The sequence below is a fragment of the Pantoea anthophila genome (assembly GCF_006494375.1).
In the GTDB taxonomy this organism is placed as follows: Bacteria; Pseudomonadota; Gammaproteobacteria; order Enterobacterales; family Enterobacteriaceae; genus Pantoea; species Pantoea anthophila.
In genome coordinates this window covers 1-54,477 of record NZ_VHIZ01000036.1, presented here as the reverse complement: position 1 = coordinate 54,477, position 54,477 = coordinate 1, and the positions used below count along the sequence as shown (strand labels likewise).

At 57.4% G+C, this 54,477-nt stretch carries 58 protein-coding genes, 1 tRNA gene, 1 other RNA gene, 1 pseudogene and 1 other annotated feature (1 of these 62 only partly in view); of the genes and pseudogenes, 29 read left to right on the top strand and 32 right to left on the bottom strand.

What is annotated here, in order from left to right; translation table 11 throughout:
* The 3 genes from FJW00_RS06405 to amtB form a co-directional block, all read left to right on the top strand.
* On the top strand, window positions 1-1,402 hold the 3' portion of the coding sequence (locus FJW00_RS06405) for a SmdB family multidrug efflux ABC transporter permease/ATP-binding protein (RefSeq protein WP_140923307.1). The gene continues 374 nt to the left of window position 1, outside the view; only the last 1,402 of its 1,776 coding nucleotides appear in the window; its start codon lies off the left edge, out of view; it ends in the stop codon at window positions 1,400-1,402.
* A gap of 258 nt (window positions 1,403-1,660) precedes the next feature.
* Window positions 1,661-1,999: a P-II family nitrogen regulator gene (gene glnK / locus FJW00_RS06400; protein WP_003850469.1), complete on the top strand. Its 339-nt coding sequence runs from the start codon at window positions 1,661-1,663 to the stop codon at window positions 1,997-1,999.
* Between the two features lie 34 nt (window positions 2,000-2,033).
* The gene (gene amtB, locus FJW00_RS06395; protein WP_009091680.1) at window positions 2,034-3,320 is read left to right on the top strand and encodes an ammonium transporter AmtB; all 1,287 of its coding nucleotides are present in this window, start codon (window positions 2,034-2,036) and stop codon (window positions 3,318-3,320) included.
* A 48-nt stretch (window positions 3,321-3,368) separates the two neighbouring features.
* Here the strand turns inward: amtB and tesB are convergent, their stop codons facing one another.
* On the bottom strand, window positions 3,369-4,232 hold the full coding sequence (tesB, locus tag FJW00_RS06390; RefSeq protein ID WP_140923306.1) for an acyl-CoA thioesterase II: 864 nt from the start codon (window positions 4,230-4,232) through the stop codon (window positions 3,369-3,371).
* A 190-nt stretch (window positions 4,233-4,422) separates the two neighbouring features.
* Here tesB and FJW00_RS06385 point away from each other — a divergent pair, with 190 nt between their 5' ends.
* A complete protein-coding gene (locus FJW00_RS06385) occupies window positions 4,423-4,980 on the top strand; it encodes a YbaY family lipoprotein (protein WP_058956361.1) in 558 nt (185 codons plus the stop codon).
* A gap of 33 nt (window positions 4,981-5,013) precedes the next feature.
* On the opposite strand, the gene FJW00_RS06380 is transcribed toward FJW00_RS06385, so the two are convergent.
* On the bottom strand, window positions 5,014-5,331 hold the full coding sequence (locus tag FJW00_RS06380; RefSeq protein WP_111207332.1) for an MGMT family protein: 318 nt from the start codon (window positions 5,329-5,331) through the stop codon (window positions 5,014-5,016).
* 175 nt (window positions 5,332-5,506) lie between these two features.
* On the opposite strand from FJW00_RS06380, the gene ffs reads away from it, so the two are divergent.
* An RNA gene (gene ffs / locus FJW00_RS06375) (signal recognition particle sRNA small type) lies at window positions 5,507-5,603 on the top strand.
* 140 nt (window positions 5,604-5,743) lie between these two features.
* On the opposite strand, the gene hha is transcribed toward ffs, so the two are convergent.
* From hha to FJW00_RS06360, 3 genes are all read right to left on the bottom strand, one after another.
* The gene (gene hha / locus FJW00_RS06370) at window positions 5,744-5,959 is read right to left on the bottom strand and encodes a hemolysin expression-modulating protein Hha (RefSeq protein ID WP_003850458.1); all 216 of its coding nucleotides are present in this window, start codon (window positions 5,957-5,959) and stop codon (window positions 5,744-5,746) included.
* A gap of 24 nt (window positions 5,960-5,983) precedes the next feature.
* Window positions 5,984-6,361: an Hha toxicity modulator TomB gene (gene tomB, locus FJW00_RS06365; RefSeq protein ID WP_046101364.1), complete on the bottom strand. Its 378-nt coding sequence runs from the start codon at window positions 6,359-6,361 to the stop codon at window positions 5,984-5,986.
* A 147-nt stretch (window positions 6,362-6,508) separates the two neighbouring features.
* Complete coding sequence (locus tag FJW00_RS06360; protein WP_140923305.1) at window positions 6,509-6,862, bottom strand: hypothetical protein; 354 nt, start codon at window positions 6,860-6,862, stop codon at window positions 6,509-6,511.
* A gap of 339 nt (window positions 6,863-7,201) precedes the next feature.
* On the opposite strand from FJW00_RS06360, the gene FJW00_RS06355 reads away from it, so the two are divergent.
* From FJW00_RS06355 to FJW00_RS06345, 3 genes are read left to right on the top strand one after another with little or no spacing between them, the layout of a single operon-like run.
* Window positions 7,202-7,870: a metal ABC transporter ATP-binding protein gene (locus FJW00_RS06355; protein WP_009091668.1), complete on the top strand. Its 669-nt coding sequence runs from the start codon at window positions 7,202-7,204 to the stop codon at window positions 7,868-7,870.
* Window positions 7,867-8,706 (top strand): metal ABC transporter permease, encoded by an 840-nt coding sequence (locus FJW00_RS06350; RefSeq protein ID WP_009091667.1) that lies wholly within the window; start codon window positions 7,867-7,869, stop codon window positions 8,704-8,706. The genes FJW00_RS06355 and FJW00_RS06350 overlap by 4 nt, the downstream gene beginning before the upstream one ends.
* Window positions 8,707-8,721: 15 nt before the next feature.
* The gene (locus FJW00_RS06345; RefSeq protein ID WP_009091665.1) at window positions 8,722-9,600 is read left to right on the top strand and encodes a metal ABC transporter substrate-binding protein; all 879 of its coding nucleotides are present in this window, start codon (window positions 8,722-8,724) and stop codon (window positions 9,598-9,600) included.
* A 45-nt stretch (window positions 9,601-9,645) separates the two neighbouring features.
* On the opposite strand, the gene ykgO is transcribed toward FJW00_RS06345, so the two are convergent.
* The 4 genes from ykgO to FJW00_RS06325 form a co-directional block, all read right to left on the bottom strand.
* Window positions 9,646-9,786 (bottom strand): type B 50S ribosomal protein L36, encoded by a 141-nt coding sequence (ykgO, locus tag FJW00_RS06340; protein WP_009091664.1) that lies wholly within the window; start codon window positions 9,784-9,786, stop codon window positions 9,646-9,648.
* Between the two features lie 11 nt (window positions 9,787-9,797).
* Window positions 9,798-10,052, bottom strand: a complete 255-nt coding sequence (locus FJW00_RS06335) for a type B 50S ribosomal protein L31 (RefSeq protein ID WP_009091662.1) — start codon at window positions 10,050-10,052, stop codon at window positions 9,798-9,800.
* Between the two features lie 155 nt (window positions 10,053-10,207).
* Complete coding sequence (locus FJW00_RS06330; protein WP_009091661.1) at window positions 10,208-13,363, bottom strand: multidrug efflux RND transporter permease subunit AcrB; 3,156 nt, start codon at window positions 13,361-13,363, stop codon at window positions 10,208-10,210.
* A 16-nt stretch (window positions 13,364-13,379) separates the two neighbouring features.
* Window positions 13,380-14,573 carry an efflux RND transporter periplasmic adaptor subunit gene (locus FJW00_RS06325; protein WP_009091659.1) on the bottom strand — a complete coding sequence of 398 codons (1,194 nt, stop codon included), beginning with the start codon at window positions 14,571-14,573 and terminating at the stop codon, window positions 13,380-13,382.
* A 142-nt stretch (window positions 14,574-14,715) separates the two neighbouring features.
* Between FJW00_RS06325 and acrR the strand changes: the two genes are divergently transcribed.
* Complete coding sequence (acrR, locus tag FJW00_RS06320) at window positions 14,716-15,354, top strand: multidrug efflux transporter transcriptional repressor AcrR (RefSeq protein WP_009091658.1); 639 nt, start codon at window positions 14,716-14,718, stop codon at window positions 15,352-15,354.
* On the opposite strand, the gene rsmS is transcribed toward acrR, so the two are convergent.
* The 3 genes from rsmS to priC are packed head-to-tail and all read right to left on the bottom strand — an operon-like array spanning window position 15,351 to window position 16,336.
* The gene (rsmS, locus tag FJW00_RS06315; RefSeq protein WP_009091656.1) at window positions 15,351-15,503 is read right to left on the bottom strand and encodes a pleiotropic regulatory protein RsmS; all 153 of its coding nucleotides are present in this window, start codon (window positions 15,501-15,503) and stop codon (window positions 15,351-15,353) included. The genes acrR and rsmS overlap by 4 nt on opposite strands.
* A gap of 8 nt (window positions 15,504-15,511) precedes the next feature.
* Window positions 15,512-15,757 (bottom strand): GlsB/YeaQ/YmgE family stress response membrane protein, encoded by a 246-nt coding sequence (locus FJW00_RS06310; RefSeq protein ID WP_046101367.1) that lies wholly within the window; start codon window positions 15,755-15,757, stop codon window positions 15,512-15,514.
* Between the two features lie 57 nt (window positions 15,758-15,814).
* A complete protein-coding gene (priC, locus tag FJW00_RS06305; protein ID WP_140923304.1) occupies window positions 15,815-16,336 on the bottom strand; it encodes a primosomal replication protein PriC in 522 nt (173 codons plus the stop codon).
* Window positions 16,337-16,393: 57 nt separating this feature from the next.
* Here priC and FJW00_RS06300 point away from each other — a divergent pair, with 57 nt between their 5' ends.
* The 6 genes from FJW00_RS06300 to htpG all read left to right on the top strand — a co-directional run bounded on the left by FJW00_RS06300 (window position 16,394) and on the right by htpG (window position 22,671).
* A complete protein-coding gene (locus FJW00_RS06300) occupies window positions 16,394-16,783 on the top strand; it encodes a DUF454 family protein (protein ID WP_009091649.1) in 390 nt (129 codons plus the stop codon).
* Window positions 16,784-16,927: 144 nt separating this feature from the next.
* Window positions 16,928-17,479, top strand: a complete 552-nt coding sequence (gene apt / locus FJW00_RS06295) for an adenine phosphoribosyltransferase (RefSeq protein WP_140923303.1) — start codon at window positions 16,928-16,930, stop codon at window positions 17,477-17,479.
* 157 nt (window positions 17,480-17,636) lie between these two features.
* Window positions 17,637-19,706, top strand: coding sequence for a DNA polymerase III subunit gamma/tau (dnaX, locus tag FJW00_RS06290; protein WP_140923302.1), 2,070 nt, complete (start codon window positions 17,637-17,639; stop codon window positions 19,704-19,706).
* Window positions 19,048-19,109: a sequence feature (DnaX frameshifting element), on the top strand. Its footprint overlaps the gene before it by 62 nt.
* A 55-nt stretch (window positions 19,707-19,761) precedes the next feature.
* Entirely contained in the window at window positions 19,762-20,094 is a 333-nt protein-coding gene (locus FJW00_RS06285; RefSeq protein ID WP_009091641.1) for a YbaB/EbfC family nucleoid-associated protein, read from the top strand.
* Window positions 20,094-20,699, top strand: a complete 606-nt coding sequence (gene recR / locus FJW00_RS06280) for a recombination mediator RecR (RefSeq protein ID WP_046101370.1) — start codon at window positions 20,094-20,096, stop codon at window positions 20,697-20,699. Before FJW00_RS06285 ends, recR begins: the two co-directional genes overlap by 1 nt.
* Window positions 20,700-20,796: 97 nt before the next feature.
* Window positions 20,797-22,671 (top strand): molecular chaperone HtpG, encoded by a 1,875-nt coding sequence (gene htpG / locus FJW00_RS06275; protein WP_140923301.1) that lies wholly within the window; start codon window positions 20,797-20,799, stop codon window positions 22,669-22,671.
* Window positions 22,672-22,966: 295 nt separating this feature from the next.
* Here htpG and FJW00_RS06270 read toward each other — a convergent pair whose 3' ends face one another.
* Complete coding sequence (locus FJW00_RS06270) at window positions 22,967-23,836, bottom strand: LysR substrate-binding domain-containing protein (protein ID WP_009091634.1); 870 nt, start codon at window positions 23,834-23,836, stop codon at window positions 22,967-22,969.
* Between the two features lie 187 nt (window positions 23,837-24,023).
* On the opposite strand from FJW00_RS06270, the gene FJW00_RS06265 reads away from it, so the two are divergent.
* From FJW00_RS06265 to FJW00_RS06250, 4 genes are all read left to right on the top strand, one after another.
* Window positions 24,024-24,899, top strand: coding sequence for a DUF6024 family protein (locus tag FJW00_RS06265; protein WP_140923300.1), 876 nt, complete (start codon window positions 24,024-24,026; stop codon window positions 24,897-24,899).
* A gap of 113 nt (window positions 24,900-25,012) precedes the next feature.
* Complete coding sequence (adk, locus tag FJW00_RS06260; protein WP_009091630.1) at window positions 25,013-25,657, top strand: adenylate kinase; 645 nt, start codon at window positions 25,013-25,015, stop codon at window positions 25,655-25,657.
* 113 nt (window positions 25,658-25,770) lie between these two features.
* On the top strand, window positions 25,771-26,730 hold the full coding sequence (gene hemH / locus FJW00_RS06255) for a ferrochelatase (RefSeq protein ID WP_058956355.1): 960 nt from the start codon (window positions 25,771-25,773) through the stop codon (window positions 26,728-26,730).
* Window positions 26,731-26,787: 57 nt separating this feature from the next.
* A complete protein-coding gene (locus FJW00_RS06250; RefSeq protein WP_058956354.1) occupies window positions 26,788-28,089 on the top strand; it encodes an inosine/guanosine kinase in 1,302 nt (433 codons plus the stop codon).
* Window positions 28,090-28,151: 62 nt separating this feature from the next.
* Here the strand turns inward: FJW00_RS06250 and ybaL are convergent, their stop codons facing one another.
* On the bottom strand, window positions 28,152-29,846 hold the full coding sequence (ybaL, locus tag FJW00_RS06245; RefSeq protein ID WP_009091623.1) for a YbaL family putative K(+) efflux transporter: 1,695 nt from the start codon (window positions 29,844-29,846) through the stop codon (window positions 28,152-28,154).
* Between the two features lie 505 nt (window positions 29,847-30,351).
* Here ybaL and ushA point away from each other — a divergent pair.
* Window positions 30,352-32,124 (top strand): bifunctional UDP-sugar hydrolase/5'-nucleotidase UshA, encoded by a 1,773-nt coding sequence (ushA, locus tag FJW00_RS06240; RefSeq protein ID WP_140923299.1) that lies wholly within the window; start codon window positions 30,352-30,354, stop codon window positions 32,122-32,124.
* 34 nt (window positions 32,125-32,158) lie between these two features.
* On the opposite strand, the gene FJW00_RS06235 is transcribed toward ushA, so the two are convergent.
* Window positions 32,159-32,590 (bottom strand): multidrug/biocide efflux PACE transporter, encoded by a 432-nt coding sequence (locus FJW00_RS06235; RefSeq protein WP_140923298.1) that lies wholly within the window; start codon window positions 32,588-32,590, stop codon window positions 32,159-32,161.
* 89 nt (window positions 32,591-32,679) lie between these two features.
* On the opposite strand from FJW00_RS06235, the gene FJW00_RS06230 reads away from it, so the two are divergent.
* A complete protein-coding gene (locus FJW00_RS06230; RefSeq protein WP_009091617.1) occupies window positions 32,680-33,549 on the top strand; it encodes a LysR family transcriptional regulator in 870 nt (289 codons plus the stop codon).
* Here FJW00_RS06230 and ybaK read toward each other — a convergent pair.
* The 3 genes from ybaK to copA form a co-directional block, all read right to left on the bottom strand.
* A complete protein-coding gene (gene ybaK, locus FJW00_RS06225; RefSeq protein ID WP_140923297.1) occupies window positions 33,546-34,025 on the bottom strand; it encodes a Cys-tRNA(Pro)/Cys-tRNA(Cys) deacylase YbaK in 480 nt (159 codons plus the stop codon). The two genes, FJW00_RS06230 and ybaK, sit on opposite strands and share 4 nt — an antisense overlap.
* 175 nt (window positions 34,026-34,200) lie before the next feature.
* Window positions 34,201-35,004 (bottom strand): TraB/GumN family protein, encoded by an 804-nt coding sequence (locus FJW00_RS06220; RefSeq protein WP_009091613.1) that lies wholly within the window; start codon window positions 35,002-35,004, stop codon window positions 34,201-34,203.
* A gap of 71 nt (window positions 35,005-35,075) precedes the next feature.
* Entirely contained in the window at window positions 35,076-37,589 is a 2,514-nt protein-coding gene (gene copA / locus FJW00_RS06215; RefSeq protein WP_140923296.1) for a copper-exporting P-type ATPase CopA, read from the bottom strand.
* A 97-nt stretch (window positions 37,590-37,686) separates the two neighbouring features.
* On the opposite strand from copA, the gene cueR reads away from it, so the two are divergent.
* Complete coding sequence (gene cueR, locus FJW00_RS06210; protein WP_009091609.1) at window positions 37,687-38,091, top strand: Cu(I)-responsive transcriptional regulator; 405 nt, start codon at window positions 37,687-37,689, stop codon at window positions 38,089-38,091.
* Here cueR and FJW00_RS06205 read toward each other — a convergent pair.
* The 4 genes from FJW00_RS06205 to FJW00_RS06190 all read right to left on the bottom strand — a co-directional run bounded on the left by FJW00_RS06205 (window position 38,079) and on the right by FJW00_RS06190 (window position 41,207).
* Window positions 38,079-38,525 carry an NfeD family protein gene (locus FJW00_RS06205; RefSeq protein WP_140923295.1) on the bottom strand — a complete coding sequence of 149 codons (447 nt, stop codon included), beginning with the start codon at window positions 38,523-38,525 and terminating at the stop codon, window positions 38,079-38,081. The two genes, cueR and FJW00_RS06205, sit on opposite strands and share 13 nt — an antisense overlap.
* Window positions 38,525-39,439, bottom strand: a complete 915-nt coding sequence (locus FJW00_RS06200) for an SPFH domain-containing protein (protein ID WP_009091604.1) — start codon at window positions 39,437-39,439, stop codon at window positions 38,525-38,527. The genes FJW00_RS06205 and FJW00_RS06200 overlap by 1 nt, the downstream gene beginning before the upstream one ends.
* A 57-nt stretch (window positions 39,440-39,496) precedes the next feature.
* Window positions 39,497-40,354: a co-chaperone YbbN gene (locus FJW00_RS06195; RefSeq protein WP_058956350.1), complete on the bottom strand. Its 858-nt coding sequence runs from the start codon at window positions 40,352-40,354 to the stop codon at window positions 39,497-39,499.
* A 79-nt stretch (window positions 40,355-40,433) separates the two neighbouring features.
* A complete protein-coding gene (locus FJW00_RS06190) occupies window positions 40,434-41,207 on the bottom strand; it encodes an SDR family oxidoreductase (protein ID WP_046101375.1) in 774 nt (257 codons plus the stop codon).
* A 343-nt stretch (window positions 41,208-41,550) separates the two neighbouring features.
* Between FJW00_RS06190 and FJW00_RS06185 the strand changes: the two genes are divergently transcribed.
* Window positions 41,551-42,195 (top strand): Ssp6 family T6SS pore-forming effector, encoded by a 645-nt coding sequence (locus FJW00_RS06185; protein WP_140923294.1) that lies wholly within the window; start codon window positions 41,551-41,553, stop codon window positions 42,193-42,195.
* Window positions 42,158-42,343, top strand: a complete 186-nt coding sequence (locus tag FJW00_RS06180; RefSeq protein WP_140923293.1) for a hypothetical protein — start codon at window positions 42,158-42,160, stop codon at window positions 42,341-42,343. Before FJW00_RS06185 ends, FJW00_RS06180 begins: the two co-directional genes overlap by 38 nt.
* 363 nt (window positions 42,344-42,706) lie before the next feature.
* Here FJW00_RS06180 and tesA read toward each other — a convergent pair whose 3' ends face one another.
* Window positions 42,707-43,333, bottom strand: coding sequence for a multifunctional acyl-CoA thioesterase I/protease I/lysophospholipase L1 (gene tesA, locus FJW00_RS06175; protein WP_140028190.1), 627 nt, complete (start codon window positions 43,331-43,333; stop codon window positions 42,707-42,709).
* On the opposite strand from tesA, the gene ybbA reads away from it, so the two are divergent.
* Together ybbA and ybbP are read left to right on the top strand one after the other, a co-directional pair.
* The gene (gene ybbA, locus FJW00_RS06170; RefSeq protein ID WP_140923292.1) at window positions 43,301-43,987 is read left to right on the top strand and encodes a putative ABC transporter ATP-binding protein YbbA; all 687 of its coding nucleotides are present in this window, start codon (window positions 43,301-43,303) and stop codon (window positions 43,985-43,987) included. The genes tesA and ybbA overlap by 33 nt on opposite strands.
* Window positions 43,984-46,401: a putative ABC transporter permease subunit YbbP gene (gene ybbP / locus FJW00_RS06165; protein ID WP_140923291.1), complete on the top strand. Its 2,418-nt coding sequence runs from the start codon at window positions 43,984-43,986 to the stop codon at window positions 46,399-46,401. Before ybbA ends, ybbP begins: the two co-directional genes overlap by 4 nt.
* A gap of 77 nt (window positions 46,402-46,478) precedes the next feature.
* Here the strand turns inward: ybbP and purK are convergent, their stop codons facing one another.
* From purK to ppiB, 4 genes are all read right to left on the bottom strand, one after another.
* The gene (gene purK / locus FJW00_RS06160; RefSeq protein WP_140923290.1) at window positions 46,479-47,543 is read right to left on the bottom strand and encodes a 5-(carboxyamino)imidazole ribonucleotide synthase; all 1,065 of its coding nucleotides are present in this window, start codon (window positions 47,541-47,543) and stop codon (window positions 46,479-46,481) included.
* Window positions 47,540-48,046, bottom strand: coding sequence for a 5-(carboxyamino)imidazole ribonucleotide mutase (gene purE / locus FJW00_RS06155; RefSeq protein WP_140923289.1), 507 nt, complete (start codon window positions 48,044-48,046; stop codon window positions 47,540-47,542). Before purE ends, purK begins: the two co-directional genes overlap by 4 nt.
* A 130-nt stretch (window positions 48,047-48,176) precedes the next feature.
* Entirely contained in the window at window positions 48,177-48,893 is a 717-nt protein-coding gene (gene lpxH, locus FJW00_RS06150; protein ID WP_140923288.1) for a UDP-2,3-diacylglucosamine diphosphatase, read from the bottom strand.
* Window positions 48,893-49,387 carry a peptidylprolyl isomerase B gene (ppiB, locus tag FJW00_RS06145; RefSeq protein WP_009091583.1) on the bottom strand — a complete coding sequence of 165 codons (495 nt, stop codon included), beginning with the start codon at window positions 49,385-49,387 and terminating at the stop codon, window positions 48,893-48,895. Before ppiB ends, lpxH begins: the two co-directional genes overlap by 1 nt.
* 212 nt (window positions 49,388-49,599) lie before the next feature.
* Between ppiB and cysS the strand changes: the two genes are divergently transcribed.
* Window positions 49,600-50,985 (top strand): cysteine--tRNA ligase, encoded by a 1,386-nt coding sequence (gene cysS / locus FJW00_RS06140; protein ID WP_140923287.1) that lies wholly within the window; start codon window positions 49,600-49,602, stop codon window positions 50,983-50,985.
* A gap of 185 nt (window positions 50,986-51,170) precedes the next feature.
* On the opposite strand, the gene ybcJ is transcribed toward cysS, so the two are convergent.
* Both ybcJ and folD read right to left on the bottom strand, forming a co-directional pair.
* A complete protein-coding gene (gene ybcJ, locus FJW00_RS06135) occupies window positions 51,171-51,383 on the bottom strand; it encodes a ribosome-associated protein YbcJ (protein WP_046101383.1) in 213 nt (70 codons plus the stop codon).
* Entirely contained in the window at window positions 51,384-52,250 is an 867-nt protein-coding gene (folD, locus tag FJW00_RS06130) for a bifunctional methylenetetrahydrofolate dehydrogenase/methenyltetrahydrofolate cyclohydrolase FolD (protein ID WP_009091578.1), read from the bottom strand. It abuts the gene before it with no gap.
* 173 nt (window positions 52,251-52,423) lie between these two features.
* Here folD and FJW00_RS06125 point away from each other — a divergent pair, with 173 nt between their 5' ends.
* Both FJW00_RS06125 and FJW00_RS06120 read left to right on the top strand, forming a co-directional pair.
* Entirely contained in the window at window positions 52,424-52,927 is a 504-nt protein-coding gene (locus FJW00_RS06125) for a DUF1198 family protein (protein WP_140923286.1), read from the top strand.
* A gap of 94 nt (window positions 52,928-53,021) precedes the next feature.
* Window positions 53,022-53,098: transfer RNA gene (locus FJW00_RS06120), tRNA-Arg, on the top strand.
* Window positions 53,099-53,113: 15 nt separating this feature from the next.
* On the opposite strand, the pseudogene FJW00_RS06115 reads toward FJW00_RS06120, so the two are convergent.
* The 3 genes and pseudogenes from FJW00_RS06115 to FJW00_RS06105 all read right to left on the bottom strand — a co-directional run.
* Window positions 53,114-53,377: pseudogene (locus tag FJW00_RS06115) on the bottom strand (tyrosine-type recombinase/integrase); the annotation flags it as partial.
* A gap of 254 nt (window positions 53,378-53,631) precedes the next feature.
* Complete coding sequence (locus FJW00_RS06110) at window positions 53,632-54,009, bottom strand: glycoside hydrolase family 19 protein (RefSeq protein WP_230200809.1); 378 nt, start codon at window positions 54,007-54,009, stop codon at window positions 53,632-53,634.
* A gap of 85 nt (window positions 54,010-54,094) precedes the next feature.
* On the bottom strand, window positions 54,095-54,477 hold a 383-nt coding region (locus FJW00_RS06105), incomplete at its 5' end, for a DUF943 family protein (protein WP_140923285.1).

Genomic DNA, 54,477 nt, shown 5'->3' with positions numbered 1-54,477 from the left:
TTCACGCGTGACCAACGACACCGAAGTCATCCGCGATCTCTACGTCACGGTGGTCTCAACCGTGCTGCGCAGTGCCGCGCTGGTCGGGGCCATGATGGTGGCGATGTTCAGCCTTGACTGGCGCATGGCGCTGGTGGCGATGATGATCTTCCCGCTGGTGCTGATGGTGATGGTGATCTATCAGCGCTTCAGCACGCCGATTGCCCGCCGGGTTCGCGGTTATCTGGCCGACATCAACAACGGCTTTAACGAAGTGATCAGCGGCATGAGCGTGATCCAGCAGTTTCGTCAGCAGGCCCGCTTCGGCGAGCGGATGGGCGAGGCCAGTCGCTCTCACTACCTGGCGCGGATGGAAACGCTGCGTCTCGACGGCTTTCTGCTGCGCCCGTTGCTGAGCCTCTTTTCCGCGATGGTGCTGTGCGGCCTGCTGGTTCTGTTCAGCTTCTCCGTGCCCGGCGTTTTTGAAGTCGGTGTGCTCTATGCCTTCATCACCTATCTGGGACGCCTGAATGAGCCGCTGATTGAGCTGACCACACAGCAGTCGATGTTGCAGCAGGCGGTGGTCTCCGGTGAGCGCATCTTTGAACTCATGGATGCCGCGCAGCAGCAGTATGGCGACAGCCAGCAGCCGCTGGCTTCCGGCCGCATTTCGCTGAACAATCTGAGTTTCGCCTACCGTGAAAACCGCGATGTACTCAGTGAGATCAATCTTGAGGTGGCGCCGCGCGAATTTGTGGCGCTGGTCGGACATACCGGCAGCGGCAAAAGCACGCTGGCAAACCTGCTAATGGGCTACTACCCGGTGACGCGCGGTGAGATCCGCATTGATGACCGGCCGATTGGGGATCTGAGCCATAGCGTGCTGCGACACGGGATCGCCATGGTGCAGCAGGACCCGGTGGTGCTGGCGGATACGCTGCTGGCCAATGTCCGGCTGGGCCGTGATATCAGCGAAGAGGCGGTCTGGACGGTGCTGGAACAGGTCCGGCTGGCGCCCCTGGCGCAGGCTCTGCCGGAGGGGATTCACACCCGGCTGGGTGAGCAGGGGAATAACCTGTCTGTCGGGCAGAAGCAGCTGCTGGCGCTGGCGCGGGTGCTGGTCGATCTGCCGCAGATACTGATTCTGGACGAAGCAACGGCCAATATTGACTCCGGCACGGAACAGGCGATTCAGCAGACGCTGGCCAGACTGCGTCAGCACAGCACGCTGGTGGTAATTGCTCACCGTCTCTCCACGATTATTGATGCCGACAAAATCCTGGTCCTCCATCGCGGCCGGGTGGTCGAGCAGGGCACGCACCAGCAACTGCTGGCGATGCAGGGCCGCTACTGGCAGATGTATCAGCTTCAGCAGGCCGGGGATGATCTCGCGTCGGGCGTGCCTGCCACCGCGGAAGCCTGACCTGCACCTTTTTTGCGCAGCTTTATCGGACTAATCTGTATAAATGCACTCCTTTGACGCCTGAAGCACCAAAGGAGTGCATCCCGATGCGCTGACCGGCTTTCTCCTTTTCCCCCTTTTCAGAGCCACTGCAGAGCCTCACCTTGCTCCATCCGGCCTGACCCACTGATTATCACCGCTTTTACTAACTGGCACAGCCTTTGCTTATCTCCCTGTGTGTCCGTAAACGTTACCTATTTACTCGCTGGAGGGGATCCAATGAAGCTGGTTACCGTCGTAATTAAGCCATTCAAGCTGGAGGATGTGCGTGAAGCTTTGTCCTCTATCGGCATTCAGGGACTGACCGTCTCCGAAGTGAAAGGGTTTGGCCGCCAGAAGGGGCACGCCGAGCTCTATCGGGGCGCAGAGTACAGCGTGAACTTCCTGCCGAAAGTCAAAATTGATATCGCTATTGCCGACGATCAGCTGGACGAAGTTGTGGATGTCATCAGTAAAGCGGCTTACACCGGAAAAATTGGCGACGGTAAAATTTTCGTGGCTGAACTGCAGCGCGTCATTCGTATTCGTACCGGCGAGACCGACGAAGCCGCTCTGTAATTACGACTCAGTATTGTGATGGGATGGAATAAAAATGAATAAAGTTCTGACTAAGCTGGGCCTGACCAGCCTGGCACTGTTACCATCGCTCGCGATGGCTGCGCCTGCCGTTGCGGACAAGGCTGACAACGCATTTATGATGATTTGCACCGCGCTGGTGCTGTTTATGTCAATTCCAGGGATTGCGCTGTTTTACGGCGGTCTGATTCGCGGTAAGAACGTGCTGTCGATGCTGACGCAGGTGGCCGTCACTTTCTCGCTGGTGTGCGTCCTGTGGATGGTCTACGGCTATTCACTGGCGTTCAGCGAAGGTAACGCCTTCTTTGGCGGATTTGGCTGGGCCATGCTGAAGAATATCCAGCTGACCGCGGTAATGGGCAGCTTCTATCAGTATATCCACGTTGCATTCCAGGCCTCATTTGCCTGCATCACCGTGGGCCTGATTGTGGGTGCCATTGCAGAGCGTATCCGTTTCTCAGCCGTACTGATCTTCGTCGGTGTCTGGCTGACGCTGGCTTACCTGCCTATCGCGCATATGGTATGGGCGGGCGGTTTCCTGGCGCAGGATGGCGCGCTGGACTTTGCCGGCGGTACCGTCGTGCATATCAACGCCGCGGTAGCGGGTCTGGTGGGCGCGTATCTGGTTGGCAAACGTGCCGGCTTTGGTAAAGAAGCTTTCAAACCTCATAATCTGCCGATGGTCTTCACCGGCACCGCGATCCTCTATGTAGGCTGGTTCGGCTTCAACGCCGGTTCTGCCTCAGCTGCAAACGAAATTGCCGCACTGGCGTTCCTGAACACCGTTGTGGCAACGGCGGGTGCCGTACTCTCATGGACCTTTGGTGAATGGGCGGTGCGCGGTAAGCCTTCTCTGCTGGGCGCCTGTTCAGGCTTTATCGCCGGACTGGTCGCGATTACCCCAGCCTGTGGTTATGTCGGCGTCGGCGGTGCACTGATTATCGGTCTGGTTGGCGGACTGGCGGGTCTGTGGGGTGTGACCTCTCTGAAGAAATGGCTGCGTGTGGACGACCCCTGCGATGTGTTCGGCGTGCACGGCGTCTGCGGCATTGTTGGCTGTATCCTGACGGGCGTGTTTGCCTCCTCTTCACTGGGCGGCGTCGGTTATGCGCAGGGTGTGACCATGGGCCATCAGGTCTGGGTTCAGCTCTTCAGCGTCGGCGTCACAATCGTCTGGTCTGGCGTGGTGGCCTTCATCGGCTTCAAACTGGCCGATCTGATTGTCGGTCTGCGCGTACCGGAAGAGCACGAACGCGAAGGTCTGGATGTTAACAGCCACGGCGAGAACGCTTACAACCAGTAATGCGTGAGAGTATAAACAGCGAAAAGGGGCGAGCTATCGCCCCTTTTTTTATTCGCTTCGCTGGCGCATCACCCCTTCCTGCACCGTAGAGGCGACCAGCACCCCCTGCTGATTGTAGAACTCACCCCGTACGAACCCCCTGGCACCTGACGCTGAAGTACTTACCACGCTGTAGAGCAGCCACTCGCTGAAGTCGAACGGACGATGGAACCACATTGAATGATCGATCGTGGCGACCTGCATGTCCGCCTCTAAAAAGCCTTTGCCGTGCGGCTGCAGCGCAACCGGCAGGAAATTGAGATCCGACGCATAGCCGAGCAGATACTGATGGATGCGCAGATCGTCAGGCAGCGGACCGTTGGCCCGGATCCAGACCTGCCGCTCAGGCTTGTCCACATGCCCGCGCAGCGGATTGTGAATCTGCACCGGGCGGATCTCCAGCGGACGTTCCGCGATAAATATCTCCCGCAGTTTTTCCGGCAGCATGTGCGCCATCTTCTGCGCCATCGCCTGTTCCGTGACCAGATTTTCCGGTCCTGCCACCTGTGGCATCGCATTCTGATGCTCAAAGCCACTTTCCGGTGACTGGAATGAGGCGGTCATATAAAAAATAGGCTGGCCATTCTGTATGGCACTGACCCGGCGGGCGCTGAAACTTTTGCCGTCACGCAGGGTTTCGACGTCGTAGATAATCGCTTTCTGGCTGTCGCCGGGCCGCAGAAAGTAGCTGTGAAAGGAGTGAATCGTCCGATCGGTCGCGACGGTTTGCTTTGCGGCATAGAGCGCCTGACCCACCACCTGACCGCCAAACACCTGGCGCAGGCCAAGATCTTCACTCTGGCCGCGATATAAACCTTCTTCCAGTTTTTCCAGATTTAATAAATTCAGCAGATTTTGCAGTGCCTGACTCATGGCGCGTTCCTCAATATAGTGACCTGCTCAGTGTGAAAGATCGGACCAGTTGACGTCAATCAGACTTTCCGCTTTGCCTGTGCCAGGCAAAATTTCATTTTTGTGCCAACATTAAGGACATACGGCGAGTGAAACGCTGTAAGCAGGATTCGCTGCCGACAATCATTTTGATCAAATGGAGACGACATCAATGAAACTGTGGCATGTGTTCAGTGGGGTAGTTATGGCGGTTGCTGTTGCGGGCTGTGCCGACAAGAGTAAACCTGTGCCAACACCAACGTTGGGTTCTGCGGTAGCCGGACAGACGGCGGCGATTGCGCAGCCTAACGTCAGCGGTTCAGTCTTTATTCGCCAGCGCATCGCGCTGCCGCCGGATGCGGTATTAACCGTGACGCTGTCAGATGCGTCTGTTGCCGACGCCCCGTCAAAAGTGCTGTCACAACGCGTGGTGCGGACGGAAGGCAAACAGGCGCCGTTCCAGTTTGTGCTGCCGTTTAACCCGGCTGACATCCAGCCAAATGCACGCATTCTGTTAAGCGCCGCCATCGCTATCGACGGCAAGCTGGCCTTTGTCACTGACAGCGTAAAACCGGTCATCAATCAGGGCGGCACCAAAGCCGAACTGCTGCTGGTACCGGTGCCTTCAATGGCGATGCCAACCCAGCCAGGCGCAGCGACCACCGTGCCTTCGACATCACCGACTCAGGTCACGCCTTCTGCGGCGGTGCCTGCACCCACCCGTCTGTAATGTGCAAACGGGGCGGCAGAGCCGCCCCGTTTTTCAGCCATCAAATCGCCAGCGATACGTTTCAAGATCCAGCTCACCGGCATCACTCACCACAATCCCTTCTGCTTCCAGTGCATCCCGCTGTCGTATCAGCTGGTCGCCCTGAAGCGAAATCATGCCGTGACGATTGACGACACGATGCCAGGGGAGGGTGGTTCCCTCGGGTAACCGGCTCAGCACTCCGCCGACCTGACGTGCCGCACGCGGCGAACCGGCCAGTCGTGCCACATCGCCATAGGTCGTGACACACCCGGATGGAATCGCGGCAACAATTTGCCAGATGCGTTGCTGGAAAGTGTCAGGCTGATTCATGTGCTTATTTCGTCAGGAAAAAGAGGGTTAACTTTATCATGCAGAGGCGATGGTGAAAGCATCAACGCGGCGGTTGTTCAAGAAAACAACGGTTGTCCCGACGACGCTTGCAATTGGCAGCCCCTTCCCAGATAATGCCCCCGCTCTCGTAAAGAGGGCTTGTCAATGGGGGCCCTGTTGGTTCTCCCGCAATGCTAGCTTGTGAACTCGGTCAGATCCGGAAGGAAGCAGCCGTAGCAGGTGATGCGTGTGCCGGGATGTAGCTGGCAGGGCCCCCACCACTTTCCCCCCCCCTGAACTTCTTCCCCAGTGTGACAGACAGGCAAAACCCGCCTGGGCCGATCCTTTGCCGGCAGGCAGGAATATCCGGTACTTAATGTGGGGACAATGCCGTCAGATGCAGGTGAGCAGATTAGCGGACAAACTTCCAGACCGAACCCGGTACTTTATCGTAGAGCTTATTCATCGTCAGCTCGGCCAGACGATGGTCAGCTGCCGAATAGAATACCGCTAATTCATCTTCCGGTAATTCATACTTATTCTTTTCGATCACCCGCTCCAGGGTATCCAGGGAGCGACAGCGACGCAGTCGCATCAAATAATCAGTTTTTGTCAGTGTTTTGTTCATAAATAAAGCGTTCTCACGTCTGTACTATAATGAATGGCTCGGTTGCTGGAGAAAAGCGCACTCTTCAGTGAACAGATTAAATAAGCGTTTTGCTGAACGTTGCCACCGCTGAAGATCAGGATTATTGATACCGTAGTTACTGAATAACATAAAAGTATCATCAAGATATTCATCGATTTGCGAAATCAGCGCTTCATCTTCAACGTGTTTAATTTTGTAATTCATGGTGAACGAAGCGATATGTTCAATCAGATCGTTCAGGTGCAGATTGCTTTCAGAAGTGGGATCATTTACCCAGCCATGATGGCTGTCAGTCAATGTTGCCATGCTGTCGTCAAACAGGCTCTCACACAGGTATTTCAGCTGGGCAATATCATGCCGTTTTGGTGAGTATTCGTCCATCTTTTTCCCCTCCATAGCTTGCACAGTTGCCGCAGGGCGGCGAGTTCGGATAAAGCGGCCAGGAAGCGATCTTTCAGGTGGTTATTAAACGGGATACGTTAAAGATAGTGTAAAACCATTAGTTCTGCTCATCTCAATTACTAAATATTACAATTCATCACCCGGAGAGGGTTGCTGGTTGTCTATCACATCAAACTCAAGCGCACCGGGCTTAATGTAAAAATTTACCCGCTCCGTTTGGGTCACCGTTTCATTCAGATCCTGACAGGGACTAAATAAATTCCACTGAAAATCGTAAAGTAATTTAAAACTATTCAGATCCAGGTATTCAACGGAAAGTATTTTTAAACTGTCTGGTACTAACTGCGCATTCTGAGCGTACCAGCGTAAATCCCCTGTCAGCAAATCTGATATTTTGAGAATATTCCGCTGAACAACTTCAGCTATTTTTGCGCAGTCTGTTTCACCCATCGCAATATCACATTCAATCCGTGACAGCATATCTTGTCTACTCCTAACCGTTAATAAACCTATCATTGGTTTTACGCAACAGGTTTGCAAGCCAGTAAAGCACAAAACTGTCATTTTCTGAGTTTTGCCAGCAAAGCGGTGCGGCGGGTGTGGCTTAAACGCCCCCGGGGCCGCCGGACTCCCGATACCTTTTGAAACACATTCCGCTCTTGAACCGCAGGCTGCATCCGGTATTCTTATTGTTATGTTATAACATATTGGTGAACTGATGCGTCAGAGTGGATTACTTATGTCGCTGGGCGGACGGCTGGGCGTCGCCCTGCTGATCATCGCGCTGCTGTCTGTCGCGATATATTGGGGGATCAGCGCATGATCCGATTTTACGCACTGCGTGCAGGCTACCAGGGAGAGGGGGTAACCCCGGCGATCACGGGTCAGCTCGCAGCAGGCTCCATGACTGCGCTGGTCGGCGCAAACGGCAGCGGGAAATCGACCCTGCTAAAAACCATTGCGGGCTTACTGCCGCCGGTAAGCGGACGCTGCGAACTGCAGGTGGCGCGCCGGGATATCGGCTGGCTGCCACAGCGCACCGAACTTGAGACCCGCTTTCCGCTGACGGTCTTCGAACTGGTTTCCATGGGTTGCTGGCCACGCTGCGGCTGGTTTGGCGGCATTAACCGGTCACTGCGGCGGGAAATCGGGCAGGCGCTGGAGGCGGTTCAGATGAGCGATTATGCGGACGCGCAACCGGCCACCCTCTCGGGCGGGCAGCTTCAGCGCGTCCTGTTTGCCCGGCTGATGCTACAGCGCAGCGCGCTCTGGCTGCTGGATGAACCCTTTAACGGCATAGACAGCCAGACGGTTACCCTGCTGATGTCGATTCTGGAGCAGCAGCAGCAGGCAGGCACCACTCTGCTGGTGGTGCTGCATGACCGCCCGCTGGTGGCGCGTTACTTCAGTAACGTCCTGTCGATGGATGAACATCATCTCAGCGATACCTTCCGGTCCGATGTCCTGGCACGGAGTCGAGCCTCGTGACCCTGATTCAGCCTTTTATCGAATTTGGCTTTATGCGGCGAGCGCTGGTGGCCTGCCTGGCGCTCGCCGTCAGTGCCACGCCACTCGGTGTGTTCCTCTCACTGCGTCGTATGAGCCTGATTGGTGACGCCTTATCCCATGCGGTGCTGCCGGGTGCGGCCATTGGCTATCTGATCTCCGGCCTCTCACTGGTGGCCATGGGTATCGGCGGCCTGATTGCCGGGCTGGCGGTCGCGCTGCTCTCTGGCGCAGTCAGTCGCTACACGCCATTGAAAGAGGATGCCAGTTTTGCCGGATTCTACCTTGGATCACTGGCGCTGGGCGTCACGCTGGTTTCACTGCGCGGCTCAAGCGTGGATCTGCTGCACGTTCTGTTTGGCTCGCTGCTGGCGGTCGACAACGCGGCGCTGTTGCTGGTCGGGGGCATCGCGGCCTTTACGCTGATCATGCTGGCGGTGATCTATCGCCCCCTGGTCATCGATGCCTTTGACGGTGACTTTCTGCGGGCGCAGGGGAAATGGAGCGCGCCGCTGGTGCATGGCCTGTTTTTAATGCTGGTGGTGCTGAACCTGGTCGCGGGCTTTCAGGTGCTGGGCACGCTGATGTCGGTGGGTTTAATGATGTTACCCGCTGCCAGCGCCCGTTTCTGGAGCCGTCATCTTGCGGCGATGCTGGCCATCGCCATCTTCATGGCAACCCTCTCTGCGCTGGCGGGCCTGATGCTCTCCTGGCACTTCTCGCTGCCGGCCGGCCCCGCCGTGGTGCTGAGCGCCGCCATGCTCTTCTTTCTCTCGATTCTGACAGGACCGTGCGGCGGAATTTTACGCCGCCATTAATCTCAAGGGGTATCTATGAAAAAATTACCGGTTAGTCTGGCGCTCGCTGCGCTGTTCGCCACGCCGCTGGCGATGGCAAAAACTGTAGACGTTGTCGCCAGCTTTACCGTGCTGGCAGACATCGTCAGCCAGGTGGGAGGTGATCATGTGAAGGTGAAAAGTCTGGTAGGGCCGGATGGCGATCCCCATACGTTTGAACCGACGCCGCAGGACAGCCAGGCGCTGGCAAAAGCGGATCTGGTCTTTGTCAGCGGGCTGGGACTGGAAGGGTGGATGGATCGGCTGGTCAGCGCTTCCGGTTATCACGGTCAGCCGGTGGTCGCCTCTGCGGGTGTCACCACACGCAGCATGGAAGAGGAGGGCAAAACCATCACCGATCCGCACGCCTGGAACAGCATGCAGAACGGCGTGATCTATGCGACCAACGTGATGAATGCGCTGGTCAAAGCCGACCCCGAGGATGCAGCGGCGATCCGTCAGCGCGGACAGAATTACATTCAGCAGTTACAGGCGCTGGATAGCTGGGCAAAGACGGCGTTTGATAAGATTCCTGTGGAGAAGCGGAAGGTGCTGACCAGCCATGATGCCTTTGGCTACTTTGGCCAGCGCTATGGCGTGACGTTCCTGGCGCCCGTCGGGTTCTCTACCGAAGCGGAAGCGAGTGCCAGTAACGTCGGTGATCTGATCACTCAGCTGAAACAGCAGCACATCACCCGCTATTTCATTGAGAACCAGACCGATCCGCGTCTGGTTAAACAGATCGCCAGCGCTACGGGAGCGGAGCCGGGCGGTGAGCTCTATCCGGAAGCGTTGTCTCCGGCTTCTGGTCCGGCACCGACCTATCAGGCTGCCTTTAAGCACAACGTGAACGCCATGCTGAAGAGCATGCAGTAAGCATAAAAAAGGCCGGGCAAGCCCGGCCAGTCATCACGACACACACTAGCGTTTCTTCTTTCTTCCCTGTACGGCTTTAAAGCGCGGATTCGTTTTGCAGATGACGTAAATACGCCCCTTGCGACGGACCACCCTGCAATCCCGATGGCGATTTTTTGCGGAACGCAGCGAGCTTAATACCTGCATGACCCTCTCCTCTATTTACGACCCAGGAAGCGTCCGAAGCGCTGGTTAAAGCGCGCGGTGCTGCCCTCTTTAGCGAAATCTTTCTGTTTACCGGTGTAGAAAACGTGTGAAGCCGACGACACATCCAGCGTGACGTAGGGCAGCGTTTCACCTTCAAACTCTACGGTGCGGTCGGTTTTAATGGTCGAGCCGATCTTGTAGTAAACGTCAGCTGAGGTGTCATGGAAGACCACCGGGCGATAGTGAGGATGGATATTTGCTTTCATAATGCACACCTATGTAATGTTATAATATAACAATATTATGCGCCGCCGCGGAACGGAATGCAACGTCTGCTGATGGCAGAAAGGCGAGGGGGAGAGGAGGGCGAAACTGAAGGGTAAAAAAAAGGCCGCTTGCGCGGCCTCAGAGGTGTTACTGCTTAGTGAGTCTGGTTGTGCTCAACCGGCTCAGCGCTGCGCGGTTCCTCTTTGTGCTTACTGAAGCGGCGGCGAACCACCACGAAGAACACCGGAACAAAGAAGATAGCCAGCGCGGTCGCGGTAACCATGCCGCCGATAACGCCGGTACCTACAGCGTTCTGCGAACCGGAACCGGCACCGGTACTGATCGCCAGCGGCAGTACCCCGAGAATAAACGCCAGTGACGTCATCAGGATCGGACGCAGACGCATACGACAGGCTTCCAGCGACGATTCCACCAGGCCTTTGCCCTCTTTATCCATCAAATCTTTAGCAAATTCGACGATAAGGATGGCGTTCTTCGCCGAGAGGCCAATGGTTGTCAGTAACCCCACCACAAAGTAGACGTCGTTACTCAGGCCACGCAGGGTGGTGAAGATCAGCGCACCGATAACCCCCAGCGGAACCACCAGCATAACCGCGAACGGAATCGACCAGCTCTCATACAGGGCGGCGAGACACAGGAAGACCACAATCAGCGAGATGGCATAGAGCGCAGGCGCCTGGTTACCCGACAGACGTTCCTGATAAGACATGCCCGTCCAGTCATAGCCGATACCCGCAGGCAGTTTCTCCGCCAGCTGCTCCATCAGATCCATGGCGGCACCGGAGCTCTTACCTGGCGCAGCCTGACCCAGGATTTCCATCGCAGGCAGACCGTTGTAACGCTCAAGACGCGGTGAACCATACTGCCACTTCGCCGTCGAGAAGGCGGAGAAAGGCACCATCGTTCCGTTGCTGTTGCGCACGTACCATTTGCCGATATCATCCGGCAGCATACGGGAGTCCGCTTTACCCATGACGTAAACTTTCTTCACGCGACCACGGTCGATGAAGTCATTGACGTAGGAGCCACCCCAGGAGGCCGCCAGCGTGGTGTTGATATCGCTTAACGATACGCCCAGCGCCTGTGCTTTCTCCTGATCGATGATCAGCTTGTACTGCGGCGTATCTTCCAGACCGTTAGGACGCACACCCACCAGAGTGTCAGGATGCTGGGCAATCATGCCGAACAGCTGATTACGCGCTTCGGTCAGTTTCTCGTGGCCCAGGTTGGCCTGGTCAATCAGCTCAAAGTCGAAGCCGGTGGCGTTACCCAGTTCGATAATGGCTGGCAGGTTGAAGGGGATGACCATCGCATCTTTGATGGCACCCAGTGCCTTCATCGCACGCCCGGCAATCGCCGGTACCTTCATGTCGCTGCCGGTTCGCTCATCCCACGGCTTGAGGCTGACGAAAGCAATACCGGTGTTCTGTCCGCGACCGGCAAAGCCGAAGCCGTTAACGGTAAACACCGATTTAACCGTGTCTTTCTCCTGCGTCAGGAAGTAGTCGGTGACCTGATCCAGCACTTTCTGGGTGCGTTCCTGCGTAGCGCCCGCAGGCAGCTGCGCCTGAGCCAGCAGTAACCCCTGGTCCTCTTCCGGCAGGAATGAAGAGGGCAGACGCATGAACAGATACGCCATGCCGACCACGATGACCAGGTAGATCACCATGTAACGGCCGGTGCTGCGAATGATGTGGCCAACGCTGTCGACGTAGTGATTGGTACTTTTGTCGAACATCCGGTTAAACCAGCCGAAGAAGCCGGTCGTTTTACCGTGACCGTCTTTTTTCACCGGCTTCAGTATGGTGGCGCAGAGTGCCGGGGTCAGAATCAGGGCAACCAGCACCGACAGCGCCATGGCTGACACAATGGTGATCGAGAACTGGCGGTAAATCACACCGGTCGAACCACCAAAGAACGCCATCGGGATAAATACCGCGGCCAGCACCAGCGCGATACCGACCAGCGCACCCTGAATCTGCTCCATAGAACGCCTGGTCGCCTCTTTTGGCGGCAAGCCCTCTTCCTGCATCACGCGCTCAACGTTCTCTACCACCACGATGGCGTCATCCACCAGCAGGCCGATAGCCAGCACCATCCCGAACAGCGTCAGGGTGTTTATCGAGTAGCCAAAAATGCTGATGATGGCGAAGGTGCCGAGCAACACCACCGGCACGGCGATAGTCGGAATGAGCGTCGCGCGGAAGTTCTGCAGGAACAGGTACATGACCAGGAACACCAGCACGATGGCTTCAGCCAGCGTTTTCACCACTTCGAAAATAGAGATCTTAACGAATGGGGTGGTGTCGTACGGATAAACCACTTTCATCCCGGCCGGGAAGGTGGACTGCATCTTCGCCAGTTCCGCTTTCACCGCATTCGCGGTATCCAGGGCGTTGGCGCCGGTTGCCAGTTTGATACCAATACCGGACGCGGGCCGGCCATTATAACGGGCAATGATCTCGTAGTTTTCTGCACCGAGCTCGATTTTTGCTACGTCACGCAGGCGAACCTGTGAACCATCCTCATTCACTTTCAGCAGGATTTTGCCGAACTCATCGGTCGAGGTCAGGCGGGTCTGCGCAATGATAGAGGCGTTAAGCTGCTGTCCCGGCACCGGCGGTGTCCCGCCTAACTGACCGGCGGCAACCTGGGCGTTCTGCGTGTTCAGCGCGCTGATCACGTCAACCGGCGTCAGGTTGTAGTTATTGAGCTTATGCGGGTCCATCCAGATACGCATCGCATACTGCGCACCAAACACCTGGGTATCACCGACACCTTTGGTACGGCTCAGCGGATCTTTAATGGTCGAGGAAATATAATCAGAAATATCATTCTGAGTCATATTGTCATCGTCGCTGATGAAGCCGGCGACCATCAGGAAGCTGCTGGAGGATTTTTTAACCTGAATCCCCTGTTGCTGAACTTCCTGCGGCAGCAGTGGCATCGCCAGCTGCAGTTTGTTCTGCACCTGAACCTGCGCGATGTCTGCATCCGTACCTGACTCAAAGGAGATGGTCAGGGTCAGGGTACCGGATGAGTCACTGCTCGAGGACATATACATCAGTCCATCGATACCGTTCATATTCTGCTCAATGACCTGGGTCACCGTATCCTGCAGCGTTTTCGCATCCGCACCAGGGTAAGAGGCCTGAATCTCAATCGCCGGCGGCGCAACATTGGGATATTGCTCGATCGGGAGTTTGAGAATCGACAGCGCACCGGCCAGCATGATGATGATGGCGAGCACCCACGCAAAGATGGGGCGATCGATAAAGAACTTAGCCATGAATCAACGGCTCCTGTTATGACGATGACTTGTCAGACTGCGGCTTAGAATCGGGTGCCGCTTTCGCATCGTCTGAGACTTCTTGTGGGGTAACCTGTGCGCCCGGCTTGGCTCGCTGCAGACCTGTGCTGATCACACGTTCACCCGCTTTAACGCCGTCGGTGACTAACCATTTGTCGCCAATCGCCTGTGAGGTTGTGACCTGACGCGATTCAACTTTGTTGTCTGCGCCGACCACCATGACCGTCGCCTGGCCTGTTGGCGTGCGGGTGACCGCCTGTTGCGGAACCAGCAACGCATTCGGATTGGTCCCTTCCTCCAGACGCGCGCGCACAAACATGCCCGGTAACAGGGTATGGTCCGGGTTCGGGACAATGGCACGCAGGGTGATGGAGCCGGTGGTCTCATCGACGGTGACGTCAGAGAACTCCAGTGTTCCCTTCTGCGCAAAAGTGTTGCCGTTCTGCATCAGCAGGGTCACGCTGGCTTTGCCATCGGTCTGCTTCAGCTGACCTGACTCCAGCTCTGAACGTAAGCGCATGAAATCTTCGCTCGACTGGGTCACATCGACATACATCGGGTCAAGCTGTTGCACGGTCGCCAGCGCGGTGGTCTGGGCGCTTTGAACCAGCGCACCCTCGGTGACTGACGATTTGCCGATGCGGCCGCTGATAGGGGAGGTGACTTTGGTGTAGGCCAGATTAATGCGGGCTGTTTCCACGTTAGCTTTTGCCACCTGGACCGCTGCGTCATTCTGCGCAGCCGTGGCAACCGCCGTGTCGTAATCCTGCTGACTGATATATTTCGTGCCGAGCAGCGGTTTGTAACGCTTAACGGTCAGCTGAGCGATACGGGCGTTGGCCTGTGCCTGGGTTAAATCGCCTTTCGCGCTGTCATAAGCAGCCTGATAGGTAGCCGGGTCGATCTGATAGAGAGACTGACCGGCTTTGATATCACTGCCTTCAATAAAGTTACGCTTGAGAATGATACCGGAAACCTGCGGACGCACTTCAGCCACGCGATAGGCTGAGGTACGGCCTGGAAGTTCAGTCGAAATTTTCAGGGGTTCAGTTTTCAGGGTCACGACACCCACTTCTGGCGGTTGCTGGGCGGCTTGTTCGGATTTATTGTTGTCACATCCTGTTAACAAAAAGCTGCCTGATAGCATCAGGACGGCCGCCAGAGGCGATAATCCTCTGATTTTATTCATAAATAAACCTCTAGTGTCCGATATCAATTGGTCAATGGATCACAAACTGAAAAACCCATTGCTGTGTCAAGTCGCAGGTCGTGCTATGGTACATACATTCACAAATGTATGTAAACTTACCCGTTTGTAAAAAAAGCCCCCTATGGCACGAAAAACCAAAGCGCAAGCACTTGAAACGCGGCATCAAATTCTTGATGCCGCCCTTGTTCTGTTTTCGCAGCAGGGCGTCTCAGCCACGTCTCTGGCCGATATTGCAACCGCTGCCAGTGTGACGCGCGGGGCAATCTACTGGCACTTCAAAAATAAAGCCGATCTCTTACATGAAATATGGCTTCGTTGTGATGCCGGTCTGGATGATGTGGAACTTGAGTATCAGACAAAATACCCTGGTGATCCACTCTCTGTGTTGCGTGCAATGCTGGTCTATATCTTTGAAGCGACAGCAAAGGATCCTCAGCGCCGCGCCTTAATGGAGATCATTTTCCACAAATGCGAATTTGTTGGCGAAATGTCGGCGATGAAGAGTATGCAGCAGAGCCTGTTGCTGGAGTGCTACGACAAAATCGAAGATGTCCTGCGTCAGTGTATTGAAGCGGAACAGCTTCCGGGCACGCTCAGCACGCGGCAGGCCGCCATTATTCTGCGTGGGTATGTCAACGGCATGATGGAAAGCTGGCTGTTCGCGCCAGAAAGCTTTGATTTAGCCGCCGACGCGCCGACGCTGGTAAATGCCTTCATCGATATGCTGTGCCTCAGCCCGACGCTGACCGCCCGCCATTAATCGGGCTGACGGTCGCGTTTGTTCTCGAAGTCGCGCTGCACCATGGCCAGCGCTGAGAGCACCGTCTCCACCGGCAGTTGATGCTCTTCCAGCAGCTGAATCAGATCGACGGCCAGTTTGACGTCGTCAGGAGCATTTTCCAGTGACATCGCTTCTCCTATATACGTAATCGGGCCACGACCAGCAACATCAGCAGCGCACCTGCAATGGCCATCCCCAGCGCGCCGATGTGCACCGTGGCCAGTGAACCCAGTTCAAAGTATGTCGCAATATAGCCGCCAATCAGGGCGCCGATCATCGACAGTGTCAGGGTGGCCACCAGCCCGCCAGGGCGTCCCGGCAGCAGCAGACGTTTCAGCAACCCCAGCAGCAGCCCACATAACAGCCAGGTGAATAAGCCCATTGTTCTTCTCCGCGCAGAATCACACCCAGTATAGAAGCGCTTTTGTCGCGCCGCGCTTTATTCGCTGCCGCGCAGAGAGGCTGCCCACTCCACCGAGCGAATAGCCTGACGGCAGCGAGCCAGCCGACCCTCTAACGTTTCCAGCTCCTGCTTCAGCTGCTGCTGAATCATCAGGGTTTCCGCCAGGGCCAGACGCTGCTCACGCTGATCGATCATCGCCAGCAGACGCCGCTCAAATTCACGGTACTCCTGATATTTTGTCGGGGCGGGTCCCTGCACCGGCTGTTCACGTCGCAGACGCAACTGCTGGGTACCCACCTCACGTTGCAGAGCCGCAATCTGATCGACCAGGCGTTCCGCCAGCCAGCGGCTGCGAACCAGATCCTGGCTGCTGTCGCACAGACGGGCGAAATTCAGCTCCACTTCCTGCAGATAATCCGCCAGCCGGGTGCCTTTGGTGTGGAACAGCTGGCTGTCAAAACGTGGCAGGCGGCAGACGCCGTCCGGGTGACGTGCCAGGGTCTCACGCAGGGTGAGAATAAGCTGCTGCAATCGCTGCTGAATAGCGATCGCCCTCATCGCGGCACGCTCAACTGTGCTAACGTAAGCAGATGAAGAAAGAGCTGGGCGGCATTTATGCAACGCATTCTGTTATTAACCCTCGGCTGGCTGGCCATTGTGCTGGGAACGCTGGGCATTGTATTACCTTTATTACCTACCACGCCATTCATGCTGCTGGCAGCCTGGTGTTTCGCCCGCTCATCGCCGCGCTTTCATCACTGGCTGCTGTGGAAATCGCCTTTTGGCCGCTATCTGCGCCACTGGCAGCAGCATCGCGCCATGCCGCCGGGTGCCAAAGTGCGTGCCATCTGTCTGATCGTGGCGACCTTTAGCCTCTCCCTGTTTCTGGTGCACCAGGTCTGGGTTCGCGTCATGCTGCTGATCATGCTGGCCGCACTACTGCTGTTTATGTGGCGGATTCCGGTGGTGGCAGAAACAGCGGACGCACCGCCGCCACCCGGATAAAGTTGCAATTAGCCGGTCATTTGCTTAGATTTGGGCGTCTTCGTGCGTGGCTTCCCTTTGTGAATTAACTTCCGCTGAGCCTTTTACCAGGTATTAGCGCTTTTGAAGCTGCGCGAAACAGAATTTTTTACCAGGCGTATCATCATGACCGACACTGCGCAGCAGCTTGAATTCATTAAAAACAGCATCAAAAGCATCCCCGATTATCCTAAGCCAGGCATCCTGTTCCGCGATGTCACCAGCCTGCTGGAAGATCCCAAAGCCTATGCCGCGTCGATTGCGCTGCTGGTTGAGCGTTACCGTAATAAAGGCATCACCAAAGTGGTCGGCACGGAAGCGCGCGGTTTCCTGTTTGGCGCACCGGTGGCGCTGGGCCTCGGCGTCGGTTTTGTGCCGGTGCGCAAGCCGGGCAAACTGCCTCGTGAAACCTACAGCGAAGCCTATGAGCTGGAGTACGGCACCGATCAGCTGGAACTGCACAAAGATGCCATTCAGCCTGGCGATGTGGTGCTGGTGGTCGATGACCTGCTGGCAACCGGCGGCACGATCGAAGCGACAGTGAAACTGATTCGTCGTGCAGGCGGTGAAGTGAAAGACGCGGCGTTCATCATCAATCTGTTCGACCTGACCGGTGAATCGCGTCTGACTGCCCTGGGCGTTGAGAGCTACAGCCTGGCTAAATTCCCCGGCCACTAAGCCACTCTTCCGGCCTTGCTCCCGCGCGAGGCCGTCACGCCCCTGGCGTCAAGATAACGAGTGCCAGGCAAAAGCGTAGCTGATAGACTACTGCAATCTTATACAGGGGTTGCAGAGCGTCTGCGCTCATCTTTCCATCCAACTTCGTCGAATCCACATGAGCTATCAGGTACTTGCGCGAAAATGGCGTCCCCAGGCTTTTGCTGATGTTGTCGGTCAGGAACATGTTCTGACCGCGCTGGCGAATGGATTGTCTCTGGGACGCATCCATCATGCTTATCTCTTCTCCGGCACCCGCGGCGTCGGGAAAACCACCATTGCGCGTCTGCTGGCCAAAGGCCTTAACTGCGAAACCGGTATCACCGCGACCCCCTGTGGTCAGTGTGATAACTGCCGGGAAATCGAGCAGGGCCGCTTTGTCGATCTGATCGAGATTGACGCCGCATCACGCACCAAAGTTGAAGACACCCGCGATCTGCTCGACAACGTGCAGTACGCCCCGGCGCGTGGCCGCTTCAAAGTCTATCTGATCGATGAAGTGCACATGCTGTCGCGTCACAGCTTCAATGCGCTATTAAAGACGCTGGAAGAGCCGCCTTCACACGTTAAGTTTTTACTGGCCACGACCGATCCGCAGAAACTACCGGTGACCATCCTCTCGCGCTGTCTGCAGTTTCACCTCAAGGCGCTGGATGTCGATCAAATCCGTCAGCAGCTTGAGCATGTCCTGAAGCAGGAACAGATTGAGAGTGAAACCCGTGCGCTGCAACTCCTGGCACGGGCTGCCGATGGCAGTATGCGCGATGCGCTGAGCCTCACTGACCAGGCCATTGCCATGGGGCAGGGGGCGGTGACCAGCAGCACGGTCAGCGTCATGCTTGGCACGCTGGATGATGAGCAGCCGCTGGGGCTGCTGGAGGCGCTGGTCGAGGGTGACGGTCAGCAGGTGATGAACCTGCTGAGTCAGGCGGCGTCTCGCGGCGTCGAGTGGGAGGCGCTGCTGGTAGAAATGCTGCGGCTGCTGCATCAGATTGCGATGGTGCAACTGCTGCCCGCCTCACTCAGCGATGATGACGAGAGCAGCGCACTTCGTTTGCGGGAACTGGCCCGGGTGGTACCGCCCGCCGATCTGCAGCTCTACTATCAGACCCTGCTGATGGGGCGCAAGGATCTGCCGATTGCGCCCGACCGCCGCATGGGGGTGGAGATGACGCTGCTGCGTGCACTGGCATTTCATCCGAAAGCCGCCGTGGCGGAACCCATTGCGCGTCCCGCATTAACCGAGCAGATGTCACCAGTGGCCCCGGCACAGCGATCGGCTGCGGGATCGACATCAGCGGCACCAGCCGCCCGACAACCGGCCACGCCGTCACCGGCCGCTGCGACACCGCCGCAGACGGCACAGCCACAGCCGCAGCCAGCCGTAACCCCGCAGCCGGTTGCCGCGCAGCCACAGATGGCGGCACCCGACGCGGAGCCACCGCGTTCGCCGCCGCCCGATGCCGCACCGGACAGCGCGCTGTCGAGTTCCACCAGCCAGCTCCTGCAGGCGCGCACTCAGTTGCTGCGTCAGGGAGCGAACAAACCAAAAAAGAGTGAGCCGGCGGCGCCAGGTGCGCGGCCGGCCAACTCCGCGCTGGAGCGGCTGGCTTCCGTTACCGAGCGCAGTCAGCAGCGGATCCGCGATCGCGAGCCTGCCACGCCGGTAAAAGAGGAAGCGTACCGCTGGAAGGCGGTGAATCAGACGGAGGAAGTGGCGGAGCCGGTGGCGACGCCAAAGGCCTTGCGTTCTGCGCTGGAGCATGAGAAAACCCCTGAGCTGGCGGCGCGTCTGGCGGAAGAGGCGCAGCAGCGCGATCCCTGGGCCGCAGAAATCGCTCTCCTGCCGCTGCCGAAGCTGGTTCAGCAGCTGGCCTTAAACGCGTGGAAAGAGGTGACCGAAAGCGGCGTCTGCCTGCATCTGCGCAGCAGCCAGCGGCATCTTAATTCAGCGTCGGCGCAGCAGGTGTTAAGCGAGGCGCTGAGTCAGCACGCCGGGCAGAGAGTTGAACTCTCGGTAGTTGAAGACGATAATTCATCGGTGTTGACGCCACTGGAGTGGCGTCAGGCCATTTACGAAGAGAAACTGGCGCAGGCGCGTCAGTCGATCACCTGTGATACCCACATCCAGACGCTACAGCGATTTTTCGATGCCGATCTGGATGAGGAGAGTATCCGACCTGTTTGAACACGCTGCTGCTATCGTCACGATAGCGTTGTAGCCTTAGCTGAGAGAGAAAACTATGTTTGGTGGTAAAGGCGGATTGGGCAACCTGATGAAACAGGCCCAGCAGATGCAGGACAAAATGGCCAAAGTTCAGGAAGAGATCGCCGCGCTTGAAGTGACCGGTGAGTCCGGTGCTGGCCTGGTAAAAGTCACCATTAACGGCGCGCATAACTGCCGTCGCGTGGAAATCGATCCCAGCCTGCTGGAAGATGATAAAGACATGCTGGAAGATCTGGTTGCCGCAGCGTTCAACGATGCCGCACGTCGCATTGACGAAACCCAGAAAGAGAAGATGGCTTCTGTCTCTTCAGGCATGCAGCTGCCGCCAGGCTTTAAGATGCCATTCTGATGCAAACCAGCCCACTGCTTGAATCATTGATGGAGTCGCTGCGCTGTCTGCCCGGCGTGGGGCCGAAGTCGGCTCAGCGCATGGCGTTTCAGCTGCTGCAGCGCGATCGCAGCGGGGGCATGCGGCTGGCACAGGCGCTGACCCGGGCGATGTCGGAAATTGGTCACTGTGCCGATTGCCGCACCTTCACCGAGCAGGAAATCTGCACGATCTGCGCCAACCCACGGCGTCAGCAGAACGGTCAGATTTGCGTGGTGGAAAGCCCGGCGGATATCCACGCCATTGAGCAGACCGGCCAGTTTGGCGGTCGCTACTTTGTCCTGATGGGCCATCTCTCGCCGCTCGACGGGATCGGTCCGGCCGACATCGGTCTGGATCGTCTGGAGCAGCGTCTGGAGAGTGAAACCCTGCAGGAAGTGATCCTCGCCACCAACCCGACGGTGGAAGGTGAGGCGACCGCGAACTATATCGCGGAGCTCTGTGGCCAGTATGGCGTCAGCGCCAGCCGAATCGCGCACGGCGTGCCGGTGGGCGGTGAGCTGGAGATGGTCGATGGCACCACGCTCTCCCATTCACTGGCGGGTCGCCAGAAGTTTAAATTTTAATCACTTGCCGGTGTTGTGACAGACACCGGCTTGAAAATCCCCCCGTCATCCCCACATCAACCTCAACGTTTGTTCAACCTGTTTTGTTGAGGTAGCAATGACCATGAAAGGACAAGAGACCCGTGGCTTTCAGTCGGAAGTAAAACAACTTCTGCACCTGATGATCCATTCTCTCTATTCAAACAAAGAGATTTTCCTGCGTGAGCTGATCTCCAACGCCTCGGATGCGGCCGACAAACTGCGCTTCCGCGCCCTGTCAGATTCCAGCCTGTATGAAGGTGATGGCGAGCTGCACGTTCGTCTCTCTGTTGATAAGGACAACCGTACTCTGACGCTGAGCGACAACGGTATCGGTATGCGTCGTGATGAGGTGATTGAGAACCTCGGGACTATCGCCAAATCAGGCACCAAATCTTTCCTCGAATCCCTGGGTTCTGACCAGGCGAAAGACAGCCAGCTGATCGGTCAGTTTGGTGTGGGCTTCTACTCCGCCTTTATCGTGGCGGATAAAGTGACCGTGCGCACCCGTGCCGCGGGCGCCTCAGCCGATGAAGGGGTTTTCTGGGAGTCAGCAGGCGAGGGTGAATATACCCTGGCGGAGATTGAGAAAGCCGACCGCGGGACCGAGATCACCCTGCATCTGCGCGAAGGCGAAGATGAGTTCCTGGATGTCTGGCGCGTTCGCAACATCATCAGCAAGTACTCCGATCACATCGCGCTGCCGGTTGAGATCGAAAGCAAAGATGAAGAGAGCGACACGACGCACTGGGAGAAGATCAACAAAGCCCAGGCGCTGTGGACCCGCAACAAATCTGATATCAGCGATGAAGAGTACAACGAGTTCTACAAGCACATCGCTCACGACTTCAGCGATCCGGTCGCGTGCAGCCACAACCGGGTGGAAGGTAAGCAGGAATATACCAGCCTGCTCTACATTCCGGCGCGTGCGCCGTTCGATATGTGGAACCGCGATCAGAAGCATGGCCTGAAACTCTATGTGCAGCGCGTCTTTATCATGGATGACGCTGAGCAGTTTATGCCGAACTACCTGCGCTTTGTACGTGGCCTGATTGACTCCAGCGATCTGCCGCTGAACGTTTCCCGTGAGATCCTGCAGGACAGCCGCGTCACGCAGAGCCTGCGCGGTGCGCTGACCAAACGTACCCTGCAGATGCTGGAAAAACTGGCGAAAGATGACAGTGAGAAGTATCAGACCTTCTGGAAAGAGTTCGGTCTGGTGCTGAAAGAGGGCCCGGCAGAAGATCACGCGAATCAGGAAGCGATCGCGAAGCTGCTGCGTTTCGCGACCACCCAGAGCGACGGCGCGGCACAGACCGTTTCGCTGGAAGATTACGTCAGCCGCATGGTGGAAGGTCAGGAGAAGATTTACTACATCACTGCTGACAGCTATGCCGCTGCCAAGAGCAGCCCGCATCTGGAGCTGTTCCGCAAAAAAGGCATTGAGGTGCTGCTGCTCTCCGATCGCATCGACGAATGGATGATGAGCTACCTCACCGAGTTTGACGGGAAAACCTTCCAGTCAGTGAGCAAAGCGGACGAGTCGCTGAGCAAGCTGGCCGATGAAGAGACCGAAGAGCAGAAAGAGGCGGAAAAAGCGCTGGAGCCGTTTGTTGAGCGGGTGAAAAATCTGCTGGGTGAGCGCGTGAAAGAAGTACGTCTGACTCACCGTCTGACCGACACACCCGCCATTGTCACGACCGACGCCAACGAGATGACCACGCAGATGGCGAAGCTGTTTGCCGCGGCCGGACAAGAGGTACCGGAAGTGAAGTACCTGTTCGAAATCAACCCGGATCACCCGCTGGTGAAACGTGTTGCCGATACTCAGGATGAAGCACGCTTCGGTGAGTGGGTTGAGCTGCTGCTGGATCAGGCACTGCTGGCTGAGCGCGGCACCCTTGACGATCCAAACCAGTTTATCCGTCGCATGAATCAGCTGCTGACGGCTTAAACCCTCAGACCGGTATTTTCACCGGTCTCAGTCGGCTGATAAAGCCAAAGCAGGATGATTCTGACCGCAACGCCTGCACCCGCTGCGCAGGGGACACGGTCAGAAGAGGAAAGCGTCCCGCGCCAGGGATGGCGCGGGTCGAGCGTGTCAGGGATGACGGCTTTTGCGTCTTTCCGATCTGACCGTGTTCCCTGTGCTAACTCGATCTGACAGCAGAGCAGAGCCGAGCAGAGTAGAGCAGGGCAGTTCAGAGCAGAGTCAACAACATCAAGCCGGTGATCATCACCGGCTTTTTTTATGGCTGTGCGGCATCCCGCAGCCAGTCCCGAAACAGGGTGATCTCGCTGTCGTCACGGCGACTCTGCTTCGTCATCATCCATGTTGCCCGATCGGTCGGGACAAAGCCGAGTGGGGCGATCAGCGATCCCTCCTCCAGCTCCCGCCGAACCAGCAGACGCGGCGCCATCAGCACGCCCAGACCACTGCGTGCCGCCTGAATAGCCAGGGTCAGCGTCTCAAAGTGCTTACCGCTGCTGAAACGGCCGCTGACCCCTGCCTTTGAGGCCCACTCTGACCAGGCGTGGAGACGGGTATCCGCATGCAGCAACGGCATTGCCGATAAATCTTCGCCCACCCGCAGCTGTGAAGCGAAATGCGGGGCGCAGAGCGGTCCAATCTCATCCTCGCTCACCAGCATCGCGTCAATATCGGGTTCAGGTGATTCACTATGGCTGAGGATTAGCACATCCACATGCTCGCTGCGCAGTTGAGGAACCTGAGCCAGCGGCTGAAAGTGAACCTCAATTTCCGGATAGCGCTGATAGAAGCTGGAGATGCGGGGGATCAGCCATTGCGATAAAAAACTGGGGGCACAGGAGATGCGAATCTGCTGAAGCAGACCGGTGCGGATATTTTCACAGCTGCTGCGTAATTCACTGAATGCCTGCTGACAGCTCAGCAGCAGACGGTCGCCATGTGCCGTCAGCTTTACGCGGCCATTGGTGCGGACAAACAGCGGTTTGCCCATCCAGCTCTCCAGCTGGCGAATCTGATGGCTGATAGCACTGTGTGTGACGTGCAGATGTTCAGCCGCCACGCTGAAGCTGCTGTGCAAGGCTGCCTGGTGGAAATAGTGCAGCGCTCTCAGTGGCGGCAGTCCGTTCATCCTTATCCCCTGTGCAAAAATCTAACAGGGATTGTCAATTTATATCATTTTAAAGTCCAGCCGCATTGGCCTACTCTACAGGACAAATTCTGGCGGGTTGACTCATCCTTATATCTGTGACTTTCCACAGCTATTCCGCCTGGCTTCACCTGCGTTCACGCCACACTATTATTCAAGCGAGACTGCCATGGCAAACGGCCCTTTATCCTCTGAAACGTCTGAAGAGGCGCGTCATCGGTTGCGCCTGGCGCTGTCACGTTATTATAAACTTGAGCAGTTTGACCTCTTCTTTACCCCCTCACTGCATGTGGCTCAGGTGCTGCTCTCTCAACTGTTTCTGCGCCAGGAGCAGACGCGCAATCAGACCCGCTACGCCTCACACTATCCGGTTACCGAACTCAGCGTTCTGCCCGCGATCCCCCTGATAGCCGGTAACATCACGCTGGTGCCGCACGTCGACTTACCGGATGGCCGGGTGCGCCCGCTGCGGGAGTGCCAGCGCCACGGCGTGACGGAAGCGAGCGAGAGCTTCGCCAGCGTGCTGCATCACAAACTGATCGACGAAGCCCATCTGTTTGTGACCCGACTGGATCGGCATGCGGAGATCTGCAGCGATCTGGTGCTGGTGGCGCTAAGAACGCACAACTTCAGCACCCTGGTACGCAGTGAACTGCGTCTGTTTGAACAGGGGCTGGCGCTGCCCGCCATCGACGAGGCGCTGCATCGCCTCAACGATCCGCAGTGGCGGCCTTACAATGCCGCCACCGTCGATGCGCTTTCACTTTCAGGGCCGCTGTCGCTCAACTCCAGCCATCAGCCCGGTCTTCCCTTTGCCAGCTTTACGCTCCCGGCACCGCTGTTCGCCAGGCTGTCGGACGCCGATGACGTGGTGAAGTGGCCGCAGCAGGCGCGGCTGCAGCTGAATGCCAACGTGCGTGGCAGCGGTAAAAAAAGCGTGAATATGACCCATTATCTGAGCCGCCGGCTGCAGTATTTGCTCGGCACCGGCATGAAATCTGAAAAAGCGTCAGGCAGACCAGCCGGGTCTGGTTTCGCGCCATAAAGCCAGTAAAGTAGCCCTGAGCGATCCGCGCCCTTCCTTGTGATGAGCGGGTCATAATGGTATGTTCTTCGCCTTCAAGATAGATCAATGCGATTCGCAAGGGGATTTACGCAATGCGTATTATTCTGCTCGGAGCTCCGGGCGCAGGTAAGGGGACTCAGGCCCAATTCATCATGGAGAAGTACGGCATTCCGCAAATCTCCACTGGCGACATGTTGCGTGCAGCAGTTAAAGCAGGCAGCGAGTTGGGCAACCAGGCGAAAGCCATCATGGATGCTGGCAAACTGGTGACCGATGAGCTGGTGATTGCGCTGGTTAAAGAGCGTATCACCCAGGAAGATTGCAAAAACGGTTTCCTGCTGGACGGTTTCCCGCGCACCATTCCTCAGGCGGATGCAATGAAAGAAGCCGGGATCACCGTTGATCACGTGCTGGAGTTCGCTGTACCGGACGAACTGATCGTCGAACGTATCGTGGGTCGTCGCGTGCATGCGCCATCTGGCCGCGTCTATCACGTCACCTTCAATCCACCGAAAGTGGAAGGCAAAGATGATGTGACCGGTGAAGAGCTCACCACGCGCAAAGACGATCAGGAAGAGACCGTGCGTAAGCGTCTGGTGGAATACCATGAGATGACCGCGCCGCTGATTGCTTACTACAGCAAAGAAGCGGAAGCGGGCAACACCGCCTATCACAAAATCGACGGCACCCGTAAGGTGTCCGAAGTGAGTGCTGAGCTGGCTAAGATTCTGGGCTAAGCTCACCGGGGCCGGGATTACCGGCCCCTTTTGCAGTAATTGCTTTTACCTCCCACTAATTCCGCTACAATTTCCCTGTTTTCACGCATCCCCGTTGTTATCAAGGAACTCCAATGAGGCAAGATAAGCCCGGCGTGTTACTGGTTAATTTAGGTACGCCAGACGCCCCTACCACACCTGCTGTTAAACGTTATCTGAAACAGTTTTTAAGCGATCCTCGCGTGGTCGATGCGCCGCGCTGGCTCTGGTGGCCAGTTCTCAATGCCGTCATTCTGCCGTTTCGCTCACCGCGCGTATCGAAGCTCTACGCTTCGGTCTGGATGGAAGGGGGATCGCCGCTGCTGGTCTATAGCCAGCGCCAGCGCGACGCCCTGGCGGCCCGCGTCGATATGCCGGTCGAACTCGGTATGAGCTACGGCAATCCCAGCCTCAAAAGCGCCGTGGATAAGCTGATGGCGCAGGGCGTGACCCGCCTGATTGTGCTGCCGCTCTACCCGCAATTCTCCTGCTCCACCGTGGCGGCGGTGTGGGATGGCCTGACCAGCGTCTTCAGAGCGTATCGCTCATTGCCTGAGGTGCAGTTTATCCGCGACTACGCCGAGCATCCGGCCTATATCGCCGCGCTGAAAGCCTCTGTCGAGCAATCCTTTGCGCGGCACGGCCAGCCCGATCTGCTGGTGTTATCCTTCCACGGCATTCCGCAGCGCTTTGCCAACGAAGGTGATGACTATCCGCAGCGCTGCGCGGATACCACAGCGGCCCTGGTGAAAGCGCTCGGCCTGCGTGAGGATCAGTACATGATGACCTTCCAGTCGCGTTTTGGCCGTGAGCCCTGGCTGATGCCCTACACCGACAAAACGATGGAAAGCCTGCCAGCGAAGGGGATTAAACATGTTCAGGTGATGAGCCCGGGCTTCTCGTCAGACTGCCTGGAGACGCTGGAGGAGATCAGTGGTGAAAACTGCGAAATCTTCATGCACGCCGGCGGCGAAAAGTTTGAGTACATTCCCGCACTGAACGCCGATGACGCGCACATCGACATGATGGTGCAACTGGTCAACGCACGTCGTTAAAGCAGAGGCGGAGAGTGTGATATCATTCTCCGCCTGTTTTTCCAGACGGCACTCCCGATGAAATTTCCCGGCAAACGCAAATCTAAACACTACTTTCCCGTCAGCGCACGCGATCCCCTGTTACAGCCGACTCAGACCGACGTTGATGCGGGCAGCTGGGTGGTGGGTATCGACCAGACGCTGGTGGATATCGAAGCAAAAGTCGATGACGCTTTTCTGTCACGATACGGCCTGAGTGCCGGGCACTCACTGGTCATCGACAATGATGTCGCGGAAGCGCTGTACAGCGAGCTGATGCGTGACGGGCTCATCACCCATCAGTTTGCCGGTGGCACCATCGGTAACACGCTTCATAACTTTTCGGTGCTGGCCGATGATCGCTCGGTCCTGCTGGGCGTGATGTGTAACAACATCCAGATTGGCGGCTACGCCTATCGCTACCTCTGCAACACCTCAAGCCGGGTAGATCTCAACTTCCTTCAGGGAGTGGATGGCGCGATCGGTCGCTGCTTCACGCTGATTGGCGAGCATGGCGAGCGCACCTTTGCTATCAGCCCCGGTCAGATGAACCAGCTCCATCCGGATAGTGTGCCGGAAGACGTAATTGCCGGGGCCTCGGCGCTGGTTCTCACCTCCTATCTGGTGCGCTGTGCCGAGGGTGAGCCGATGCCGCAGGCAACGCTGCGCGCGATTGAGTATGCCAAACGCCATCATGTGCCGGTGGTGCTGACGCTGGGCACCAAACATGTGATTGGCGACAACCCTCAGTTCTGGCGTGACTTCCTGCGTGACCATGTCAGCATCGTGGCGATGAATGAAGAAGAAGCGCTGGCACTGACCGGGGAGTCCGATCCGCTTCTCGCCGCGGATATGGCGCTGGAGTGGGTGGATCTGGTGCTCTGTACCGCTGGCCCAATCGGGCTCTATATGGCGGGGTACACCGAGGAAGAGTTCAAACGCAAAACCAACCATCCGCTGCTGCCTGGCGCGATTGCGGAGTTCAATCAGTATGAGTTCAGCCGGGTGATGCGCCAGCAGGATTGCCAGCAGCCGCTGCGTGTCTTCTCGCATATCGCGCCTTATATGGGCGGCCCGGAGAAGATCATGAACACCAACGGCGCGGGGGATGGGGCGCTGGCGGCGTTACTGCATGATATTACCGCCAACACCTATCACAGTCTGAACGTGCCCAACTCCAGTAAACATGCGCGTCCTTATCTGACCTACTCGTCGCTGGCGCAGGTGTGTAAGTACGCCAACCGTGTCAGCTATCAGGTGCTGAACCAGCATTCGCCGCGTTTAACCCGTGGACTGCCGGAACGCGAGGACAGCCTGGAAGAGTCCTACTGGGATCGGTAAAGCGGGTCGCGACAGGATATAAAAAAGGCCCTTCTGAACAGCAGGGCCTTTCTGAACAGCAATCAGCGTACTACATCACAGGGCTGTAAATCCTCGCCCTGCGTCATCTCATCCTGCAGGATCTGCAGCATGCTGCTGGCGATCTCACGCTCACCCATCACGACGCGGGATGCCCCGCGTTCCATGATGTATTCCACTTCATCGTCGTAGTGGGCGCGGGCAATAATCTCAATGTTCTGGTGTTTTTCACGCGCGGCGGTGACCACTTCACCCGCCTCATAGCCATTCGGGATAGTGAGTAATAGCCAGCGGGCGCAGTCCAGTCGTGCCAGTTCCATGGTTTCAGCGCGGGCCGCGTTGCCCAGCACCGCTTTGATACCCTGCTCGCGCAGCGCTTCGACCCGCGGACGGGAGTTTTCAACCACCACCAGTGGCACATTCGCCTCCAGCAGCTTCTGACCAATCAGGCTGCCCACCCGGCCATAACCAACAATCACCGCGTGATTGCAGAAATCGACCGGAATCTGCTTCTCTTCTTCGATGGCCTCTTCCAGCGTCTGCTCTTCCATGGTTTCGGTTTTCGCCAGAAAACGCTCCAGCAGGGTAAACAGAATCGGGTTGAGCATAATCGACAGAATAGCGGCGGCCAGCACCAGGTTGCGCCCCTCATCGCTGAGCAGGCCGAGTGAGATACCCAGACCCGCCAGGATAAAGGCGAACTCACCGATCTGCGCCAGACTGACCGAAATGGTCAGCGCCGTGCGACGCGAATGGCCGAGCAGTGACACCAGCAGCCAGGCGGCGACTGACTTGCCGACCACAATAATCACCAGCGCACCCAGCACGGCCAGCGGCTGCGTTACCAGAATGGAAGGGTCAAACAGCATCCCCACCGAGACGAAGAACAGCACCGCAAAGGCATCGCGCAGCGGCAGGGTATCGCGTGCCGCGCGGTGGCTCAGTTCGGACTCGTTGAGCACCATACCGGCGAAGAACGCACCCAGCGCAAACGAGACATCGAAAAATTCAACCGCGCCAAACGCGATACCCAGCGCCAGGGCTAACACGGCCAGGGTAAAGAGTTCACGTGAACCGGTCGCCGCACTGCGGGCGAGGATCCAGGGCACAGCCCGGCGTCCCACGACCATCATCAGCACCATAAAGGCCGCCACTTTGCCGATGGTCCACAGCAGATCCCAGGCCAGCAGGCCGGCGCTGGCGTTGCCCTGTTCCATCATGCCGGCAATCGCAGGCAGCAGCACCAGCGTCAGCACCATTACCAGATCTTCAACAATCAGCCAGCCAATCGCAATCTGCCCGCGCTGGCTATCGATCAGCTGTCGCTCCTCTAACGCGCGCAGCAACACCACGGTACTGGCGGTAGAGAGGCAGAGGCCAAAGACCAGGCCGGTCATCCATGACCAGCCCAGCGTCCAGGACAATCCCATTCCCAGTAAGGTCGCGACGGCGATCTGCGCGATGGCACCGGGAATGGCGATCGACTTTACCGACATGAGATCTTTCATTGAGAAGTGCAGGCCGACACCGAACATCAGCAGGATAACGCCGAGTTCAGCCAGTTCAGGGGCCAGGTTGGTATCGGCAACGAAACCGGGGGTAAAGGGGCCGGCCAGCACGCCGGCCATCAGGTAACCGACCAGCGGGGAGATACGCAGGCGATTCGCCAGCATCCCAAGGAGAAATGCCAGAACCAGCGCTCCGACAATGGTAGTGATCAACGGGGTGGTGTGATGCATGCCTGTCTCCTTGTATGCAAATGTATCCGCTTGTAACAAACGAGTTTAATGTAAAATCACACCTTCCGCTGAGCAATTTGCGGGAATAGCGTAAAAAAACCGGAAAAAAAGCCAATTACACAATCGGAAGGCCATTTCTGCTCATTATCAGCAATACTGGCTGAATTTGCGGTTCAGCCAGAGCAGGATAAATAAAAATTATCATGAGTAAATGCCGGCAGTCTGACGCAAATAGCCGGTAAATGGCCTCTCAGAGCGGCTAAAGCCCGCCAGCCCCTCTTTTTGCAGGAGTAAACAATCAGTTAACAATAGAGCGAACGGCCGGTTGAGGTGACGCTGGCAGACAGGGAGCCTGCGATACGGTGCCCGCCCCCGGTTCTGCTGGCGGCATTGCGCGGACCGGTGCAGCTGGCGTGATGCGCATTGGCCTTGAGTTCGTCGGGAGAATGTGCGACACAGTGGGGCAATGCGGCCGGGAATTCGGGCCAGGGGGAAATTAAGGAGAATGTCAGTGGTGTTTTCAAAATGGACAGGGGCGGGCGTCGCGCTGCTGGTGGCGCTGTTTCCGCTGTTTTCACAGGCCGCCCAGGCCGACCGCAGCTATCGCTTCAGCGTGCTGCACACAAACGATGAGCATGGCCATTTCTGGTTCAATGACCAGGGCGAATATGGTCTGGCGGCACAGAAAACGCTGATGGACACGATGCGCTATGACGTGCAGGCCAGAGGCGGCGGCGCACTGATCCTCTCCGCCGGGGATGTGAACACCGGGGTGCCGGAGTCTGACGAGCTGGATGCAGAACCTGATTTTCGGGCGATGAATCTGATTGGTTATGACGCCATGGCGCTGGGCAATCATGAGTTTGATAAGCCGATTGCGGTGCTGCGCAAGCAGGAGAAGTGGGCGCGCTTCCCGCTGCTGGCTGCCAACGTCTATCAGAAAAGCACCGGTCAGCGGATGTTTAAACCCTGGGCGGTCTTTAACCGTCTCGGACTGAAAATCGCGGTTGTCGGGCTGATCACGCCTGACACGGCGAAGCTGGCTAACCCTGAAGGACTGAAAGATACCGACTTCCGCGATCCGATTGCTGAAGCCGTGAAGGCGGTGGCCGAACTGCGCGCCACAGAGAAGCCGGATGTGATTATCGCGCTGACCCATCTTGGTCACTATGACGATGGCAACCATGGCAGCAACGGCATTGACGATGTCACCCTGGCGCGCAGCCTGCCCGCCGGGACAATCAATCTGATTGTCGGCGGGCATTCGCATGACGCCGTCTGTATGGAAAAAGAGAATGTCAGCGTGAAAAATTATCAGCCTGGCCAGCCATGCCAGCCTGATAAGCAAAATGGCATCTGGATTATGCAGGCCGACAAGTGGGGCAGATATGTCGGACGCGGCGATTTTACCTTCCGCAACGGTCAGGTGACGCTGGAGGCGTATCAGCTGGTGCCGGTGAATCTTAAACACCGGGTGAAAAATGCCGATGGCAGCGAAACCTGGCTCACCTGGCAGGAGGAGATCCCTAAAAACAGCGCGATGATGAAACTGCTGATGCCGTTCCAGAAGCGGGCGGAGGCGAAGTTAACCGTCAATGTCGGCAACGCCGACGGCGACTTCAGCGGTGAAAAAGAGCAGGTCCGCTTTGAGCAGACCAACCTCGGCCAGCTGATTCTGCGCGCCCAGATGGCGCACACGCAGGCGGATTTTGCCGTGATGAGCGGCGGTGGCATTCGCACCTCGCTGAAATCGGGCAAGCTCAGCTGGCGGGATCTGCTGCAGGTTCAGCCGTTTGGCAATCAGGTGGTCTCTGTCAGCCTGACCGGCGCGGAGATCAAAAAATATCTGGATGTGGTTGCCAATATTCAGCCGGACACGGGGGGCTACGCCCAGTTTGCCGGGATCAGCCTCACTGCGGATGGAAAGCAGGTCAGCGACGTCATGATCAACGGTAAGCCGCTGCAGGAGACGCAGCACTATCGTATGGCAACCAACAGCTTTAATGCGGCAGGCGGCGACGGTTATCCGCGCCTGGACAACCACGCGGGCTATCGCAATAGCGGAGCGGTGGATGCGCAGGTACTGCGTGAATGGATTCACGCCCATTCGCCGCTTAAAGCCAGTGACTATCAGCCCAAAGGCCAGATCGTACATCTGACCGATGAGCAGATCCGGGCGCGGGATGAGGCGGCCGAAAAAGCGCGTAAGCGTAACTACCCGAAAATGATTCTGGCGTGGATCTGGCCGTGGGGGAACGAAACAGCCCGCACGCATTGAACGCACCGGGAGGCGTCTGCGCCTCCCGATTTTCTCATGCCCGGCAGTGGCGACGCCTGATCCAGCGGGCGCGCAGCTGGTCCCAGCCCCAGTTATAAGCGAGGGTAAACGGCAGGAAGAAGAGGAAAAAAACCACTTCCACCAGAAATGCCTGCCACAGGGTAATATCCAGCATCAGGGCGGCAATCGGCAGACCGATCAGGATAAAGCCACCTTCAAATCCCAGCGCATGAACGGCACGCACGACAGGCCCGCGTTTCTCGCCCGGCGCATAGATCCGATCAAACCCGGCGTTGTAGATCATGTTCCACAGCATCGCCGCGGTTGAAAGCATAATCGCCAGCGATCCCATCTGAAACAGCGGTTTATTCATCACCCAGGCCGCCAGCGGCGAAACGGTCAGAATCGCCAGCGTCTCAAAACAGACGGCATGAAGAATACGTTCTTTAAGTGAGCGGGTACGCATTGTGTTTTCTCCTTCAATCATGCGGCGCATTTTCCCATCGCAGAATGCTAAGATAAAATGAACACCTATCGGAAAAAGCGATGGAACGAATGCGATACTCCCCGGAATCCCTTGAGGCTTTTATGCAGACGGTGGCGAGCGGCTCCTTTTCTGCGGCTGCGCGCGCGCTGGGCAAAAGCCAGTCCACCATCAGTGCAGCGGTGGCCAGTTTAGAAGACGATCTCGGTTTTGCGCTGTTTGACCGTGCCGGTCGTCAGCCTATCCTGACGGAACAGGGGCACCGCGTGCTGCCTCAGGTTCAGCAGATTCTGGCCGCCAGTGAACGGCTGGATGCGCTGGCGATACGCCTGTCGCAGGGGGTTGAGCCCCGGCTCAGTTTTGCCATGTCCGATTTCTGGCAAACCGATCATCATGAACAGCTGCTGAAACAGCTTGATGCCCGCTACCCGGAGCTGGAACTGGAGTGCATGATTGCGGAAGATGAGGATGTGCTGGACCTGCTGCAGGCCGGGCGGGTCCACCTGGGCGTCGTGCGGGCGCAACCCAATCTGCCAGTGGATATCGCGGTGGCGCGACTGCAGGTTGAAGCACAGATGGCCATCTTTTTACATCGCGATCACCCGCTGGCACAGGCGGAGATCCTCAGCGAAAGCCAGCTGGAGCCGGTCCGGCATCTGCGGCTTAACACCTGGGTTGAAGCGCACCAGCCAAAACCGATGGGGCGTATCTGGTCTGCGCCCACCTATCTGTTACTGCTGGAGATGGCGGAACAGGGATTTGGCTGGACGATTCTGCCGCGCTGGCTGGTGAAACAATTCGGGCATGGCGTGTTGAAAGAGCTGTCGCTGCCAGGCTGGCCGCAGCATATCGCTGTTGAGGTGGTCTGGTCACGCCGCACGCCACCCGGTCCGGCGGGGCGCTGGATGATCGATCAGCTCTGCGCTCAGCCACGGGTTTAATCGTGGCGGGCAATATCTGCAAACGGCGCATCCAGCAGTCGTGAAAGATCGGCGGGTGCCAGTTCGATATCCAGCCCCCGTTTGCCGCCGGAGATAAACATGGCGCTGAACGCGCTGGCGGAGTGATCGATGACGGTAGGCAGCCGCTTTTTCTGTCCCAGCGGGCTGATCCCCCCCACCAGATAGCCGGTGACCCGCTGTGCCAGCTGCGGGTCGGCCATATCCGCTTTTTTTGCGCCCAGCGCCTTTGCCACCTTCTTCAGATCCAGCTGCGTCGAAACCGGCGTAATCGCCACCGCCAGCTGCTTCGCCTCGCCGTTAAGGGCGACCAGCAGCGTTTTATAGACCTGGCGGGCATCCAGATTGAGCTTGCGCACCGCTTCGTCTCCAAAATGGGTTTCGTTACTGTCATGCTCATAGGGATGCAGGGTAAAACTGACCTTCTGTTTTTCCAGCAATTTTACGGCGGGCGTCATACGGGTTCCTTACTCAGAAAAATCTTATTACGCTTAATGATGGAAAAAGGTGGCGGAATTTTGTTCTTTGAGTGAAAATTGGCCGCGCGCCAGCAATTCGGTTGCTGAGCGATAACCAAAATCATAAACAAATTCCTCTTTGACGAGCCGATAATCTTATCGGCTCTCTTTTTTTTCAGGGCCTCTTCAGCATCTCAGGCAGGTTATCTTCGCCATAGAGGTGCAGCGCCCCCACCGCCACCACATAGTTGCCCGCCGCCAGACTCTGCAGGCTTTTACACCACTGCGCATTACGCTGACCGATCAGGGTATCGTTCAGCGTCTGGCTGAACGTGGAGGGCAGGGTAATATCTGGCTGACGGGGTGGCGTATCGAGCCACCAGCTCACCATCATCTGCAGCAGCCGGGCATTGGTGTGCCAGTGCAGCAGCGTATCCTGTAACAGGGCCATACCGTCATCGGGCAGTGCGGTCAGCAGGGCAATCTGCGCATCGGCGCCCTCCAGCTCAATTACCGGTTTGTTCAGACCTTTCGCGGCCTGCAACAGCTGATAATCAATGCCGTAATCTGGCCGTAATCCCAGCCTCTGCGCCTGCTGTGCCTGTAACATCAGCGCCACCTGCCACGCAGGCAGATGATCAAACTGGCTCAGTGTCAGGCTCATCTCCTGACAGAGTGCGCTGAGCCTCTGCATCGCCTGGTCATCGAGCCGGGAGGCGAGGGCAGGGCGATCGCCAGCGTGATCAAAGGGTGAGCCGCCCTGGGTAATATCCGCTTCCACAATCAGCGCATCAGCCTGCTGCAGCTGACGCAACAGGCGGGCGGGCAGCGGCTGCATGTCGCGGGTCCCCATGTGGATGCTGCCAACCAGATGCAGCTGACGGTCGCCAAGCCGGACATCCATTGCCGGCCAGCGGTAACTGGCGGGGAAAAGCTGGCCGATAAAGCCGCGCAGTGAGCGCCAGAGGTTGCCTGTCATTCCCGGTCCTTTGCGATGTAAAACCCCATGCTAGCGACTTCAGCGAGGGAAAAACAGCGCCGGAACAACGATCACGGGCGCGGTGGCCGGTAACGCAGCAGGCGATTGGCGTTGCTGACCACCGTAATCGAGGAGAGCGCCATCGCCGCACCGGCCACAATCGGACTGAGCAGCGTGCCGGTCAGCGGATAGAGCACGCCTGCCGCCACCGGAATACCAATGCTGTTATAAACAAAGGCTCCGAAGAGGTTCTGCCGGATATTGCGCAGTGTCGCCGATGAGAGGGCTAGCGCATCCGCCACGCTGTTAAGGTCAGCGCGCATCAGGGTAATCCCTGCGGTTTCGACAGCCACATCACTGCCGCCGCCCATGGCAATACCCACGTCGGCCTGCGCCAGCGCGGGCGCGTCATTGATACCGTCTCCGACCATCGCCACGCGATGCCCCTGCTGCTGTAACTGGGTAATCGCTGCCGCTTTGCCTTCCGGCAGAACGCCTGCAATGACCTCGTCAATGCCCGCTTCGGCAGCAATGGCGCGCGCGGTCGTCTCGTGGTCCCCGGTCAGCATCATCAGACGATAACCCTGCTGATGCAGTCGCTGGAGGGCGGCCCGGCTTTCCGGTCGCAGCCTGTCGCGCAGCGCGATTAATCCGACCAGCTCACCCTGTTCAGCCAGCAACACAGGGGTGGCGCCCTGCTGCGTCAGGCGCACAATCTCTGCTTCCGCTATCCGGCAATCGACGCCGTTCTCCTGCATCAGTGCCGCATTACCCAGCAGCAGCGTTCTGCCATCCAGTATGCCTCTGACACCTTTGCCGCGTATTGTACGAAATTGCGCAACGGCAGGAGGCTGTGTCAGTTTCGCTTCAGCCACAATCGCTTTGGCCAGCGGATGCCCGGAGGTGAACTCCAGCGCGGCGGCCGCTGCGATCACCGATTCCCGGCTGGCTGTGCCCCAGGCCTGAACATCGCTGACCTGCGGCGTACCCGCGGTCAGGGTGCCGGTTTTATCAAATACCAGGGTGTCGATCTGGCTGGCGCGTTGCAGCGCATCGGCGTCACGAACCAGCACGCCCAGCTCGGCGGCGCGACCCACACCGGCAATGATCGACATCGGCGTCGCCAGTCCCAGTGCGCAGGGGCAGGCGATGATCAGCACCGTCGTCGCAATCACCAGCGTGTAGGCAATCTGCGGCTGTGGCCCGAACAGATACCACACGGCAGCGCTGAGAAGCGCAATCACCACCACCACCGGCACAAAGATGGCAGAGATGCGATCGGCCAGCCGGCCCACGTCGGGTTTGCTGCTCTGTGCCTGCCGCACCAGCCGGATAATGCGCGACAGGGTCGTCTGCTCGCCGGTGGCTTTCGCGATGAACTCCACCGATCCATCCTGCACCAGGGTACCGGCAAAAATCGCCGCACCCGGGCTTTTACTTTGTGGCACCGCTTCGCCGGTCAGCATCGCCTCATCAAACCAGCCTTCACCGCTGGCGATATCGCCATCGACCGGCACCCGGTCGCCCGTGACCAGACGCAGCCGCATGCCGGGCTGCACCGCGCTGACCGGTATCAGCTGGTCACCCTGTTCGCCGACCTGGCGCGCCTGAGCCGGGGTCAGATCGAGCAGGCGTTCCAGCGCTTCTGACGATCGCTGACGTGCGCGCTGCTCCAGGGCATGGCCCAGATTGATCAGGCCCAGAATCATGACGCTGGCTTCAAAATAGAGATGGCGGGCCTGCGGCGGGAAGAAGCCCGGCCAGAGCACCACACTGAAAGAGTAGATCCAGGCCGCACTGGTGCCGAGTGCCACCAGCGTATCCATGGTGGCACTGCCGTTGCACAGACTGCGCCAGGCACTGCGGTAAAAATGGCTGCCGGTAAGCACCATGATCAGCAGGGTCAGGCAGCCCAGCGTCAGCCAGAGGCGGTGGTTGCTGTCGGTGAGCATCATGTTGTCGCCCACCATGCCCCAGATCATCAGGGGCACGCCAAAGGCCAGCGCGACAGCCGCCTGCCAGCTAAAGCGGCGCATCGCGCTGCGGGCGCTCTGCTGCTGCTTTTCGCGCCGCTCCTGTTCATCATCAACCACCTGCGCGCCATAGCCTGCGGCATCGACAGCGGCCACCAGCGACTGCGGATCAGCATCACCCAGTACCAGCGCGCTGCGTTCACCGAGATTAACCCGCGCCTGAGTGACGCCGGCAACCTGCTGCAGTGCTTTTTCTACCCGGCTGACACAGCTGGCGCAGCTCATCCCGTCGATCAGCAGCACATGAGTGGGAGCGGTTTTTTCTGCCGGATGCGAGGCATTATCCGTTGTCAGCGCCTCCGGCGGCGGCTCCGATGCTGTCAACGGTTCAGACTTTGGGAAGGTGTCCGCCGGTTTCAGCGTCGCGTGATAGCCTGCCTGCTCCACGGTGGCGATCAGCGCAGCGGCCTCCGCATGACCGGAAACCTGGGCTTCCTGCAGCGTGACCTCTGCGTGGTCGACGTCGTCACGCTGTTCCAGTGCCTCTTTCACGCGTTTGACGCAGTGTCCACAGGACAAGCCGTCCAGGGCCAGGGAAAGGGTATGTGACATAATCAGCTCCTCAGGTGAACATATTTGACCGTTAAGCCAGTTTCGATTCATGCTTAAGCATAAACCTTCCATCAAGGGGAAGGTCAAGGGGACGAAAATGAACATCAGCGATGTGGCGAAAAAGACCGGGCTGACCAGCAAGGCGATCCGTTTTTACGAAGAGAAGGGGGTGGTCACGCCGCCAGTGCGCAGTGAAAATGGTTACCGCAGCTACAGCGGACACCATCTTGATGAGCTGAACCTGTTACGTCAGGCGCGGCAGGTGGGCTTTACGCTGGATGAGTGCCGTGAGCTGGTGGCGCTGTTTAACAATCCCTCACGCCACAGTGCCGATGTTAAAGCCCGAACCCTGCAGAAAGCCGAAGAAATAGCCGCGCACATTGAAGAGCTGCACGCGATGCGGGCTCGTCTGCTGGCACTGGCAGACGCCTGTCCGGGCGATGAGAGCGCCGAATGCCCGATTATCAACAATCTGGCCGGGTGCTGCGCTCAGCGTGGCTGAACACGCAGCGTAATGCCTTCAATGCCGACTACGATCACCGGGGTGCCCGCCGGCAGATCCCGATCGGCCTCCACCCGCCAGCTGCTGTCTCCGATGCGCACGTGTCCGGTACGATTCTGCAAGGCAGTATCCAGCGTCAGCGTCGACCCGATCATCTGACGCCCCCGCTGATTCAGCGCATTCGGAGCCTGATGCGCTTCGCGGTGACGCATCCAGCGATACCATAAGAAGACGCAGACCAGCGTCAGCACAGCAAACGTTGCCCCCTGTGCCGTCCAGCTGAGCGGAACAAACCATTCAAAGACACCGACCAGCACCGCCGCCAGCCCGATCCAGAGCAGATAACCGCTGGTGCCCAGCATCTCCGCCGCCAGCAGCAACCCTCCCAGCGTCAGCCAGAACCAGTGCGGGTGCGCAATGATATCGACCAGCATCAGCGTTTCGACTCAGTGCGGGTTTCCTTCAGCAGTTCGCCGATGCCCGCAATCGAACCGAGCAGGCTGCTGGCATCCAGCGGCATCATCACCACTTTGCTGTTATTGCCTTCGCCGATTTTCTGCAGTGCATCGGTATACTTCTGCGCGACGAAATAGTTGATCGCCTGAATGTCGCCCGCGGCGATCGCTTCAGAGACCATTTTCGTGGCGTTGGCTTCCGCTTCTGCCTGACGTTCACGCGCTTCAGCCTGCAGGAAAGCCGAGGTCCGTTCCCCTTCGGCTTTGAGGATTTGCGACTGCTTATCCCCTTCAGCCCGCAGGATGGCCGCCTGACGCACCCCTTCAGCGGTCAGAATATCAGCGCGTTTGGTGCGCTCCGCTTTCATCTGCGCATTCATCGCGCCAACCAGCTCCTGCGGTGGACGGACATCGCGGATCTCTATACGGGTAATCTTGACGCCCCACGGATTGGTCGCTTCATCCACAATGTGCAGCAGGCGGGTGTTAATGCTGTCGCGCTGAGAGAGCATTTCATCCAGCTCCATGCTGCCCAGCACGGTGCGCATGTTAGTCATGGTGAGATTCAGAATCGCCTGCTCAAGATTGCTGACCTCATAGGCGGCGCGCGCCGGGTCAACGACCTGAATAAAGCAGACCGCATCGATGGTGACGTTAGCATTGTCTTTGGAGATGATCTCCTGGGAGGGGATATCCAGCACCTGTTCCATCATGTTGATCCTGCGACCGACACGATCCATGAACGGCACCACCAGGCTCAGTCCGGGTTGCAGGGTGCGGGTATAACGGCCAAAACGTTCAACCGTCCATTGAAAACCTTGTGGCACGACCTTGACTGTCGCCCAGACAGCCACCAGTGCCAGCACAATCAGGGCAGGAATTACTGTAATCATACAACCTCCGCATTGTCAGAATAACGGGCCGAGTCGCTTCGGCCCGGGGTCTGCCGGTCAGTAAAGCAGGGAGTAGAGCTGACGACGGTAGCGCGCGGCAAGTGCATCGCCGGTGCCCAGCGCAGCCAGAATCTCCTGCAGCATTTTACGCGCCTGGCCATCCGCTGCATTCAGATCGGATTTCAGGAAGCTGAAAAGCAGTTCCAGCGCCTCTTCATTCCGGCCCACCTGATGCAGCTGTAACGCAAGTTTAGCAGCCAGCCCGGCGTTAGCCGGCTCCGCTTCCAGCTGGGATTGCAGCTGCTGGATCTCCGGCGTGTCCGCCGCCTGTTTCAGCAGATCGATCTGCGCCATCAGGCTCTGATAACGGGTATCCTGATCCTGCAACGGCACCACTTTCAGCACCGCTTCCGCTTCATCGCTGCGGTTCAGCGTAATCAGTACGTCCGCCAGCAGGAAGCCGATTTCGCTGGACTGTTTGCTTAACTGCCACGCCTCTTTCAGCAGCGGCAGCGCTTCCAGCGGTTTCCCTTCCTGCATCAGCGCCATCGCCTGCTGGGCTTTCAGCTCTTCTTCGCGCGGCAGGACTTTTTCCAGCAGGGCGCGGATCGCCTCTTCCGGCTGCGGGCCCTGGAAGCCGTCGACCGGCTGACCATCCTGGAACAGGTAGACGGTCGGGATAGAGCGCAGACCAAACTGCGCCGCCACGCGCTGCTCTCTGTCGCAATCCAGTCGGGCGAGAATAAACTGACCCGCATACTCCTGCGCCAGCCGCTCCAGCAGCGGCGTCAGTTCCAGGCAGTGCTGGCTGCGCTCAGACCAGAAGTAGAACAGCACCGGCAGCTGCATCGACTGCTCAAGGGTCTGCTGCAGGTTAGATTCGTTGATGTCGATGATCGAAGCATGTGGTGACATGGAGAAGTCTCTTTGCAAAAAGTGTTCTAAGAATATGGGGCCAACGGGCCCGGCTTCAAGCGCTAATGCCTGCGGCTGATTAATGGCTGCGCAAAATGCGATCCAGCATCCAGCCAGGCAGCAACCGTTTCAGCAGGCTCATCACGTGTGCGACCAGGGTCACCGGATAACGTAAACGGGGATGCTGACTCTCGAGTGCGTGACGAAGTTTCGGCAGAATGGCTTCCGGTGGCAGGGTAAAACGGGCCGCGATGCCGGGATTGCGCACCGGATTGTGCTGTTCGCCCTGCGTCACGTTGTCGGTAAAGCGGGTCTGGATCGGGCCGGGCTCAATCAGGCTGACCCGGATGCCGCTGCTGCGTACTTCCAGCCGCAGCGCATCGCTCCAGGCTTCCAGTGCATATTTACTGGCGGCATACGCCCCGCGGCCGGGGGTCGAGATCAGTCCCAGCACCGAACTGGTGTTAACAATGCGTCCGTCGCCGCTGGCCTGCAGCGCGGGTAACAGCCGCAGCGTCAGCTGATGGACACCGAAAAAGTTGCTGGAAAACTGCTGTTCCAGCTGCTGGCGGGTCAGCGTCCGAAGCGGGCCATAGAGGCCAAAGCCGGCGTTGTTAAACAGCGCGTACAGACGGTTGTCGCAGAGTGCAATGACCGTGTCTGCGGCCTGATCCACGCTCTGCGGATCGTCAAGATCCAGCTGAAGTCCGGTAAAGCCCAGCGAACTCATGCGCGCGACATCATCTGCTTTGCGACAGGCGGCGATCACCCGATAGCCGCGCGCCAGCAGATCCTGTGCGGCGACCAGGCCGATGCCACTGGAACAACCTGTAATCAGGATGGTTTTTTGCACAAATGCATACTCCTTCGGGTTTTATGTTTCTTCTGAATTAAGCTGTTATTTCTTTTGCATATATACCTGATTGTAAAGAGTCAGCATTTCACGTCTCCCCCCTGGTATACCAGGATTCCGCCATAAAAATGTGTTTCTACAATAGCATCTTCATGATGTTCAGACCCAGAGCGGGCATAAGAGCAGTGTCATGGTGAAGTTATTGTTCCTGTTAGCATCATCTGGCGAAATGATAGCGCTGGTGCGGTGCAGGAAGAAATGCAGGCCCTTTGATAAATCCGTTTGAAAGCACTTGTGAGTTTTGATTATTCTTTATCCAGTTTCAGAGCGGCAGGGATGGAATATGGACATTAAGCAGGCTGCAGCAGGTATTGTCGATGGGCTCTCCTCTATACCTCATACGGCTTACATGGGGCTGGTCAGAAGTTGGGAGGGGAGCGGACTCGCGGGGGAAAGCATCCGACAACGAAATCAGGCTGAGACGGAGCGTTTTTTCCGTATGCTCAAAAGCCTGGGTAATGCTGAGTCACCTTTGCGCAGACTGATTACGCTTGTTTTCACCGCGTTTTATCAGAAGCTTAATGATGAAGGCAAAGAGGCTGTTAACAATAAACTGGGTTACGGCGCCGGAAGTGTCGCAGGAAGAACAGCCGGGCAGATTACACTGGCTCAGACAACGGCAAGTATAATGTTGCGTAGATTGGCTATTGACGAGGCGTACAGGCATTTCGTCCGATTCAGTGCTTCAGTCTCCTTAAACGTAGTCATGCTCCAGGGAATAATTGAAGAGTCAGCAAGGGCATCAGAAAGGATGAGAACCCGGTATCCCGTTACGTACGGTAAGGTATCAAAAGATAATCTGGATATGGTTTATTTTCTTGTTGAACGACAATTAGAGCCTTACCTTGTATTCATTGAGGGACATCCAATCAATTGCAAAGGAATACAGAATGAAATTTGTAAAATCATTAATTTCTCACGCAATTGAAGGAACCATTACTTTTTTAGCCGTGATTTTTGCAATGGGTTCTTTTTACTGGTTTGAAAACACATGGATGAAAATCGTCGGCTGTATTGGGGCACTGATAGCAGGCTATGTGATTTCATATGGAGCGGCGAAAATCAGGCAGACCTGAATCTGAATCGTTCTTTTTCCCAATGGCAGGCAATACAAAATAGAAAGCCGTTAAAGCCTGTTTTTAAAATCTAAGGCATACTGATCGGACTTGATTGCTGCCTGCAGGCAGCAGGTTAAACGCAGACGTTTAAGCCTGGTGTCATCTCTGACCCCTGGTTGAAAAAAGCCACTCTTTTGAGTGGCTTAAATATATTACTTTGCTCATGTTGGCTTGAACCAGCGCAATCGGGAATAAGTCAGGTTCAGCCAGGATCGATCCACACACTGTCGCGATTGTTAACTGAACCGATAGAATTTTTAAATATTATTAGTTATCAGGCATTTTTTGCATTTCTTTACCCTTTTCGCCTATCCGGTCGCGCTACGGCTGCTTAACTAAAGGGGCCAGCTCTTTCGCCATGAACCGGGCGATAAAAGGCTGGGCATCGGGATTGGGGTGGATGCCGTCCTGCTGCATCCATTCAGGTTTCAGATAGACCTGCTCCATGAAGAAGGGCACCAGCGGAATATTGTGTTGCTGCGCTAATCCCGGGTAGATGCCGCTGAACGCCTCGGTGTAGCGGCGACCATAGTTGGCCGGCAGGCGAATCTGCATCAGCAGCGGTTTCGCATTGGCGGCTTTGACATCTTCGATCACCTTACTCAGCGTCTGCGTAATGGTCGCGGGCGGGAAACCACGCAGGCCATCGTTACCGCCCAATTCGATTAACACCCATTGCGGCTGATGCTGTTTTAATAGCGCGGGCAGACGCGCCAGCCCCTGAGCGGAGGTATCACCGCTGATACTGGCGTTGATGACTTCAGGCTGCTGCTGCCACTGCTTGTTAAGCAGGCTGGGCCAGGCGGCCGTGGCGGACATGCGATAGCCCGCACTCAGGCTGTCGCCCAGCACCATCAGGGTATCGGCAGCCGCAAACCGCGACACCAGCAGAAGAACCAATAACAGGAAGGGATAATGCCAGCGGAAAACATTGTTGAAGTTCATCATCTTACTAAGTCCGTCGGTCAGGGAGAGCATCAGTTAACCATCCTTACCGGAGTTGAGCTGGTTGTCAAACCAGCCGAGACCATTGCGCTGATAGGCGAGTCAGGTTCCGGTAAGTCAACGCTGCTGGGCATTCTGGCCGGGCTGGATGATGGCAGCAGCGGCGAAGTCCATCTGCTGGGGCAGCCGCTGCACCGCATGAACGAAGAGCAGCGAGCGGCCCTGCGCGCCCGGCAGGTCGGCTTTGTTTTTCAGTCTTTTATGCTGGTGCCAACCCTCAACGCGCTGGAGAACGTGCAGCTGCCCTCGCTGCTGGGTGGCGACAGTGACCGTCAGAGCCGTGAACAGGCGCGTGAACTTCTGACGCTGCTGGGGCTGGGAGAACGTCTGCATCATCTGCCGGCTCAGCTTTCCGGCGGCGAACAGCAGCGGGTCGCGCTGGCACGCGCCTTCAGTGGGCGGCCGGGCCTGCTGTTTGCCGATGAGCCGACCGGCAATCTCGACCGCAAAACCGGCGATCGCATCGCCGATCTGCTCTTTTCCCTTAACCGTGACTTTGCCACCACCCTGATTCTGGTGACACATGATGAGCAACTGGCGGCGCGCTGCGACCGTCGTCTCCGGCTGCGTGACGGTAAATTGTGGGAGGAGCAATGATCTGGCGCTGGTTCTGGCGCGAGTGGCGGTCGCCCTCGCTGCTGATTGTCTGGCTGGCTCTGACGCTGGCGGTGGCCTGCGTGCTGGCACTGGGATCGATCAGCGATCGGATGGAAAAGGGGCTGAATCAGCAGAGCCGTGATTTTATGGCGGGTGACCGCACGCTGCGCAGCACAGATGCGGCGCCGGAAGCCTGGCTGGAGAAAGCGCAGCAGAGCGGTCTGACGGTCAGCCGTCAGCTGACCTTTATGACCATGACCTTTGCCGGTGAGTCGCCCCAGCTCGCCGCCGTGAAAGCGGTGGACGATCGCTATCCGATGGCTGGCACGCTGCAGACAGCCCCTTCGGGGCTGAAACCGCAGGCGGGCACCGCCCTGGCCGCGCCGCGCCTGATGGCGCTGCTGAATCTGAAAGTGGGCGATATGCTGGACGTGGGGGACACCCGGCTGCGGATAACCGGGGAGCTTATCCAGGAGCCGGATGGTGGCTTCAACCCCTTTGAAATGGCGCCGCGTCTGCTGATTAACCTGACGGATGCTGCAAAAACCGGTGCAATTCAGCCCGGCAGTCGCCTGACCTGGCGCTATAAGTTTTTGGGTAATCCTGAAGCGCTGGCCCGCTATGATCGCTGGATTGAACCGCAGCTGAAAACGGACCAGCGCTGGATCAGTGTCGACAATTCCGAAGATGCGCTGGGGCGATCCATGCAGCGGGCGCAGCAGTTTCTGCTGCTCTCGGCGCTGCTGACGCTGATGCTGGCGATAGCCGCCGTGGCGGTCGCCATGAGTCACTACTGTCGCAGCCGCTACGATCTGGTGGCGGTGCTGAAAACCCTGGGCGCTACGCAGGGCGCATTGCAGCGCCTGATTATCGGTCAGTGGCTGGCAGTGCTGCTGCTGGCAGCGATAGCCGGTGGCCTGGTGGGGCAGGGCGTGGAAGCGATGCTGATGGCGATGCTGAAACCGGTCCTGCCCGCCAGCTTACCCGCCGCCAGCCTCTGGCCGTGGCTCTGGGCTGTGGGATCGCTGTTTGTGATTTCGCTGCTGGTCGGCCTGCGCCCCTACCGGCTGCTGCTGGCGACGCAGCCACTCCGCGTTCTGCGGCGTGATGCGGTCGCCAGCCTCTGGCCGCTGAAAATCTATATTCCGCTGATGGGCGGCGTGGTCGTTGCGCTGCTCGCTCTGCTGGTCGGCGGCAGTAAAATGCTCTGGGCGCTGCTGGCAGGCGTGGTGGTGCTGGCGGCACTGCTGGCCCTGCTCGGCTGGGGAACCCTGCTGCTGCTGCGCCGGCTGGTGGTGCGCAATCTGGCGTTACGGCTGGCTATCAACCGGTTGTTGCGCCAGCCCGGCATGACGCTGAGCCAGCTCGCGGCTTTTTCGTTCTCGTTTATGCTGCTGGCGCTGCTGCTGGTGATGCGCGGCGATCTGCTGGATCGCTGGCAGCAGCAGCTACCGGCGGACAGCCCGAACTTCTTCCTGCTGAATATGACGGCCGATCAGGTGCCGCAGGTGCGCGATTTCCTGCAGTCGCACCAGATCAGGCCCGAAACCTTTTATCCGATTGCACGGGTGCGGCTCACCGGACTCAATGGCAAACCTGCCGACCCCGAACGGGATAACGCTCTCAACCGTGAACTTAACCTGACGGCCCTGGCGGAGCGCCCGGATCACAATCCGCTGGTGTCCGGCAGCTGGCCGCCTGGCGCGGGTGAAGTATCGATGGAAGTGGAATTGGCGGACAGGCTGGGCCTGAAGCTGGGTGATACCCTGACATTTGAAGGCGATACGCAGACCTTCAGCGCCCGCATCAGCAGTCTGCGCAAAGTGGACTGGGAGAGCCTGAAGCCAAACTTCTTCTTTATCTTTCCACCTGGGGCGCTCGACAGCCAGCCTCAGACCTGGCTCACCAGCTTCCGCATGGCGTCCGATCCCGCCCTGCTGGCCGCGCTTAACCGGGCCTTTCCGACGCTAAGCCTGCTGGATATTGGCACCATTATGCGGCAGGTCGGTCAGGTGCTGACGCAGGTCAGTCAGGCGCTGGAGATTATGGTGGTGCTGGTTACCGCCTGCGGCATCCTGCTGTTGCTGGCGCAGATTCAGGTCGGCATGCGCCAGCGGCGTCAGGAGCTGGTGGTCTATCGCACGCTGGGTGCCGGCAGGCGACTGCTGCGCACCACGCTGTGGTGTGAGTTTGCACTGCTGGGGGTAGTTTCAGGTGTGGCGGCGGCCATAGGCGCGGAGGTGGCGCTGTGGGGATTGCAGCGTAAGATTTTCGACTTCCCCTGGCAGCCGGACTGGACACTGTGGCTGGCGTTGCCGTTGTGCGGTGCCCTGCTGTTATCGCTGTGCGGCGGCTGGCTGGGCATCCGGTTACTGAAAGGAAAGGCGCTGTTCAGGAAGTTTGATGCGGCGTAAGGGATAATGGCTTAAAGGCGGCACCAGGCCGCCTTTAAGCTTCATCCGGACCGCACCCGCGAGCGGGTAACGGGGAACTACAGTTTTTCAACGGCCCAGGCGATGCCGCTGGCATACTCTTCCGGTAACTGCGGTACCAGCGCATCCAGCGCGGCCTTAAGCCGTTCTGCATCGCTGTCGGTCAGATTGAGATGACCCACTTTACGGCCCGGACGTACCTCTTTGTCATACCAGTGCAGATGCACCAGCGGCTGCTGCAGCCAGCTGAGGTTCACCGCAGTGCCGATCAGATTGACCATCACCGACGGGGCAAACACCACCGGCTGGGGCAGGGGCAGACCCAGAATGGCACGCAGATGCAGCTCAAACTGGCTGACTGACGCGCCGTTCTGCGTCCAGTGGCCGCTGTTGTGCACACGCGGAGCCAGCTCGTTGATCAGCAGTCCGGCAGGCGTAACAAAACACTCCATCGCCATCACGCCCACGTAATTCAGCGCCTGCATGATCGCACTCAGCATCGTCTCTGCCTGCTGTTGCTGCGCCTGATCTGCCTGCGGCAGCGCCACGCTGGTGCGCAGAATGCCGTCCTGATGCAGGTTATGCGTCAGCGGATAGAACACAACGTTGCCATCGTGGCCGCGTGCGCCTACCAGGGAGACTTCACCGGAAAAGTTAATGCCCTGCTCAACGATGCAATCACCGTAGCACTCCTCCGGCAGGGTGTGCGTCTCACCGGCGCGCAGGCGCCACTGACCGCGCCCGTCGTAACCCCCGGTGCGGCGTTTTACAATGGCCAGTTCGCCCAGCGAGTTAAACACTGCCGGCCATTCGCTTTTATCCGCCAGCAACTGCCACGGCGCGGTGGCGAGCCCCAGCTCATCCAGCAGCTGTTTCTGCGTCAGGCGGTCGGCCAGACGTGGAAAAATATCGCGATTCACAAAGGCCGGATGACGGGCCAGTTCCCGCGTCAGCGCCGTTTCCGGCCAGCGCTCTATTTCGGCGGTGATCACGCTGTCGGCGATAGGAAGCGCGGCAGGATCGGCGTCCAGACCCACCGGATAGACCGCAATGCCCAGCGGTTCACCGGCCTGACGCAGCATACGGCCTAACTGGCCGTTGCCCAGAACGCAGACCGGCTTCATGCATCCACCCGCGGATCGGGATGGTTCAGCACCTCATCGGTCTGGCTCTGCCGCCAGTGATCGAGACGTGACGCCAGCGCGCCGTCATGCAGGGCCAGAATCTGCGCCGCCAGCAGGGCGGCATTGGCTGCGCCCGCTTTGCCAATTGCCAGCGTACCGACCGGAATACCGCGCGGCATTTGAACAATCGAGTAGAGGCTATCCACGCCGCTCAGTGCCGCGCTCTGCACCGGTACACCCAGTACCGGCACCAGGGTTTTGGCCGCCAGCATACCCGGCAGATGTGCCGCGCCACCTGCGCCGGCAATGATCACCTGAAAACCGTTATCGGCTGCCGTTTCGGCGAAGCTGAACAGTTTATCCGGGGTGCGGTGCGCAGAGACCACTTCGACATGAAATGGGACGTCCAGGCTGGTAAGGATCTCAGCGGCGAACTGCATGGTGGCCCAGTCACTTCTGGAACCCATGACAATGGCGATGCGGGCCGGGGCGTTGGATGACATGCGGTCAACTCCTGTGAATGAACAAACAGACCTGGCCGGGCGGACAGGTTTTGAAGGGCACAGAGAATAGCATGAGAAGGGCGCAAGGAAAACGGTTGCGTCGGGCTGATGTCGGGGATTTACCCGCTGGTTAAAAGTCGAAATCGATAAGCTCAATGCCAGCAGCCTCAAGCTGGATCATGGAGCCGCGGCTGTGCCAGGCGCCGAGTACCGCGCGTTGCGCCGTCTCGCCCTGCAGGGTCAGCGTATGAATCGCCGGACGATGGGTGTGCCCGTGGATCAGCAGCGGCACCTGATGGCGCTGCATCGTCGCCACCACCGCATCCTGATTCACATCCATGATGCTCTGTGATTTGTGCTGATTAGCCTGTTTACTGTCGGCGCGCATCCGGGCAGCAATGCGTTTGCGGACCCACAACGGCAGGGCCAGAAACAGCCGCTGAATCCACGGATTGTGCACTTTGGCGCGAAAGCGCAGATAACCGGCGTCATCGGTACAGAGCGTATCGCCGTGCATGATCAGCAGGCGATGGCCATACAGCGTCAGCACCTGTTCTTCGGGCAGCAGCGTCATCCCGCTGGCGCGCGCGAAGCGTCGGCCCACCAGGAAGTCGCGATTGCCGTGAATAAAGTAAACCGGAACTGGCAGGGCGCGCAGGGCGCCGGCCACCTGCTGATGCAGAGGATTGGGATCGTCGTCGCCAATCCAGGCCTCAAACAGATCGCCGAGAATATAGAGCGCGTCGCAGTGGGGCGCTTCGCGCTGTAAAAAATGCAGAAAACCGGCGGTAATCGCCGGTTCTTCCTGACACAGATGGAGATCTGCGATAAACAGCGTGCGCGACATTACTCGCTGACGGTCACTTTCTGGATAACGACGTCATCTTTCGGTACATCCTGATGCATGCCGCTGCGACCGGTAGAGACCGCTTTGATCTTCTCGACCACATCCATGCCTTCAACCACTTCAGCGAATACGCAGTAGCCCCAGCCCTGAACGCTTTCGTCACGGAAGTTCAGGAAGTCGTTGTCAGCCACGTTGATGAAAAACTGTGCAGTCGCGGAGTGCGGCGCAGAGGTGCGAGCCATAGCCAGCGTACCTTTGGTGTTTTTCAGGCCGTTGTTCGCTTCGTTTTTGATTTCGTCTTTGGTCGCTTTCTGTTTCATGCCCGGCTCAAAGCCGCCGCCCTGAATCATAAAGCCGTTGATTACGCGGTGAAAAATGGTGTTGTCGTAAAAACCTTCACGGCAGTAATCCAGGAAGTTCTGTACGGTTGCTGGCGCTTTATCATCGAAGGTTTTGATTACGATATCGCCATGGTTCGTCTGGAAAGTTACCATTTTTGTCGTCCTGTAAAGGTTGTGATCAGTAGCCGGGGTCGCTCTGTCGGATGGCGTCCCCCTTTTTGTCGACCGTTCTTATATCATAATTTCCAATGACGCGTCAGCAGCACGGCGCAGTTGGCTTGCTTTGCGTCGCGCGAGCGATAAAAATACGGCACAATGTCTGGATACTTAAAAGTGTCAACCACACGCGAAAACGGAACCGTTCAATGCTTAAGATTTATAACACCCTGAGTCGACAGAAAGAGGAATTCAAACCCATTCATGCCGGGAAAATCGGCATGTATGTTTGCGGCATCACGGTGTATGACCTCTGTCACATTGGTCATGGGCGGACGTTCGTGGCGTTTGACGTGGTGGCGCGTTATCTGCGCTATCTGGGTTACCAGCTTAATTATGTGCGCAACATTACGGATATTGATGACAAAATCATCAAACGCGCCAATGAAAACGGCGAGAGCATCGAAACCCTGACCAACCGCATGATTGGCGAGATGCACAATGACTTCGCCGCGCTGGGGATTCTGCCGCCGGATCATGAGCCGCGTGCGACCCGCCACATCCCGGAAATCATTGCGCTGGTGGAGACGCTGATCGCCCGTGGTCACGCCTATGTGGCAGATAACGGCGACGTGATGTTTGATGTGCTGAGCGATCCTGACTACGGCGCACTGTCGCGCCAGGATCTGGAACAGCTGCAGGCAGGCGCACGGGTTGAAGTCGCTGACGTGAAGCGTAACCCGATGGATTTCGTGCTGTGGAAGATGTCTAAAGCGGATGAACCGGCCTGGTCATCACCGTGGGGCAACGGTCGTCCTGGCTGGCACATCGAGTGCTCGGCCATGAACTGCAAACAGCTGGGCAGCCATTTCGATATTCACGGCGGCGGCTCCGATTTGATGTTCCCGCACCATGAAAATGAAATTGCCCAGTCGGGCTGTGCCCATGACGGTCCGTACGTTAACTACTGGATGCACTCCGGCATGGTGATGGTTGACCGTGAGAAGATGTCTAAGTCACTCGGCAACTTCTTCACCGTACGTGATGTGCTGCAGCACTATGACGCGGAGACGGTGCGTTACTTCCTGATGTCCGGTCACTATCGCAGCCAGCTCAACTACGGCGAAGATAACCTCAATCAGGCGCGTGCGGCGCTGGAGCGTCTCTATACGGCGCTGCGCCACACCGACAGCAGCGTGCCAGCCAGCGGCGGTGAAGCGTTTGAAGCGCGGTTCCGCAGCGCAATGGATGATGACTTCAATACCCCGGAAGCCTACTCGGTGCTGTTTGATATGGCGCGTGAGGTGAACCGCCTGAAAAGCGAAGAGGGCGCCTCAGCGCATGGGCTGGCGTCGAAGCTGCGTGAGCTGGCCAAAGTGCTGGGCATTCTGCAGCAGGATCCGGAGCTGTTCCTGCAGAGCGGCGCGCAGGTGAATGATGAAGAGGTTGCCGAGATTGAGCATTGGGTGAAAGCCCGAGCCGATGCGCGCGCGGCTAAAGCCTGGGCGGAAGCGGATATCGCCCGCGACAAACTGAACGCGCTGGGCGTGATTGTCGAGGATGGGCCTCAGGGCTCCAGCTGGCGTCGAAAATAAACCGGAGAGGGCGAGCAATCGCCCTTTTTTATTATGACGATTGAGCAGATAGAGATCCGCGGCTTCCGTTCAGTCCGTAACCTGAGGCTGATTGCGCCGCATACGGCAGTGAATCATATTGCATGGGAACAGCGGGAAGGGGAGAGACGATGCGGTAACAGCGTCCCCGCAGGGACGCCTGAAGGTTACGCGACCACAGTAATGCGGTAACCCGCGAATTCAACGGTCTGACCGGCCACGATTTTGCAGCGCTTACGGGTTTCCACCGCCCCATCGACCCTGACTTCACCGTCGGCAATCACGACTTTCGCCTGTGCGCCGCTCTGAACCCAGCCTTCCAGCTTCAGCAGGTCACACAGATCGACATGCGGGAATTTTCCCAGTGAAAACGTTGCCATTTAATCTACCTCTTTATCGTGAAACTCTTCACACGCCTGCAGCGTGTTTTGAATCAGTGTTGCGACGGTCATCGGTCCCACACCGCCCGGCACTGGCGTGATGTAGGAGGCGCGTGCTGATGCGCTCTCAAAATCAACGTCGCCCACCACTTTGCCGCTCTCAAGACGGTTGATCCCCACGTCGATGACAATCGCGCCGGGTTTAATCCAGTCACCCGGAATAAAGTTGGGTTTGCCCACCGCGACCACCAGCAGATCGGCGTGTTCGATGTGGTGACGCAGATCTTTAGTAAAACGGTGGGTGACGGTTGTGGTGCAACCCGCCAGCAGCAGTTCCATGCTCATCGGGCGACCGACGATGTTGGACGCGCCGACCACTACGGCATTCAGGCCGTAGGTATCGATGTTGTAGCGCTCCAGCAGCGTGATGATACCGCGCGGCGTGCAGGGACGCAGCGTGGGCGCGCGCTGACACAGGCGACCCACGTTGTAAGGGTGGAATCCATCGACATCTTTATCAGGGGTGATGCGCTCCAGCACCTTCACGTTATCGATGCCCGCTGGCAGCGGCAGCTGAACCAGGATGCCATCAATGTCGTCATCCTGGTTGAGCGTATCGATCAGCGCCAGCAGCTCATCTTCGCGGGTGGTGGCGGGCAGATCGTAAGAGCGCGAGTGGAATCCGACCTCTTCACAGGCACGGCGTTTGCTGGCTACATAGATTTGTGAGGCTGGGTTTTCACCCACCAGCACGACAGCCAGGCCCGGGGCGCGTTTTCCGGCCGCCAGGCGCTGCTTCACTTTTTCCGCAACCTCAACGCGCACCTGCTGCGCAATCGTTTTACCGTCAATAATTTTTGCTGCCATCAGAGAGGAAATCCACTGTGTTGTGTTGAATCGGGGAAGGGGGCTATTTTGTCAGAAGCGCGGGCTGCTGTCAGTCACAGTTTCAGCCGTGTATGCGCCTTCCGGCTTTTTCGTCGCGACGAGAGCCAGCCTGCATGCGTATGATATCGGCAGGACAACCCGGGGACGAAGTCATGATTTGGATAATACTTGCTACGCTGGCGGTGGTATTTGTCGCTGGATTTCAGCTGCTCACCGCTGGCTCACGCCACGCTGCCCAGCGGCTCAGCAAACGGCTGCGTCTGCCTCCGGTACAGGTGGAATCAATGATCGCTATGATGGGCAAAGAGGCGGCGAAAGAGTTTACCGACTATCTCAGCAGCGACAATGAAACGCATCTGCATAATGGCGCAGCGGTGCTGCTGATCTGGCAGGTATTGATTGTTGACGGCAGCGAAGAGAACAGCCAGCGCTGGCATGCGATTCTCAGGCATGCCGGTTTTCCACCGCTTATCAGCCGCCAGCAGCTGCTGCTCGCGCTGGGCTTTCTGCGACAGCTGGAGCCAGATAGCCGGGAGCTGCACACACTTCGTGAGCAATACAATGCGCATTTCACATCACAAGGGATTGAGCTGGAAGGAGAATTGACCGGCAGCAGTAAACTCGTGTCGCTCAGCGAATGGCGCAAGCGTCACTGACGCCAATTGGTCATTACAGCAGCACTTCGCAGCCGGGAAGCGGCAAAAACGTTGACGTACCCGCTTCCCGACGTATAATCCGTGCCATCTCCATGCGCCCTTAGCTCAGCTGGATAGAGCACCGGCCTTCTAAGCCGTAGGTCACAGGTTCGAATCCTGTAGGGCGTGCCAAATAAATTCAATGACTTATCCTTTTCCTCCGACTACCTGATTTTCCACATGGGACAGATGTGGGACACGACTGCCAAAAATCGCATCAATTTGCTGTGCATGCTCCGTTAAGTGGTTAGGTGCAAGGTAAGCGTATCGCTGTACCATTTCGATGCTTTCCCAGCCTCCCATTTCCTGCAGCGCTCACAGCGGAACGCCAGACTGGATTAATCAGTTCGCCCAGGTGTGCCTCAGGTCATGCAAATGGAAGTCTTCAATCCCTGCCGCTTTCAGACCGATATTCTGGGGTGATGTGAATCTTACAGGTTCGCATACTCCAGTATTTCTTCACCCATCAGCGTACAATCCACGTCCGAATAATACATAAAGCGCATACGGTATTTACCTTTATAGATATATCCCCAAATTTCAAGAGCGTCTAATTTTCGGGTGCCGCCTTGCGGATTCTTAATCTTTGCCAGCGGGGTAACTTTTTTATCAATAGAGATTCTGTCACCGTTATCCCGATAGAATGACAGCAGCTTTAATGTTTTTCATTGAGCAATCCCCATTTCCTTTTTAATACGATCCAACGCCAGATGCCTTTGAGTAAAGCCATTCAGGCCACCATTAACAAGCAGTGTAACGGCTTTCAAATCGTCTTTATCCGCACGTGGATTAACGAACCGTGAGACCCAGAACTCGCACGCTGTTCTGACTGCAATGTCCGGATAAACGGCAACGGAATCTGGATGATTGACCAAATCCTTATGTAGAATTTTGCCGTAGCGGTCATAATTTTCTCTGCCCGTAAGATGCAGCATCCTACGGCCAATATATTCAGGTCCGTCTCCCGGAAAGTTGTTGCCGACATTGCGGCCTGTTCTTGTATCTGGCTCTTTCAATGAGTGCAGGGAAACTGTCTGTTTCAACGCATGAAAAGGTTGATGAAAACTAAGTTTAATCCTGTGACGATAAAAGCTGAAAAAGAGGAAAATTATGCCTGTTTTATCTTTATTATTTCTCTTCAGCTTTTAATTTGCCATCTGGCGTTAAGGTGTATGTATGCTCATCTATATTAATATAGCTTTTACTATTAAGGCTTCCTCTAACAATAATTGCTATGCTGTTATAAACACATTTCTTATTCTCGCCATTACTATCATCAAAGCAGGTATAGTCATCAATTGAACCATCTCTGGTTCCTTTTGGTAATTGTTCATAACCGCCGAAATTCATGACGATAACTGTGTAATTATCGGGAGTGCTGATAATATGATATTTTTTCTGAAGTGAATCTTTATTTTTCAACCACCAGTTTAGTTTTCCTTCAGTAGTCATTGGTAGATGTTCGACAAAAACTGCACCATTATTAACTCTGACTATTTTGGCTGGCTTTG

Excerpts from the sequence above, each read along its gene's own strand:
- FJW00_RS06345 (WP_009091665.1), top strand. The coding sequence starts at position 8,722 with ATGAAAAAATTACCGGTTAGTCTGGCGCTCGCTGCGCTGTTCGCCACG.
- FJW00_RS06230 (WP_009091617.1), top strand. The coding sequence starts at position 32,680 with ATGCGATACTCCCCGGAATCCCTTGAGGCTTTTATGCAGACGGTGGCG.
- FJW00_RS06355 (WP_009091668.1), top strand. The coding sequence starts at position 7,202 with ATGATCCGATTTTACGCACTGCGTGCAGGCTACCAGGGAGAGGGGGTA.
- ppiB (WP_009091583.1), bottom strand. The coding sequence starts at position 49,387 with ATGGTAACTTTCCAGACGAACCATGGCGATATCGTAATCAAAACCTTC.
- FJW00_RS06235 (WP_140923298.1), bottom strand. The coding sequence starts at position 32,590 with ATGCGTACCCGCTCACTTAAAGAACGTATTCTTCATGCCGTCTGTTTT.
- lpxH (WP_140923288.1), bottom strand. The coding sequence starts at position 48,893 with ATGTCGCGCACGCTGTTTATCGCAGATCTCCATCTGTGTCAGGAAGAA.
- ybaK (WP_140923297.1), bottom strand. The coding sequence starts at position 34,025 with ATGACGCCCGCCGTAAAATTGCTGGAAAAACAGAAGGTCAGTTTTACC.
- FJW00_RS06310 (WP_046101367.1), bottom strand. The coding sequence starts at position 15,757 with ATGGGCTTATTCACCTGGCTGTTATGTGGGCTGCTGCTGGGGTTGCTG.
- recR (WP_046101370.1), top strand. The coding sequence starts at position 20,094 with ATGCAAACCAGCCCACTGCTTGAATCATTGATGGAGTCGCTGCGCTGT.
- hemH (WP_058956355.1), top strand. The coding sequence starts at position 25,771 with ATGAGGCAAGATAAGCCCGGCGTGTTACTGGTTAATTTAGGTACGCCA.
- FJW00_RS06265 (WP_140923300.1), top strand. The coding sequence starts at position 24,024 with ATGGCAAACGGCCCTTTATCCTCTGAAACGTCTGAAGAGGCGCGTCAT.
- ybaL (WP_009091623.1), bottom strand. The coding sequence starts at position 29,846 with ATGCATCACACCACCCCGTTGATCACTACCATTGTCGGAGCGCTGGTT.
- ykgO (WP_009091664.1), bottom strand. The coding sequence starts at position 9,786 with ATGCAGGTATTAAGCTCGCTGCGTTCCGCAAAAAATCGCCATCGGGAT.
- copA (WP_140923296.1), bottom strand. The coding sequence starts at position 37,589 with ATGTCACATACCCTTTCCCTGGCCCTGGACGGCTTGTCCTGTGGACAC.
- tesB (WP_140923306.1), bottom strand. The coding sequence starts at position 4,232 with ATGAGTCAGGCACTGCAAAATCTGCTGAATTTATTAAATCTGGAAAAA.
- ybbP (WP_140923291.1), top strand. The coding sequence starts at position 43,984 with ATGATCTGGCGCTGGTTCTGGCGCGAGTGGCGGTCGCCCTCGCTGCTG.
- FJW00_RS06185 (WP_140923294.1), top strand. The coding sequence starts at position 41,551 with ATGGACATTAAGCAGGCTGCAGCAGGTATTGTCGATGGGCTCTCCTCT.
- purK (WP_140923290.1), bottom strand. The coding sequence starts at position 47,543 with ATGAAGCCGGTCTGCGTTCTGGGCAACGGCCAGTTAGGCCGTATGCTG.
- FJW00_RS06270 (WP_009091634.1), bottom strand. The coding sequence starts at position 23,836 with ATGAACGGACTGCCGCCACTGAGAGCGCTGCACTATTTCCACCAGGCA.
- FJW00_RS06285 (WP_009091641.1), top strand. The coding sequence starts at position 19,762 with ATGTTTGGTGGTAAAGGCGGATTGGGCAACCTGATGAAACAGGCCCAG.
- FJW00_RS06360 (WP_140923305.1), bottom strand. The coding sequence starts at position 6,862 with ATGCTGTCACGGATTGAATGTGATATTGCGATGGGTGAAACAGACTGC.
- FJW00_RS06205 (WP_140923295.1), bottom strand. The coding sequence starts at position 38,525 with ATGCTGGTCGATATCATTGCGCACCCGCACTGGTTCTGGCTGACGCTG.
- amtB (WP_009091680.1), top strand. The coding sequence starts at position 2,034 with ATGAATAAAGTTCTGACTAAGCTGGGCCTGACCAGCCTGGCACTGTTA.
- FJW00_RS06330 (WP_009091661.1), bottom strand. The coding sequence starts at position 13,363 with ATGGCTAAGTTCTTTATCGATCGCCCCATCTTTGCGTGGGTGCTCGCC.
- FJW00_RS06250 (WP_058956354.1), top strand. The coding sequence starts at position 26,788 with ATGAAATTTCCCGGCAAACGCAAATCTAAACACTACTTTCCCGTCAGC.
- FJW00_RS06385 (WP_058956361.1), top strand. The coding sequence starts at position 4,423 with ATGAAACTGTGGCATGTGTTCAGTGGGGTAGTTATGGCGGTTGCTGTT.
- ybcJ (WP_046101383.1), bottom strand. The coding sequence starts at position 51,383 with ATGGCAACGTTTTCACTGGGAAAATTCCCGCATGTCGATCTGTGTGAC.
- FJW00_RS06180 (WP_140923293.1), top strand. The coding sequence starts at position 42,158 with ATGAAATTTGTAAAATCATTAATTTCTCACGCAATTGAAGGAACCATT.
- priC (WP_140923304.1), bottom strand. The coding sequence starts at position 16,336 with ATGAGGGCGATCGCTATTCAGCAGCGATTGCAGCAGCTTATTCTCACC.
- rsmS (WP_009091656.1), bottom strand. The coding sequence starts at position 15,503 with ATGTCACTGGAAAATGCTCCTGACGACGTCAAACTGGCCGTCGATCTG.
- tesA (WP_140028190.1), bottom strand. The coding sequence starts at position 43,333 with ATGATGAACTTCAACAATGTTTTCCGCTGGCATTATCCCTTCCTGTTA.
- FJW00_RS06300 (WP_009091649.1), top strand. The coding sequence starts at position 16,394 with ATGCAACGCATTCTGTTATTAACCCTCGGCTGGCTGGCCATTGTGCTG.
- ushA (WP_140923299.1), top strand. The coding sequence starts at position 30,352 with ATGTCAGTGGTGTTTTCAAAATGGACAGGGGCGGGCGTCGCGCTGCTG.
- cysS (WP_140923287.1), top strand. The coding sequence starts at position 49,600 with ATGCTTAAGATTTATAACACCCTGAGTCGACAGAAAGAGGAATTCAAA.
- FJW00_RS06380 (WP_111207332.1), bottom strand. The coding sequence starts at position 5,331 with ATGAATCAGCCTGACACTTTCCAGCAACGCATCTGGCAAATTGTTGCC.
- FJW00_RS06195 (WP_058956350.1), bottom strand. The coding sequence starts at position 40,354 with ATGTCACCACATGCTTCGATCATCGACATCAACGAATCTAACCTGCAG.
- tomB (WP_046101364.1), bottom strand. The coding sequence starts at position 6,361 with ATGGACGAATACTCACCAAAACGGCATGATATTGCCCAGCTGAAATAC.
- FJW00_RS06220 (WP_009091613.1), bottom strand. The coding sequence starts at position 35,004 with ATGACAGGCAACCTCTGGCGCTCACTGCGCGGCTTTATCGGCCAGCTT.
- purE (WP_140923289.1), bottom strand. The coding sequence starts at position 48,046 with ATGTCATCCAACGCCCCGGCCCGCATCGCCATTGTCATGGGTTCCAGA.
- FJW00_RS06335 (WP_009091662.1), bottom strand. The coding sequence starts at position 10,052 with ATGAAAGCAAATATCCATCCTCACTATCGCCCGGTGGTCTTCCATGAC.
- FJW00_RS06200 (WP_009091604.1), bottom strand. The coding sequence starts at position 39,439 with ATGATTACAGTAATTCCTGCCCTGATTGTGCTGGCACTGGTGGCTGTC.
- folD (WP_009091578.1), bottom strand. The coding sequence starts at position 52,250 with ATGGCAGCAAAAATTATTGACGGTAAAACGATTGCGCAGCAGGTGCGC.
- dnaX (WP_140923302.1), top strand. The coding sequence starts at position 17,637 with ATGAGCTATCAGGTACTTGCGCGAAAATGGCGTCCCCAGGCTTTTGCT.
- adk (WP_009091630.1), top strand. The coding sequence starts at position 25,013 with ATGCGTATTATTCTGCTCGGAGCTCCGGGCGCAGGTAAGGGGACTCAG.
- hha (WP_003850458.1), bottom strand. The coding sequence starts at position 5,959 with ATGAACAAAACACTGACAAAAACTGATTATTTGATGCGACTGCGTCGC.
- ybbA (WP_140923292.1), top strand. The coding sequence starts at position 43,301 with ATGCCAGCGGAAAACATTGTTGAAGTTCATCATCTTACTAAGTCCGTC.
- FJW00_RS06125 (WP_140923286.1), top strand. The coding sequence starts at position 52,424 with ATGATTTGGATAATACTTGCTACGCTGGCGGTGGTATTTGTCGCTGGA.
- apt (WP_140923303.1), top strand. The coding sequence starts at position 16,928 with ATGACCGACACTGCGCAGCAGCTTGAATTCATTAAAAACAGCATCAAA.
- acrR (WP_009091658.1), top strand. The coding sequence starts at position 14,716 with ATGGCACGAAAAACCAAAGCGCAAGCACTTGAAACGCGGCATCAAATT.
- htpG (WP_140923301.1), top strand. The coding sequence starts at position 20,797 with ATGACCATGAAAGGACAAGAGACCCGTGGCTTTCAGTCGGAAGTAAAA.
- glnK (WP_003850469.1), top strand. The coding sequence starts at position 1,661 with ATGAAGCTGGTTACCGTCGTAATTAAGCCATTCAAGCTGGAGGATGTG.
- FJW00_RS06325 (WP_009091659.1), bottom strand. The coding sequence starts at position 14,573 with ATGAATAAAATCAGAGGATTATCGCCTCTGGCGGCCGTCCTGATGCTA.
- cueR (WP_009091609.1), top strand. The coding sequence starts at position 37,687 with ATGAACATCAGCGATGTGGCGAAAAAGACCGGGCTGACCAGCAAGGCG.